The organism is Pseudomonas sp. Irchel 3E13, assembly GCF_900187455.1.
Classification (GTDB): Bacteria; Pseudomonadota; Gammaproteobacteria; order Pseudomonadales; family Pseudomonadaceae; genus Aquipseudomonas.
This window is the reverse complement of record NZ_FYDX01000005.1, coordinates 1-56390: the sequence shown is the minus strand read 5'-3', so window position 1 is coordinate 56390 and position 56390 is coordinate 1. Positions and strand designations below refer to the sequence as shown.

The following is a 56390-nucleotide window of genomic DNA, read 5'->3' as shown; positions in this document are numbered from 1 at the left end:
ATGGCATCCAGCGTGTTGCTCAGGCGATAGAGCACCACCCCCGGCGCACCCGCGACGACGAACCAGAACAGCGCGGCGAACACCGCGTCGCTACCGTTCTCCAGCACCGATTCGGTGGCGGCGCGGGCCACGGCGGTGTCGTCCAGCTCACTGGTCTGCCGGCTGACCAGATAGCCCACGCGTTTGCGCGCTTCGTCGAGGTCGCCGCCGCGCAGGGCATCGGCCACCGGCTGCACATGCTCGCCGAGGCTGCGCAAGCCGAGGGCGCAGTACAGCGCGAGGATTTCCACCAGCCAGCCGATATACGGCAGCCAGGACAAGGCGGTGGCCAGCAGCGTCAACGGCACCACCGCGAGAACCCAGGCGGTGACGCCATGGCTGCGCCAGCCGCGCCCGCCGGCGTTGAAACGCTGCTCCAGGCGCCCGGCCATGTTTCCGAACGCGACCAGCGGATGCCAGCGCCGCGGTTCGCCCAGCAGCGCGTCCAGCGCCACCCCGGCCACGGTCAGCAAGGCCACACTCATTCGGTTTCTCCCCAGTGGTTTTCAAACAGCATGTCCGCCAGCGGTCGTGGCGTGGTCCAGCCTTCCAGCGCCAGCATTGGCGCCGGATAAAATTCGTGCACCGGGCCCAGGCAAAGAATCGCCAGCGGCTTGGCCCCCGCCGGCATGCCCAGCAGATCGGCCAGTGCCTGCGGATCGAACAGCGACACCCAGCCCATGCCCAAGCCCTCGGCGCGGGCCGCCAGCCACAGGTTCTGAATGGCGCACGACAGCGAGGCGAGGTCCATTTCCGGCAAGGTGCGACGGCCGAAAATATGCGCCTCGCGCTTGTCCATCAGCGCGGCGACCAGCACTTCGGCGCAGTCGTTGATGCCTTCGACCTTGAGTTTCATGAATTCATCGGAGCGCTGTCCCAGCGCTTCGGCGGTGCGTATCCGCTCGTCCTCCACCAGCGCCTGGATGCGCTGGCGCAGGTCGCGGCGGGTGATGCGGATAAACCGCCAGGGCTGCATCAGGCCGACGCTCGGCGCCTGGTGCGCGGCTTCAAGCAGGCGGACAAGCAGCTCGGGCGCGACCTCGCCGCCGCTGAAATGACGCATGTCGCGGCGCTCGCCAATGGCACGGTAGATCGCCGCGCGCTCGGCCTCGCTGTAGGCGTGTGCGCTCATGGTGCCAGCAGCGCCGCCGTCGCGTCGGGGTTGGACGGGAAGTAGAAATGCACGTACGAGGCGGTCAACCGGCCAAGGCGGTACACCGCTTCGGCGCCGCGCCCGCCGTTGGGGCTCTGGCCGCGAGCGATGGGTTCCAGTGCGGTGCTGGTCAGGGAATGGTGGTAGGTGTGCCCGCGCAGGGTGCCTTCCGGCAGTTCCACCGCTTGCAGGGCCAGCGCGGCCAGACGCTTCTGCATCACCGCTTCACCGGACAGCAGCCCGGCCAGCTCGGCACGCTCGCCCGCGACATCGGTCAGCGCATCGAGCAGGAAGAGCATGCCGCCGCACTCGGCCAGCAACGGCTTGCCCGCCTGATGGTGGGCGCGGATGGCCGCCAGCATCGGTGCGTTCGCGGCGAGGGTGTGGTGGTGCAGTTCCGGGTAGCCGCCGGGCAGGTACAGGCTGTCGGCCGGCGGGATTTCGCGGTCGTGGACCGGCGAGAAGAAACTCAGCTCAGCGCCCATCGCCCGCAGCAGTTCGAGGTTGGCGCCGTAGGTGAAGGCGAACGCTTCGTCGCGGGCCACGGCAATACGCACGCCCTCAAGACGCCGCTCGATGCTGCGCGGCGCCGGCCCGCTGAACGCCACCGGCGGCGGCAAGGCCGACTGGCAACTGTCGCCCAGCGCCTTGGCGGCGGCATCGAGGCGCAGGTCGAGGTCGGTCAGTTCGCTGGCCTGGACCAGCCCGAGGTGGCGACTCGGCAGTTCGATCCCGGTCTCCCGCGACAGCCCGCCATACCAGCGCAGCCCTTCGGTCAGGCTGCCTTCCAGCAGTTGCGCGTGGCGCAGCGAGCCGACCCGGTTGGCCAGCACCCCGGCGAACGGCAGGTCCGCCTGATAACGCGCCAGGCCGAGGGCCAGGGCACCGAAGGTCTGCGCCATGGCCGTGCCGTCGATCACTGCCAGCACCGGCACGCCAAAATGCCGCGCCAGGTCGGCGCTGGACGGCGTGCCGTCGAACAGCCCCATGACCCCTTCGATCAGGATCAGGTCGGCCTCGGCCGCCGCTTCCCAGAGCAGACGCCGGCTTTCCTCGGCGCCGACCATCCACAGGTCGAGCTGGTACACCGGCGCCCCACTGGCGCGTTCGAGAATCATCGGGTCGAGGAAATCCGGGCCGCACTTGAACACCCGGACCTTGCGCCCCTGGTTGCGGTGCAGACGGGCCAGGGCCGCGGTCACGGTGGTCTTGCCCTGGCCGGAAGCCGGCGCGGCGATCAGTACCGCCGGGCAATGCCGGGTGTCGCTCATAGTTCGACGCCCTTCTGGGCACGGATGCCGGCCTGGAAAGCGTGTTTGATCATGCCCATCTCCGTGACGGTGTCGGCCAGTTCGATCATTTCGTCCTTGGCCCCGCGGCCAGTGACGATCACGTGTTGCATTGGCGGGCGGGCCTGCAAGTCGGACAGCACCTGTTCGAGGTCGAGGTAGCCGTGCTTGAGGGCGATGTTCAGCTCATCGAGCACCACGAAGCCGATGCTCGGGTCCTGCAGCAGTTGCCGGGACACCGCCCAGGCGGCTTCGGCGGCGGCGATGTCGCGCTGGCGGTCCTGGGTTTCCCAGGTGAAGCCCTCGCCCATCACGTGGTAGCGCACCTGCTCGGGGAAGCGGCGGAAAAACAGCTCTTCGCCGGTGGCGTTGCGCCCCTTGATGAACTGCACCACGCCGCACTGCATGCCGTGGCCGAGGGCCCGGGCGAGCATGCCGAAGGCCGAGCTGCTTTTGCCCTTACCATTGCCGCTGAGTACCAGCAACAGGCCACATTCATTTGGGGAGTTGGCGATGCGCTCGTCGATCACCGCCTTTTTGCGCAGCATGCGCGCCAGGTGGCGTTCGTCACGTTCGGTGGATTCGGTCATCGGGATCTCCGCGGGCCACTGTCGGCGCGGCTTGTCCGCTGGCGCGACAAGGCTGGGGGCATCGACAGATGAAGGGGGTAGTGGCACACGGAACGCGCAGGAGCCGGGCGACGAGGCCCGGAAAACCGCGCATCACCCTCCGTGATGCCGTTGACTGTTTGCAGGCCGGTCTCCGGGCTCATGAGCGGATCTTCAGATCCTGGCCGGGCGCCTTCCCGGGTGACGACACCCAGTGGCCATGCGCAGCCTTGACTCATTTACCGTTGCGGGGGCAGCGCCGGAATCGCACGTCTGGCGTGCTCACCGGCTTCCCTGTTTCACCCTGTCGGCCGGCGGGCCACAGAGCACCTGAAACAAGCCGCAAAGGTTAGAGGGTTGGACCCGGAGCGTCAATGAAAGGCGCCCGTTACGAGGCGACCGATGGCGTTTCTGTCGTCTTGTGCAACACTCAGTCGAGTGATATCAAAGTGCCACGTTTTTCCGCTGTACTCGTACAACAATTACGAAAGGAGAGCAGCATGCAAGGCCTGATCATCAACAATCCTCGCCTGGAATTCCTGCGCCCGGCGCTGGAGCGTTGGAGCGAATGCATCGAACGCTTCAACCAGACCCTCGGCGACAACGAAGGGCCTTACTGGCAAGGGCTCCAGGGCAACCTCGGGATCCTCTCGGCGGCCATCTGGCAAGCCGAGCTGGTCACCCTTCAGGACTTCCAGAGCAAGAAGCAACGCGACGAGGGCGAGCGGGATGCTCGCTGCGACTTGCTGATCGCCAGCCGCGAAGAGTCGGCGTACCTGCATGCCGGCCAGCGCTGGCCGAAGGTCGGCCGGCTGGACCTGAACGCGGCCTTGCAGGACGTCGGCGCCAGCGCGCGCGCGATCGCTTACCCGAGCCAATTGAAGATCGCCGCGCTGTTCGCCAGCCCGTGCAAGCTCGGCCAGCATGTCAGCCCCGAGGAACTGCAGGACCTGGTGGACGACCTGCAAAAGCACAACGCCTGCGCCATTGCTTGGTGTTTCCCGTATGGCTATCGGAAATTGCATGACGAGTTTGGTCAGTACTATCCGGGCGTGGCCTTGTTGCTGAAGCAAGCCTGAAGATTGTCGGGGCCGCCCGCGGCCCCGACAATTGAACCTCCCTTCTCCGATCCACCTCTGACTCCTTATAAGCACCCGTTCCCCGAGGAGTCGCACATGTCTTCACTACGCATTGCAGTTCTACTGGCGATCACTACCGGCCTGACCGCCTGCGGTGAAACCGCCCGGCTCCAGGTCACCGACGGCAGCGGCCCGGCGCCGCAACTGCCGGAACCGAACAAGACCCTGATCCCCACCGTGAACATCGCCCCCGCGGTCGGCTGGCCGAAAGGCGCCAAGCCCGCCACGGCGCCCGGCACCCAGGTGGTGGCCTTCGCTAGCGGCCTGGACCATCCGCGCTGGCTGTACGTGCTGCCCAACGGCGACGTCCTGGTGGCGGAAACCAACGCGCCGCCGAAGCCCGAAGACGGCAAGGGCATCAAGGGCTGGGTGATGAACAAGGTCATGGCCCGCGCTGGCGCCGCCGTACCCAGCGCCAACCGCATCAGCCTGCTGCGCGATACCGACGGCGATGGCGTCGCGGAAACCCGCACGGTCTTTCTGATGAACCTCAACTCCCCGTTCGGCATGACCTTGGTGGGCAACGATCTCTACGTGGCCGACACTGATCGCCTGCTGCGCTTCAAGTACGAGGCCGGCGCCACGGTAATCAACACGCCCGGCGAAGTCGTCGCCGAACTGCCCGGTGGCCCGCTGAACCACCACTGGACCAAGAACGTGATTGCCAGCCGCGACGGCAAGAAGCTCTACGTCACCGTCGGCTCCAACAGCAACGTCGCCGAGAACGGCCTGGACAAGGAAGAAGGCCGCGCGGCGATCTGGGAAATCGACCCGGCCAGCGGCAACCACCGAATCTTCGCCTCGGGCCTGCGCAACCCCAATGGCCTGGCTTGGGAACCGCGCAGCGGGCAACTGTGGACGGCGGTGAACGAGCGTGACGAAATCGGCAGCGATCTGGTGCCGGACTACATCACCTCGGTGCGTGACGGCGGTTTCTATGGCTGGCCGTTCAGCTATTACGGCCAGCATGTGGATGTGCGCGTGCAGCCGCAGGACCCGAACCTGGTGGCCAAGGCCATCGCCCCGGACTACGCGGTCGGCCCACACACCGCGTCTCTCGGCCTGACCTTCGCCGAACCCGGCGTCCTCCCGCCGCCGTTCGACCAGGGCGCGTTCATCGGCCAGCACGGCTCCTGGAACCGCAAGCCGCACAGTGGCTACAAAGTGGTGTTCGTGCCGTTCAGTACTGCGGGCAAACCAGCGGGCAAACCGATCGACCTGCTTACCGGATTCCTCAACGACGACGGCAAGGCCATGGGCCGGCCAGTGGGCGTGATCAACGACCAGCGCGGCGGCCTGCTGGTGGCCGATGACGTGGGCAATGTGATCTGGCGGGTCAGCAAGGCGCCTTGAGAACGTTCAGCGCTTGCGACACAGCGTCAGGCCGTCACCCAGCGGCAGCAGCGACAAATCCACCCGCACATCGTCACGCAGCGCCAGGTTCAAGGCCTGGATGGCGCGGGTGTCCTCGCTGTCCGGCTGCGCCTGCAACACCCGGCCGCTCCATAAGGTGTTGTCGAACAGCACGACGCCACCCTGGCGCAGCAGCCGCAGGGCCTCTTCGAGGTAGCGTGGGTAATTGGCCTTGTCGGCATCGATGAAGATCAGGTCGAACGCGCCGTCCGCCAGCGTCGCCAAGGTGTCCAGCGCCGGACCTGGGCGCAGGTCGATGCGGCGTTCCACGCCCGCCTCCCGCCAGTAGCGGCGAGCGATGTCGTGGTAGTCGCCCGGCAGGTCGCAGCACAGCAGTTCACCGTCCGCCGGCAAGGCGTCGGCCATGCACAGCGCGCTGTAGCCGGTGAAGGTACCCACCTCGATCAATCGGCGCGCACCGCTCAAGCGCACCAGCAGCGCCAGCAACTGCCCCTGCTCGGGGGCTACCTGCCAATTGGAATTCGGTCGCGCGGCGGTTTCAGCGCGAAGGCGCGCCAGCAACGGCGTTTCGCGCAAGGAGACGCGCTTGAGGTAATCGTAGAGCGCATCGTCGAGGTAAAGCGTCTGACCGGTCATCGCTTACCTCGGCGTAATCAGGGGTTGTGCGCCAGATGGTTGCCTTGCAGCACACGTTTGGCGTTGAGGTAGGACTTTTGCCAGTAGTTGTTCGACAGATAGTCCAGCCGCACCGTCCCGCCTGTGGACGGCGCATGGACGAAGCGCCCCTCGCCGACATAGATGCCCGCATGGTTGACCTGACTGCCGCCATTGGTGGCGAAGAACACCAGGTCGCCGGACTGCAAGGCATCGCGGGACACGTTCGGCGCGCCCATGACGATCATCTCGCGGGTCGAGCGCGGCAAGGCGATGCCCGCGGCGTCACGGTAGACGTAGCCAATCAGGCCGCTGCAATCGAAGCCGGCATCCGGCGTGTTGCCACCCCAGCGATAGGGCGTGCCCACCAGGCCAAGCGCGCGAAACAGCACGTCTTCGGCGACGGGAGAGAAATACACCTGAGGAGAAGTGAACGCCGGCTGGACCAACTGGGGCGGGGTCGGGGCGTGGCTGGAACAGGCACTGATCAGTGCCGCCAGGGACAATACCGCTAAGCGCGCCATTATCGACATCGTCAGAACATCCTGTCTGAAGCTGCCCGGCTGGATGCCGGCAAAGTGGTGAGAATCAAGATTAGACGCTTTCTGTAAACACGCACGGCGACGAGCTTTTCAGCATCGTCGCCGTGTCCATGACGCTACGAAGAAATCAGTTGCGCGAGAGCGTGGTCGGTGCCATTGCCAGCGCGCGCTTGGCTTCGATGAACGTCTTGCTCCAGTAGCGATCGCCGAGGCTGTCGATACGCACGCCACCGCTGCGACGGCTGCTGGAGTGAATGAACTGGTTGTCGCCGAGGTAGATACCGGCGTGGCTGACGCGACCGCGGCCGTTGGTGCTGAAGAACAGCAGGTCACCCGGCTTGAGGTTGTTGCGCGAGACCAGCGGGGCATCGACGTTGATCATTTCGCGGGTGGAGCGCGGCAGGTTCATGCCGGCTTCTTCGCGGAACAGGTAACCGATGAAACCACTGCAATCGAAGCCCGACTGCTCGGAGGTGCCACCGAAGCGGTAGCGGGTACCGATCAGCGACATGCCACGCTCGAGGATGCTGTCAGCCAGCACCGGCAGTTGATAAGGCTTGGAAGAGGAGAATTGTTCCAGTTCTTCCTCGGTGGCCAGCTCTTCTTCGAACACCGAAACGTCGGCGGAAGGCTGGGTGGCGACCTTGGCAGAGATGGAACTGTGATCTTGCTGTTGCGAAACCGGGCTGTGGGCAGCGCAGCCGAAAAGCAGTGTCACGAGTGCGAGGGGCACGAGGGGTGCGAAGCGATTTAGCATGGGCACGACCGTGTCTGGAATTCAAAGAAGCCGAGACTATGCCTTCTATCGATTCGATTTGCAAATTCAATCGAAAAAAATGTGACTTTTATGTGCCGAGGCTCTGGGACGCTGTTTACCAGCCCAGCGTCTCCTTCAAAAACGGGATGGTCAGCTTGCGTTGTGCCTGCAGCGACGCCTGATCGAGGCGTTCCAGCAGGTCGAACAGCGCGCTCATACTGCGGGTACCGCGGGTGAGGATGAAGTGCCCGACCTCGTCGGTCATGTGCAGGCCGCGACGCGAAGCCCGCAATTGCAGGGCGCGCAGCTTGTCTTCGTCGGACAGCGCACGCATCTGGAAAATCAGCGCCATGGTCAGGCGCGACTTGAGGTCGGCGAGTTTGATCGGCAGTTCGCGCGGCGAGCTGGAGGCCGCGATCAACAGGCGCCGGCCACTGTCACGCAGGCGGTTGAACAGGTGGAACATCGCCTCTTCCCACTCCGGCTTGCCGGCGATGGTCTGCAGGTCGTCGATGCAGACCAGTTCGTACTGTTCGAGGTGATCCAGGAGTTCGACGCCACGGTCGAGCAATTGCGCCAGAGGCAAGTAGACCGCCGGCTCGCCCATCTGCTCGAAACGCAAACAGGCCGCCTGCAACAGGTGGGTACGTCCGACACCCTGCTTGCCCCACAGGTAGATCAGGCTCTCGGTCCAGCCGGCGTCGGCTTCGCAGAGTCGCTCGACGTAGCCCAGTGCGGCGGCGTTGGCACCCGGATAGTAGTTGATGAAGGTGGCGTCATCACGCAGACGCACACCCAGGGGCAACTGGATCGGTTTCATGCTGGCTGGGCGGTTGCGAGGAACCGCAAAGGGCCCTTGGTAAAAGTCTGCAAAGTCTATACCCGTGACGTCGGTCGCACAATGAGCGAAGACCACAAGGAAAATCAAAGGCTTGCGCCGGGCACTCAGGCACGTTGCAAGCCTTTAGCCATTACTTAAAGCTCGGGGTCTATTTTCTCGCCATACATGTCCGACCTTTTATAGAAGTCGTGCGCATGACGCAGCAGCACCATGATCACCGCCGCCGCCGGCAACGCCAGCAACACACCGGTGAAACCGAACAACTCGCCGCCGGCCAGGATCGCGAAGATCACCGCCACCGGGTGCAGGCCGATGCGGTCGCCCACCAGCAGCGGCGTGAGCACCATGCCTTCGAGCATCTGGCCGATCATGAATACTGCGGCGATCCCCAGCAGCGGATAGATGTCGCCGCCGAACTGGAACAGCCCGGCGATCATCGCCGCGCCGATGCCGATGATGAAGCCCATGTACGGCACGATGGCCGCCAGTCCCGCCAACAGGCCGATCAGCAGGCCCAGTTCGAGGCCCACCAGCATCAGTCCCGCCGCGTAGATGACACCCAGCGCCAGCATCACCAGCAACTGACCACGAACGAAGGCGCCAAGCACCTCATGGCACTCCCCCGCCAGCCCCACCACCTGCTCCTCGCGCTGACGCGGCAGTAGGCTGCGCAGCTTGGCCATCATCAGGTCCCAGTCGCGCAGCAGGTAGAAGCCCACCACCGGGATCAGCACCAGGTTGGCCAGCCAGCCGAGCAGCGCCAGGCTCGACGCGGTCGCCTGGGCCAGCACCGCGCTGACAATATCGGTGGTCTGGCCCATGTGCGCGCCAATGGCCGCCTTGACCTTGTCGAACTTCCAGAAGCCATCGGCCAGCCCCAGCTTGGCCTGCACCCACGGCAGCGCCGCATGCTCCAGCCAGTCGAGCATCTGCGGCGTCAGCTCATAGAGGCGCACAAGCTGCTTGGCCAGCATCGGGATCAGCACCAGCAACATCGCCAGCAGGATCAAACTGAACAGGGTGAAGACCACCACCACGCCCGCCGTGCGCGACAGCCCCGCGCGTTCCAGGCGATCGACCAGCGGGTCGGCCAGGTAGGCCAGGAGAATCCCGATAAGAAACGGCGACAGAATTCCGTGCAGCAAATACAGCAGCACACCTAGCAGAAACACCATGCCGAACCACATCCAGCGGCGTGTATCCATCATCACCACAACTCCTTACCAGCGAAAACGCAGACCGTTGAACGGTGCAGGGGCCGGGGCAGGCGCGGCGCCGGAGGCATCCGCAGGCGCCGCCGGGTTGGTGACCGGTGCGACCGGAGCGGCTTCGGCCGGAACCTCCTGCAAGCGCGCCAGCCCCAGTTGGGCGCGCAACTGATCGGCGGTGGCGGTGGCCTCCCACGTCATGACATCGCCCTGGACTTCAGTGATACGACCGCCGAACGGCTCCAGTACGCGACCCAGCTCGGCATAACGCTCCAGATTGACACCCTGCACCTGGATCGCCTGCTCGCTGCTGGCACCAGGACGGGCGACGAAACGCGGCGCCAGCCGCTGGCTCACCGCCAGCATCACCGCGTCGGCCAAGGCAGCCTGATCGGCGCCCTCGACCTTGCCCTGCTCGCGCTGCTCGCCCAGCCACAAACGCCATGTGCCGCTCCATTTGCCCTCAGCCTCGGTGGCATGCACGGCCAACAGGGCGTCGGCGCCATAACGCCCGGATGCCGCCTTGAGCGGCGCCGGGTCGGTGCCTTCGAGATTCTTCGCGGTGGCCACGAGCTGTTCGTCGAGATCGCCCAGTGGCAGGCGCAGTGGCAAACCACGGTGCTGGGCAGCGCGGCGCAGGGGCTCGGCAGCGCCCTGGCCGTCACCGATCAGGTTCGAACCCTCGGTGCCGTCATTCAGCCACCAGCCGAGGATCGCCGGGCGATTGTTGCCCCACAGCGCCAGGCCAGCCTTGCGCAGCGCGCGTTCAGTGCTGCCCGGATCGAACTCCACCAGCAACGTCTCCGGCGGCCCGGCCTCGGTGCCGAACTGGCTGATGATCTGTTGCGGGTCCTTGCGCAATTCGGCAAGGCCCGGGTTCTGCGGCGCCTTCGGGTCACCGGTCAGGCGCAGCACCAAGGTATCCAGCGCGGCCTGGGTCGCCTGGGCCCGCGCTTCGGCGCCCTGCCCACTGACCGGCTCACGGACCTGATACAGCCCACTGAGGGTCTCGGCCTGGGCGGCGAGGCCGAACAACGCAACACAGCAACCGAACAGATAAGAACGCAAACGCATGAAGGATTCCTGTCCAGATAAAGGAAGAAGTGAAAGGTGACGCGTGAAGCCAAGACCCACGCCACGGCGCAAAATTCACTCATGGGTCGGTGTTTCCCTTCCTATACCTTATACAGGCCGTGACAAGGCAACCAGCCGCGCACGGAGAATCGATGTTTTTCACCGGATTCAGGCCCAGCCCGTCGGCCTGAGGATGGCCGCTGCCGGGCAACCCTGATAAAATCGCGCGCCTTCGCAGACCGCCGACGGTCAGGCAGGCGGATCTTTTTCCCGCTCCCTGGCAGGTCACGGTCGATTCCCCCGAATCCCTCCCCCCTAAAGGCCTGGATCATGAGCAAGCAACCCTCCCTGAGCTACAAGGACGCCGGTGTAGACATCGACGCCGGCGAAGCATTGGTCGAACGCATCAAAGGCGTCGCCAAGCGCACCGCGCGCCCCGAAGTCATGGGCGGCCTGGGCGGTTTTGGCGCCCTCTGTGAAATCCCGGCCGGCTACAAACAGCCGGTTCTGGTCTCGGGCACCGACGGTGTCGGCACCAAGCTGCGCCTGGCACTGAACCTGAACAAGCACGACAGCATCGGCCAGGACCTGGTCGCCATGTGCGTCAACGACCTGGTGGTCTGCGGCGCCGAGCCGCTGTTCTTCCTCGACTACTACGCCACCGGCAAGCTGAACGTCGACGTTGCCGCCACCGTGGTCACCGGCATCGGCGCCGGCTGCGAACTGGCTGGCTGCTCGCTGGTCGGCGGTGAAACCGCTGAAATGCCCGGCATGTACGAAGGCGAAGACTACGACCTGGCCGGCTTCTGCGTCGGGGTGGTCGAGAAAGCCGAAATCATCGACGGCTCCAAGGTCGCCACGGGCGACGCGCTGATCGCCCTGCCGTCTTCCGGCCCGCACTCCAACGGCTACTCGCTGATCCGCAAGATCATCGAAGTCTCCGGCGCCGACATTGAGCAGGTCCAACTCGACGGCACCCCGCTGACCGAACTGCTGATGGCCCCGACCCGCATTTACGTCAAGCCGCTGCTGAAGCTGATCAAAGACACCGGCGCGGTGAAGGCCATGGCCCACATCACCGGCGGCGGCCTGCTCGACAACATCCCGCGTGTACTGCCAAAAGGCGCGCAGGCCGTGGTCGATGTCGCGAGCTGGGAACGCCCGGCGGTCTTCGACTGGCTGCAAGCGCAAGGCAACGTCGACGAGCACGAAATGCACCGCGTGTTGAACTGCGGCGTCGGCATGGTCATCTGCGTTGCCCAGGACAAGGTCGAAACCGCCCTGAACGTCCTGCGCGAAGCCGGTGAGCAGCCATGGGTGATCGGCCAGATCGGCGTCGCCGCCGAAGACGCCGCCCAGGTCGAGCTGAAGAACCTCAAGGCGCACTGATGCCAAGCAAGACCTGCGATGTCGTGGTGTTGCTGTCGGGTTCCGGCAGCAACCTGCAAGCCCTGATCGACAGCGCCCGTGCCGGGGATTCCCCGGTACGGATCCGCGCCGTGATTTCCAACCGCGCCGATGCCTACGGCCTGCAACGCGCCCGCGATGCCGGTATCGACACCGCCGTGCTCGACCACAAGGGCTACGACGGCCGCGAAGCCTTCGACCAGGCCCTGATCGAATGCATCGACGCTTTCTCGCCGCAACTGGTGGTCCTGGCCGGGTTCATGCGCATCCTCAGCGGCGGTTTCGTCCGTCACTACGAGGGGCGCCTGCTCAACATCCACCCGTCCCTGCTGCCCAAGTACAAGGGCCTGCACACCCACCAGCGGGCGCTGGAAGCCGGTGACCGCGAGCACGGCTGCAGCGTGCACTTCGTCACCGAGGAACTCGATGGCGGGCCGCTGGTCGTACAGGCAGTCATTCCGGTGGCGCCGGATGACACGCCAGACACGCTGGCGCACAGGGTTCACAGCCAGGAACATCAGATTTACCCGCTGGCGGTGCGCTGGTTCGCCGAAGGCCGTTTGCGCCTGGGCGAACACGGTGCTCTACTGGACGGCCAGCCCCTGGCGGCCAGCGGCCACTTGATACGACCCTAGGAGATTTTATGCGTCGCGCCCTGCTCTTCGCCCTCGCCGTGCTCGCGCTGCCGCTTCAGGCAGCCGACCTGAAACCGTTCTCGGCCAGCTACACCGCCGACTGGAAGCAACTGCCCATGAGCGGCACCGCTGAACGCAGCCTGGAAAAGAATGCCAACGGCACCTGGAGCCTGAACTTCAAGGCTTCGATGATGATCGCCAGCCTGACCGAGCAAAGCACCCTGACTCTGGACAAGGACACCCTGCTGCCGCAGAGCTACCACTTCGAACGTGGCGGCCTGGGCAAGGCGAAGAAAGTCGACCTGGACTTCGACTGGTCAACCAAGATGATCACCGGCAGCGACCGTGGTGACGCCGTCAAGCTGCCGCTCAACCGCGGCGTGCTGGACAAGTCTTCCTACCAGTTGGCCCTGCAACATGACGTGGCCGCCGGCAAGAAGAGCGTGAGCTACCAGGTTGTGGATGGCGACGAGATCGACACCTACGACTTCCGCGTGCTCGGCACCGAGAAAGTCACCACCCGCACCGGCCTGGTCGATGCGGTGAAGGTCGAGCGCGTGCGCGACCCGAGCCAGAGCAAGCGCATCACCGAGCTGTGGTTCGCAAAGGACTGGGACTACCTGCTGGTGCAACTGCGCCAGGTCGAGACCGACGGCAAGGAATACGTGATCGTGCTGCAGGACGGTACGGTCAACGGCAAGGCGGTCAAGGGCAACTGACCGACCTGCTTGCCGGCAACACCCGAAACCCCGCCTTGTGCGTAATGCCAGTCAGTTAAACCTGTTGAGGCCCTTCGCGAGCAAGCTCGCTCCTACACGGTAGGAGCGAGCTTGCTCGCGAAGGGCTGCAAAGCAGCCCCAATAGGGTTAACTGATTGGTATTGGCCTTGTGCGGGTTTTCTTTTGCCGGCGAAAAGGCTCTGCGCTCCGGCAAGCCCCACAGCGTCCGCGTATATCGGTTCCCCAACCAACCATGAAACATCTTTCATGGCTCTTTTAATTTACTTAGCCAGCTAACAAACCCTATAAAAGAGTCCTGCGACAGAGTGCCGCAGTTAACCGGATTTGGAGTTTGCACATGACTGTCAAAGTAACTGAGCGCGACGAATCGAAACTGTCCCATGAAGGCGTGGCCGCAGGCGTGCGCATCTGGGATGTGCACCAGCAGGACCAACTGGTCGGCATGTTCCACAACGAAAGCGATGCCCACCACTACCGCATGGAACTGGAAATCTGGGAAACCCGGCAGACGAAGTCCTGACCGCTCCCCAGAAAGTACAAACCCCGCCGAGGCGGGGTTTGTCGTTGTTACCACATCAGGTCGTCGGGGATGACGTAGGCGGCGTACGGATCGTCGGCATCCGGTTCTTCCACCTGGGTGTTGAGCAACAGGATGCGCTGGGGGTCGCGCTCCTGGATCTTCACCGCCGCTTCCCGCGGGATGATCTCGTAACCCCCGCCGTGAGCGACGATGGCCAGCGAGCCGCTGCTCAGCTTGCTACGCACCAGGGCGTTGACCGCGATGCGCTTGACCTTCTTGTCGTCGACGAAGTTGTAGTAGTCCTCGGTGTTCAACTTCGGCAGGCGGGACACGTCGATCAATTGCTTGACCTGTGCGGCACGGGCCTTCTGTTCGGCCTTCTCCTGCTGCTGGCGGTTGAGTTCCTGGTCACGCGCGGCCTTCTCGGCCATCGCTTCCTTGGCCAGGCGCTGCTGGCTGTCGTCGACCTCGACCTGGCCTTTTTGCTCCAGGCGTTTCTGTTTCTTCTGGTCTTTATTGACCTGCTTGACCTGCTTCTGGTTGACCAGACCGGCTTTGAGCAATTGGTCGCGAAGGGAAAGGCTCATTGATGTTCACTCACTTAATGCAAACAGCTCAGCCGCAGCTGGGCAGGTTCTTTTCCTGACGCTTGGCTTCGCCCCAGAGCGCGTCCAAGTCTTCGAGGGTGCAATCTTCAATCGGACGACCTATGTCGCGCAATGCCTGCTCGATAAAACGGAAGCGTCGTTCGAACTTGGCATTGGCGCCACGCAGGGCGTTTTCCGGATCGAGCTTCAGGTGCCGGGCCAGGTTGACGGTGGCGAACAGCAGGTCGCCGACCTCGTCGGCCATCGCCGCCGCGTCTCCTTCAGCCATGGCTTCGAGCACTTCGTCCAGTTCTTCGCGGACCTTGTCCAGCACCGGCAGCGGTCCCGGCCAGTCGAAACCGACCTGGGCCGCGCGCTTCTGCAGCTTGGCCGCGCGGGACAAGGCCGGCAGCGCCGCCGGTACATCGTCGAGCAGGGAAAGCTGCTCGGGTTCGCTTTTCTCCGCGCGCTCCTCGGCCTTGATTTCTTCCCAGCGCTGCTTGACCTGTTCTTCATCCAGCAACGGGGTGTCCAGCGGCGCATACAGCTCGCCGGTGGGGAAGACATGAGGGTGACGGCGGATCAGCTTGCGGGTGATGCTGTCGATCACTCCGGCAAACTCGAAACGCCCCTCTTCCCGGGCCAGTTGGCTGTAATAGACCACCTGGAACAGCAGGTCGCCGAGTTCGCCTTGCAGGTGCTCGAAGTCGCCGCGCTCGATGGCGTCGGCCACTTCATAGGCTTCTTCGAGGGTGTGCGGGACGATGCTCGCGTAATTCTGTTTGAGGTCCCATGGGCAGCCGTATTGCGGATCGCGCAGGCGGGCCATGAGGTGCAGCAGATCGTCCAGGGTGTACATCATCGGCTCTCGTCTGGCGGATAAAACCTCGCCGCCCGCCCCGGTATCCGGAGCGGGCGGAAGGTATCAAGGCGTGCGGTTGCGGCGGGTCTCGATGATGTTCGGCAACTGCGAGATGCGCCCAAGCAGGCGCCCGAGGGCGTCCAGGCCGGGGATCTCGATGGTCAGCGACATCAGCGCGGTGTTGTCTTCCTTGTTCGAGCGGGTATTCACCGCCAGCACGTTGATCCGCTCGTTGAGCAGGACCTGGGAGACGTCACGCAGCAAGCCCGGACGGTCGTAGGCACGAATGACGATATCCACCGGGTAGGTTTGCACCGGCACCGGGCCCCAACTAACCTGGATGATCCGCTCCGGCTCGCGCCCGGACAGTTGCAGCACCGAGGCGCAGTCCTGACGGTGGATGGTCACGCCGCGGCCCTGGGTGATGTAGCCAACGATGGCGTCGCCGGGCAACGGCTGGCAGCAACCGGCCATCTGCGTCAGCAGGTTGCCGACGCCCTGGATTTGGATGTCGCCGCGCTTGCCGGGCTTGTAGCCGGTGGCCTTGCGGGTGATCAGCTCGACTTCTTCGATGCGCTCCGGCTCGACCAGTTGCTGCGCCGCGTTGACCAGATGGGCCAGACGAAGATCACCGGCACCAAGGGACGCGAACATGTCTTCGGCGGCCTTGAGGTTGGCCTTCTCGGCCAGCCGTTCGAAGTCCACCTGCGGCAAGCCGAGGCGGCTCAGTTCGCGTTCGAGCAGGGTCTTGCCGGCAGCGACGTTCTGGTCGCGGGCCTGCAGCTTGAACCAATGGACGATCTTCGCCCGCGCCCGCGAGGTGGTGACGTAGCCCAGGTTCGAGTTCAGCCAGTCGCGGCTCGGGTTGCCGTGCTTGCTGGTGATGATCTCGACCTGCTCACCGGTCTGCAGGCTGTAGTTGAGCGGCACGATGCGCCCGTTGATCTTGGCGCCACGGCAGTTGTGGCCGATCTCGGTGTGCACGCGGTAGGCGAAGTCCAGCGGCGTGGCGCCCTTGGGCAGGTCGATGGCGTGACCATCGGGGGTGAACACGTAGACCCGGTCAGGCTCGATATCGACCCGCAACTGCTCGGCGAGGCCGCCGATGTCGCCCAGTTCCTCGTGCCACTCCAGCACCTGACGCAGCCAGGAGATTTTCTCTTCGTAGTGGTTGGAGCCGGACTTGACGTCGGTGCCCTTGTAGCGCCAGTGCGCGCAGACGCCGAGTTCGGCTTCCTCGTGCATGGAATGGGTGCGGATCTGCACTTCCAGCACCTTGCCCTCGGGGCCGATCACCGCCGTGTGCAGCGAGCGGTAGCCGTTCTCCTTGGGGTTGGCGATGTAGTCGTCGAATTCCTTGGGAATGTGCCGCCAGAGGGTGTGGACGATCCCGAGCGCGGTGTAGCAGTCGCGCATTTCCGGGACCAGCACGCGCACCGCGCGCACGTCGTAGATCTGGCTGAACTCCAGGCCCTTGCGCTGCATTTTGCGCCAGATCGAATAGATGTGCTTGGCCCGGCCGCTGATGTCGGCCTTGACCCCAGTGGCCAGCAGCTCGTTCTGCAACTGGCTCATCACGTCGCTGATGAAGCGCTCGCGATCCAGCCGGCGCTCGTGCAGCAGCTTGGCGATCTGTTTGTATTGCTCCGGCTCGAGGTAGCGGAAGGACAGGTCTTCCAGCTCCCACTTGATATGGCCGATGCCCAGGCGGTGGGCCAGCGGCGCGTAGATGTCGAAGACTTCGCGGGCGACCCGGTTGCGTTTCTCGTCATCGGCGCCTTTCACCGCGCGAATCGCGCAGGTCCGCTCGGCCAGCTTGATCAGCGCGACGCGAACGTCGTCGACCATGGCCACAAGCATCTTGCGCAGGTTTTCCACCTGCGCCTGGGAGCCCAGCACCAGCGAATGGCGCGGGTTGAGACTGTCGGTGATGGCCGCCATGCGCAGCACGCCATCGACCAGCTTGGCCACCACCGCGCCGAAACGCTGGCCGACTTCGGCCAGGGTGGTCCTGCCTTCGCGCACCGCGCGATAGATTACCGCGGCTACCAGCGAGTCCTGGTCGAGCTTGAGGTCGGCGAGGATCTCGGCGATCTCCAGGCCAGCCTGGAAGCTCGAGGTGCCGTCGGCCCAGGAATGCTTCGCCTGGTTGCCCTTCTTCTCGACGTCCAGCGCGAACTCGCAGGCAACCTTGAGGGCTTGCCGGTCCAGCGCCGCGTCGACGCTGACCACATGATCCAGCCATGCATCGAGATTGATACTGCCGTCGGTGTTGACCGGCTGGTGCACTCTCACCTGTACCATCTTTGTTTACCTTTCCCTACAGCGCATCCGTGATGCGCTTGAAAACACGGGTGCCGTTCCGCCAGATAAGGGAACGCACACCGGGCGATCAGCGCCGCTGATCCACCTCGAACAACGCCATGGCCTCGACATGCGCGGTCTGCGGAAACATGTCGAGGATCCCGGCCCTTTTTAACCGGTAACCCTGCTTGACCAACTCGAGCGTATCGCGGGCCAGGGTCGCCGGATTGCACGACACATAGACCAGCCTTTTTGCCCCCAGTGCGGCGATATTTCTCACCACTTCGTAGGCACCGTCTCGGGGTGGATCCAAGAGTACCGCAGAAAACCCCTCGGCCGCCCAACCGGACGCACTCAAGGGTTGGGATAAATCCGCCTGAAAAAAGCGAACATTATTCAAATTGTTGCTACGGGCATTGGCCGCGGCGCGGTCGACCATCACCTGCACACCTTCCACCGCCACCACTTCGGCGGCCTGTTGCGCCAGCGGCAGGGCGAAATTGCCGAGGCCGCAGAACAGGTCCAGAACCCGCTCGCCAGGTTGCACCGCGAGCCAGTCCAGGGCTTGTTCGATCATCGCCGTATTGACCCCGGCATTGACCTGAACGAAGTCGCCGGGCCGATACGCCAGCTCCAGCTTCCACGGCTCCAGAACAAAGCCCAGGGATGCATTCGACTCTACCGGAGCAGGTTCGCCCTCGCCTTGCAGCCAGAGTTGTACACCCGCCTCGCTACAGAACGCCTGCAGACGCGCCAGGTCAGTCTCGGCCAGGGCGGCGGTGTGGCGCACCAGCATGGCCAGCGCGGTGCCGGCGAACAGTTCGACGTGCCCGACCACCCGTGGTTTGTCCAGACTTTGCAACAGCATCGGCAGGTGGCGCATCACCGACTGCAAGGGCTGTACCAGCACCGGGCAGTCTTCGATGGCAACGATGTCCTGACTGGCTTCGGCGCGGAAACCGACTTCCAGCTTCGCCGCGCGTTGATCCCAGCGCACCGCTACACGTGCACGACGGCGGTAGCCGAATTCCGGCCCGCTCAGCGGCGCGGCCCATTGCTCCGGCACGACGCCAGCGACCCGCTGCAACTGTTCGGCGAGCAGGCGCTGTTTGAGATCGAGCTGGTCGGCATGGGGCAGGTGTTGCAGGTTGCAGCCGCCGCAACGGGCGAAGTGCCGGCACGGCGCCTCGCGGCGCAGCGGGCTCGGGCTGAAGACCCGCTCCAGGCGCGCCTCGACCACCTTGCCATGGGCATTGAGCACACGCGCCTCGACCTCTTCGCCGGCCAGCGCACCACTGACGAACCAGGTGCGTCCTTCGAAGAAGGCGATGCCACGGCCATCCCCGGCCAGGCGCTCAATCGTCAAGCGTTGTTTCTTGCCCGCAGGAACCTGGGGCGTGCGGCTACCGCCGGCCGGCTGGAAGCGCAGGCCGCCGTTACGTTTGGCTTTGGACATCAGCGATCCGCGTCGAAAATGCCGGTCGACAGATAGCGGTCGCCACGGTCACAGATGATCGCCACCATCACCGCGTTTTCCACTTCGCGGGACAGGCGCAGCATCGCCGCCACCGCACCACCGGAAGACACGCCGCAGAAAATGCCCTCTTCGCGGGCCAGGCGACGCGTGGTTTCCTCGGCTTCGCTCTGGGCCATGTCGACCACGCGGTCAACGCGCTCGGCCTGGAAGATCGAAGGCAGGTATTCGTGGGGCCAGCGACGGATGCCCGGGATCGCCGAGCCTTCCATGGGTTGCAGGCCGACGATCTGGATGTTCGGGTTCTGCTCCTTGAGGTACCGCGAGCAACCCATGATGGTGCCGGTGGTGCCCATGGAACTGATGAAATGGGTGATGCCGCCTTCAGTCTGGCGCCAGATCTCCGGGCCGGTACTGACGTAATGGGCCTCGGGATTGTCGCCGTTGCCGAACTGGTCCAGGACCAGGCCGCGGCCTTCATCGCGCAGACGCTCGGCCAGGTCGCGAGCACCCTCCATGCCCTCTTCCTTGCTGACCAGGATCAGCTCGGCGCCGTAGGCGGTCATCGCAGCCTTGCGTTCGGCACTGGAGTTGTCGGGCATGATCAGGATCATCTTGTAGCCCTTGATCGCCGCCGCCATCGCCAACGCAATGCCAGTGTTACCCGAAGTGGCCTCGATCAGGGTATCGCCCGGCTTGATCTGGCCGCGCAATTCGGCACGGGTGATCATCGACAGCGCCGGACGGTCCTTGACCGAACCCGCCGGGTTATTGCCTTCGAGTTTCAACAGGAGGGTGTTGCTGGTGTCGCCCGCCATGCGTTGCAAGCGAACCAGGGGGGTGTTGCCGACGCAATCGGCGATGGTGGGGTACTGCAAGGTCATGGCGTTTTCGCAATCCAGACTGCCGGGGTCGCCTATCATACCGGCAATCCGCCCGGCTCCATATCACGCAATGTGTGGAGCTTATAGCCGATAGCTATAACTCCTGATCGGCGCCCGGGGGCTTTGCCGCCTGCAGGCGAATGTTCAAACGCAGCCCGTGCCCGCTGTTCTGCGCCCACAACCGCCCGCCCTGACGCTGCACGGCGTTGCGCGCGATGCTCAGACCCAGGCCGAAGCCGCCGTCGCCGGGGCGCGAGCCATCAAGCCGGGTGAAGGCGGCGAAGATCCGCTCCAGTTCCGCCTCCGCCACGCCGCCGCCTTCGTCTTCCAGCCAGAGCAGCCAGTGCTCGCCCTGGCGCTGGCCGCCGAGGCGAATCTGGCCTGACGCAGGCGAGTGACGAATGGCATTGCGCAAGATGTTCTCCAGCGCCTGCGCCAAGCTATTGAGGTTGCCGAGCACCCAGCAGTCGCCATCCAGGCTGCAGTGCAACTGCTCACGCGGCCAGCCGCTTTCGAAGCAGGCATCCTCCACCAGCATCTCCCACAGCGCCTGGACCTCGATTGGCTCGCACGGCAGCGGCGCCCGCTCGGCATCCAGCCAGGCCAGTTGCAGCGCATCCTCCACCAGGCGCTGCATGCACTCCACTTCCCGCCCCAGGCGTTCGCGCAGGGCAGGCAGGTCCTGCTCGCTGTCGCTGGCAACTTGCAGGCGGCTCAGGGGCGTGCGCAGTTCATGGGACAGGTCGCGCAGCAACTGCTGCTGCAAGGTCACGGTGCCTTGCAGGCGCTCGGCCATGTCATCGAACGCCCGCCCCAACTCGCCGAACTCGTCGTGGCGGCTGGTGGTGGCGCTGGCCACGCGGGCGGTCAACTGCTCTGAGCGCCAGGCATTGGCCTGGTCGCGCAACTGATGGAGCGGGCGAATCAACATGCGGTACAGGCCGACGCAAAACAGAAACGTCAGCACGCCCGGAATCAGGCCGCTGGTGACCAGCCGCCAGAACAGCAGGTTCCAGTGGTCGGGAATCAGCCGCTGGGGCAGCTCGATCACCAGGCTGCCGAGGGCCGAGTCGCCGGGGAACGGCACGCGCATCCACGGCAAGGTGGTGGAGTGACGGCTGACCGGACGCTCCACGCCACGCAGGTTGGTCAGGTGTTCGGTTTCGGCGTCGGTCAGCGGCAGGCTGCCGAGCGATTGCAGGTCGGGGCCAATCACGCTGATAAAGCCGCTTTCGCGTTCGCGCATGCCGGTCAGCCAGGCATCGATGCCGGCCGTGCCGTTGCGGGTCAGGGCCTGCTCGGCTTCGGCGGCATAGGCTTCCAGCAGGGCCCGGGCTTGCGGCGCGAGATACGCGTTGCGCACCTCCATATGCCGGCCCCAGGACAGGCTCAAGCCGATCAGCAACAGGCAGAAACCCACCAGGAGAATGGCCAGTTTCCAGAACAGTGAATGTCGATTGGGCAACTCAATGGTCCTCGCCGGCGCTCAGGACATAGCCCTGGCCCCAGACGGTGCGGACCTGCCGCTCGTGATAACCGATGGCCTTGAGCTTGCGGCGAATCTGGCTGACATGCATGTCCAGGCTGCGATCGTGGCGCGCATAGCCACGCTGCAGAACATGCTGATAAAGGAAGGCTTTGCTCAGCACCTCATCGCGGCTGCGGTGCAAGGTGTCGAGCAAGCGGTATTCGCTGGGGGTCAGGCCCGCCGCCTGACCGCCGTGGCGCACATCGCAAGCCTCGTCGTCGAACACCAGTTCGCCAGCGGCCGCCTGCACCACCGGCGGATGCCGCCGTTCCAGCGCCACGCGACGCAGGATGGCTTCGATACGCACGCGCAGTTCGGCCATGCTGAACGGCTTGGGCAGATAATCGTCGGCGCCGCGCTGGAAACCGGTGATGCGATCCGCCTCGGCGCCCAGCGCCGACATCATGATCACCGGGGTGCTGCTGCGTTCGCGCAACTGCATCAGCGCATCGAGCCCGGTCATGCCCGGCAGCAGGATGTCCATCAACACCACGTCGAAATGCCGCTGGCGCGCCTGCTCCAGGCCGTCGCGACCATTGCGGCACCAGGTGACGAGGAAGCCACTACGCTCCAGTTGCTCGTGCAGATAGGCACCCAGCACCGGATCGTCTTCGATGGCGAGGATGTTGGGATTGCGGATGACGGCGGGATTCATTGGCGGCTGCTAGCAATTCTCAATCGCGCGATTATTGAGCATTGCTCTCCCCCAGGCAACCAGACCAGGGTAGAAGGGCCGGCTCACCCGACCAGAGACAAATAAGTGCAATACACCGGCAGTCGCGGTAGTTTTCTTCCCTGGTCCTGTCGGCACAGCCCGACAGCGAACCTCCAGCGCAGCGCAGACACAGGAGATCGGGCGTGCTGAATCGTTTTGGAATCAGGACTCGCGTACTGCTGCTCGCCGTCGTTCCCGCCGCGACCATGGCGCTGGTACTGGGCGGCTATTTCACGTGGGTGCAACAAAACGAATTGCAGACCCAACTGCTCCAGCGCGGACGGATGGTCGCCGAGAGCCTGGCGCCGCTGGTGGCGCCGGCCCTGGCGCGCAAGGACCGAGCGCAACTGGAGCGCATCGCCACCCAGACCCTGGAACAGCCCGACGTGCGCGCGGTGTCGTTCCTCTCCCCCGACCGCGGCAGCCTGGCCCACGCCGGCCCGAGCATGCTCAACCTGCCGCCCGCCGGTGGCGGCACCCAACTGCTGCAACGCTCCGGCAGCGATGCGACCCGTTACCTGCTGCCGGTGTTCGGTCGTCACCGCGACCTTGCCGACGAGCCAGTGCCGCAGGAAGTCGACCGCCTGCTCGGCTGGGTGGAAATCGAGGTGTCCCACGGCGGCACGCTTCTGCGCGGCTATCGCAGCCTGTTCGCCAGCCTGCTGTTGATCCTGATCGGCCTGATGGGCACCACCCTGCTGGCGCTGCGCATGAGCCGGGCGATCAACGGCCCGATCGGGCAGATCAAGCACGCGGTCAGCCAGCTCAAGGACGGCAACCTGGAAGAACGCCTGCCGAACATGGGCAGCTACGAGCTGGACGAACTGGCGGGCGGCATCAACCGCATGGCCGAGACCCTGCACAACGCCCACGAAGAACTGCAGCACAGCATCGACCAGGCCACCGAAGACGTCCGGCAGAACCTGGAAACCATCGAGATCCAGAACATCGAGCTGGACATGGCGCGTAAGGAGGCCCTGGAGGCCAGCCGGATCAAGTCCGAATTCCTCGCCAACATGAGCCACGAAATCCGTACCCCGCTCAACGGCATCCTCGGTTTCACCCACCTGTTGCAGAAAAGCGAGCTGACCCCGCGCCAACTCGATTACCTGGGCACCATCGAAAAATCCGCCGACAGCCTGCTCGGCATCATCAACGAGATTCTCGACTTCTCGAAGATCGAGGCCGGCAAGCTGGTGCTGGAGAGCATTCCGTTCAACCTGCGCGACCTGATCCAGGACACCCTGACCATCCTCGCCCCGGCCGCCCACGCCAAGCAGCTCGAACTGGTCAGCCTGGTCTACCGCGACACGCCGCTGTCGCTGGTGGGTGACCCGCTGCGGCTCAAGCAGATCCTTACCAACCTGGTCAGCAACGCCATCAAATTCACCCGCGAGGGCACCATCGTCGCCCGCGCCATGCTCGAAGACGAAACCGACGACAGCGTGCAGCTGCGCATCAGTATTCAGGACACTGGCATCGGCCTCTCGGCGCAGGATGTGCGGGCGCTGTTCCAGGCCTTCAGCCAGGCCGACAACTCGCTGTCGCGGCAACCCGGCGGCACCGGCCTGGGGCTGGTGATTTCCAAGCGTCTGATCGAGCAGATGGGCGGCGAGATCGGCGTCGACAGCACGCCGGGCGAAGGCTCGCAGTTCTGGGTCAGCCTGAACCTGCCCAAGGCCCGCGACACGATCGAAGACCAACCGCTGCCGATTCTTCAAGGCCGGCGCACCGCCATCGTCGACAACCACGAACTGGCCCTTCAGGCCCTTGAACATCAACTGGAAGACTGCGGGCTGAACGTCACCACCTTCAGTTCGCCCGAACACCTGCTCAGCGGCGTCGAGGCGGCGCGGCTCGCCGGCCAGCGCTTTGAGTTGGCGGTGCTCGGGGTCAACCTGCATGACCTGCCGCCGGAGCGGCTGGGCCAGTTGATCCAGCGTCTTGAGCATTTCGCCTGCCAGGCCCTGGTGCTGTGCCCGACCACCGAACAAGCGCTGTATCACCCCTTCCTGCCCAACGCCCACGGCCAGCTCTACGCCAAGCCGGCCTGCACGCGCAAACTGCGCCGGGCGCTGCTGGAACTCATCCAGCCACGGCGCAGCAACAGCGAGATAAAGCCCCCACCGGGCCAGCGCCTGCCCAAAGTGCTTTGCGTCGATGACAACCCGGCCAACCTGCTGCTGGTGCAGACCCTGCTGGAAGACCTCGGCGCCGAAGTGCTCGCCGTGGACTGCGGCGCCTCGGCGATCAAGGCGGTGCAGCAGGACAACTTCGACCTGGTGCTGATGGACGTGCAGATGCCGGGCATGGACGGTCGCGAGTGCACCGAACAGATCCGCCGCTGGGAAGCCGGCCAGGGCGGCCAGGCGCTGCCCATCGTGGCGCTCACCGCCCACGCCATGGCCAACGAAAAACGCGCCCTGCTGCACAGCGGCATGGACGACTACCTGACCAAACCGATCAGCGACCGACAACTGGCCCAGGTGGTGCAGAAATGGACCGGTTTGCCGGTCAGCCTCAACCGCACCGAACGCCAGCCCGAGCCGTACCACGGCGGCAGCGAACTGAGGGTGCTGGACCCGGATGAAGGCTTGCGCCTGGCCGCCGGCAAACCGGACCTGGCGGCCGACATGCTGGCGATGTTGCTGGCGTCGCTGGAGTCCGATCGCCTGGCGATCCGTGCCGCCCGCGATGCCGATGACCGCGCCGCGACCATCGAGCGGGTCCACCGTCTCAATGGCGCGACCCGCTACTGTGGCGTACCGCAGTTGCGCGCCGCCTGCCAGCGCAGCGAAACCCTGCTCAAGCAGGACGATCCGGAGGCGCCGCAGTCGCTGGACGAACTGGAACGGGCCATCGACCGCCTGACCTGGGCCGCGCGCCAGAGCGCCTGACCTGGGGCAAGGCTGTTTTTGCCGGCTTGGCTACACTGGCGCCATTCGATCGATCGGGAGCATGACCATGCGTGCCTTGTTTTTCAGCAGTCAGGCCTATGACCAGGACAGTTTCAACGCCGCCACGGCAGTGCCGGACCTGGAACTGCACTTCCAGCCCGGCCGCCTGACCGAGGACACTTCCGCCCTGGCCGCCGGCCATGAGGTGGTCTGCGCCTTCATCAACGACGACCTGTCCGCGCCGGTGCTGGAGCGCCTGGCAGCAGGCGGCACGCGACTGATCGCACTGCGTTCGGCGGGCTACAACCATGTCGACCTGCCCGCCGCCCGGCGCCTGGGCCTGACCGTGGTGCGGGTGCCGGCCTATTCACCCCACGCCGTGGCCGAACATGCGGTCGCCCTGATCCTGGCGCTGAACCGGCGCCTGCACCGCGCCTACAACCGCACCCGCGAAGGCGATTTCAGCCTGCACGGCCTGACCGGCTTCGACCTGCACGGCAAGACCGTCGGCGTGGTCGGCACCGGCCAGATCGGCCTGGCCTTCGCCCGCATCATGGCCGGCTTCGGCTGCCAGTTGCTGGCCTACGACCCCTACCCCAACCCTGAGCTGCAAGCCCTCGGCGCCCGCTACCTGCCGCTCGACGAGTTGCTGCGCGAGTCGCGCATCATCAGCCTGCATTGCCCGCTGACACCGCAGACCAAACACCTGATCAACCCGCGCAGCCTGGCCGACCTGCAGCCGGGCGCGATGCTGATCAACACCGGCCGCGGCGCGCTGGTGGACACGCCGGCGCTGATCGAAGCGCTGAAAAGCGGCCAACTCGGCTACCTGGGCCTGGATGTCTATGAAGAAGAAGCGCAGATTTTCTTCGAAGACCGCTCCGACCTGCCGCTGCAGGATGACGTGCTGGCACGGCTGCTGACCTTCCCCAACGTGATCATCACCGCGCACCAGGCGTTCCTCACCCGCGAGGCGCTGGCCGCTATTGCCGGCACCACCCTGGACAACATTGCCCGGTGGATGGTCGGCCAGCCGCAGAATCTGGTGGAGGGATGAGGTAGGATACGCGGCAAATTTGGAGGCCCCATGGTCGAACACGATTTCCGCTACACCCTCTTCAACCCGCAACACACCTTGATCGAATGCCGCGCGCTGGTGCCGGGCCGTTACCAGGTCACCGGCAACGGCGGCTCGATCCAGAAAGGCGACGTTCTGCTGGTCACCCTCAAGGGCAGCAAGACCCTGTCGATGCGCCTGACCGTCGACAGCGTCCGCCACCTGATCAACCCGAGCGGCCAGTGGGTCGCGGTGGCCACGGGTCCGGTGTTCGGCGAGCTGGCGATACATCAGTGGCAGGTCAACTGCGACAGCTGCGAAGCGACCCTCGACTTCGAGTTCGCCGTCGACGCCAAACTGGGCAAGAAAGCCCAGCAACCGGCCGCCGTGGCGCGCGTTGCCGAGCTGGGCTGGAGCACCAAGGGCGACAAGCACCAGTGCCCGAAATGCCGGGAGCAGGCGCGGTAATGAACAGGATTCTGTTGAGCGGACTGGTCGCCGCGGCCCTCGCGGGTTGCGCGGCCGAGCCGATGAAACTGGAGCAGGAACGCAGCTACGTGCTGGAGTGGATCGGTGAACGACCGCTGATGGACTACAGCCACCTGACCCTGACCCTCGCCGCCGATGGCCGGGCGTACGGCAATGCCGGCTGCAACCACTGGTTCGCGCCGTACACCCTGCAAGGCAGCACGCTGAGCTTCGGCGCCGTGGGCAGCACCCGCAAACTGTGTGCCCCGGCCTTGATGGAGCAGGAAAAACGCTTCCTGCAGGCGTTGACCACGGTCCAGCGCTGGGACATCTCGCCGATCGAGCAGGTCAGGTTCTGGCCTGCCGAAGGCAAGCCGCTGCGCTTCTGGCCTGAGGAAGGCTGAGCCCAGGCTCGCCCCGATACAGTAGGAGCGAGCTTGCTCGCGAAGAATTCTCGCGAACAAACTCGCTCCTGCCGAATGGCCTTATCAGGCGCCCTTGAGCGCCTTGATCTTCTCCACCAACCCCGCCTCGGTCTGCTCGCCCATCAACTGCTCCCGCACCTTGCCCTTGTCATCGATGATGTAGGTCACCGGCAGCGCTTCGCTGCGTGGCAGGTCATAGCGTTCGGCGGGATCGTCGGCCAGCACGGTAAAACCGATGCCCATGGCTTCACTGGCCTTCTTCAGTTCCTCGCCCTGCAAACCGTCGAAATTCACCCCGACCACCGTCACGCCCTGGGGCTGCCATTCTTTGGCGAAGTGGTTCAGTTCGGGAATCTCGACGCGGCACGGGCTGCACCATTCCGCCCAGTAGTTGAGCACTACCCAGCGTCCGTCGAGTTGTTCGGCTTTCACCGTGTTGCCGTTCTGGTCGAGGCCGTAGTCCGCACCGCAGCCACCGAGCAGCAGGCTCGCGGTGATGGCCAGGGCTGCTGCCAAACGCCTTGTCATGGGTCAATCCTTCTTCAAGATTCAAGCAAAATGCCAATACGCTGCGGTTAGAATACCCGCCACTCACAGCCAGATGCGACCCTGACATGACTGACCTGACGCTTTACCACAACCCCCGCTGCTCCAAATCCCGTGGTGCGCTGGAACTGCTCGAAGAGCGCGGGCTGGCCCCGACCGTGGTGCGCTACCTGGAAACCCCGCCCGATGCCGCCACCCTCAAGGCGCTGCTGGGCAAACTGGGCATCGGCGCCCGGCAATTGCTGCGCACTGGCGAAGACGAATACAAAAGCCTCGACCTGGCCAACCCGGCATTGAACGACGAGCAATTGATCGCCGCCATGGCCGAGCACCCGAAACTGATCGAACGGCCGATCCTGGTCGCCGGCGACAAGGCCGTGATCGGCCGTCCGCCCGAGAAGGTGCTGGAGATCCTGCCGTGAGCCAGCCCTACATCCTGATTCTGTATTACAGCCGCCATGGCTCCACCAGCGAGATGGCCCGGCAAATCGCCCGCGGCGTCGAACTGGCCGGCCTGGAAGCACGCCTGCGCACCGTACCGGCGATTTCCACCGAGTGTGAAGCCGTGTCGCCGTCGATCCCCGAGACCGGCGCCCTGTACGCCACCCTCGACGACCTGCGCCACTGCGCGGGCCTGGCCATGGGCAGCCCAACCCGCTTCGGCAACATGGCCGCGCCGCTCAAGTACTTCATCGATGGCACCAGCAGCCTGTGGCTCAGCGGCGGCCTGGTCGGCAAGCCGGCGGCGGTGTTCACCTCCACCGCCAGCCTGCACGGCGGCCAGGAATCGACCCTGCTGTCGATGCTGCTGCCGTTGATGCACCACGGCATGCTGATCATGGGCCTGCCTTACAGTGAGTCGGCGCTGATCGAAACCCGTGGCGGCGGCACGCCGTATGGCGCCAGCCACCATGCCGGCGCCGATGGCAAACGCGACCTGGATACCGACGAAATCGCTCTGTGCCGCGCCCTTGGCCAGCGCCTGGCGAACACCGCGAAGCGTCTGGAGAACGGCCGTGGCTAAGAAGCCGAAGATCCTTCCTGCGCTGGAATGGCTGGAACCGCGCGTACGCCTGACCCGGGCGCTGAGCCTGGCCGCATTCTTCGCGCTGATCGCCTTGCTGATCGTCAACACCCTGTTCTTCACCGACCTGCACGGTGCGCGGCCCTGGGTGGTTCTCGGCATTCAGTTGCTACCGCTGGCGCTGGTAGCGCCGGGCATGCTGGGCGGCAGCGCGCGGGCCCATGCCTGGATGTGCTTCGTGCTGAACCTGTATTTCATCACTGGCGTGGAAGCGGCATTCGACCCGTCGCGGGCGCTGTTTGGCTGGCTGGAAGTGGTGATCAGCCTGAAGCTGTTCGTCTGTGCGCTGCTGTATATCCGCTGGCGCTTTCAGTACGACCGGCGGTTGGCGGGGGAAGGCGCTGTTTGATTTGAAAGGCTCGCGGGTTGACGCAGAAACCTGTAGGAGCGGCCGTTAGCCGCTCCTACAGGTTCCGCGCCGAATCACTGTGGTTGCCTGGAAATCAGTGATTGACCGTATGCGCCAGCATCACCGACAACTGGCACAGCGGTCGCCCGCTCTCGGCATGCCACTGGTTGAACGCCGCTTGCACCAGGGCCAGGTCACGCTGGCTGGTGGGCTTTTTGTCGATCACTTCCTGAGCGATCAGCGCGGCGGCCATGTCATCGGTGGGGATGAAGGTGTCCTTGCCGACCATGCGCAAAAAGCGTGGCGCCGATAACCCGCCCAACTGGTTGCCATGCTTGGTCAGGTACTTCCACAGCCCGGTGATGTCGGTTACCGGCCAGTCGGCGATCAACGCGCCGAAGCTGCCCTTGTCCTTCTGTACATCGAGAACCATCTGCGCATTGCGCGGGACGCTCTTGAGCTTGCCCAGGTGACGGATCAAGCGCGCATCCTGCATCAGCCGCTCCAGGTGCTCGCCGCCCATCAGCACGACTTTCTCCGGATCGAAACCGAAGAACACCTCTTCGAACGCCGGCCACTTGGCGTCCACCAGGCTGTGCTTGAGCCCGGCACGGAAGACCCGCAGGGCCAGGGTCGAGAGATAGCGGTCATCACCGATGGCGCGCAACTGAGCCGGGGTTTTCGGCTGGGGCAGGTACGCCTCCAGCGCGGCGGCGGAACCGAAGCGGTTCAGGCAGTACTCATACAGCCACTGGTAATCGCGCATGGGTCAGAGGTTCAGCACGTTGAGGAAACGCGGGGTGGCCGTTTCATCGATGGAGAGGCTGGTGAAGTCGAACAGGTTGCGGTCGGCGAGCTGCGATGGCACCACGTTCTGCAGGCTGCGGAAGATGCTGTCGGTACGGCCCGGGGTTTTGCGTTCCCACTCCACCAGCATGTCCTTGACCACCTGGCGCTGCAGGTTTTCCTGGGAGCCGCAGAGGTTGCACGGGATGATCGGGAATTCCTTCATGTCCGAGTAGGCCTGGATGTCCTTCTCGGAGCAGTAGGCCAGCGGGCGGATCACCACGTTGCGGCCATCGTCGGCACGCAGCTTCGGCGGCATGGCTTTCATGGTGCCGTTGAAGAACATGTTGAGGAAGAAGGTCTCGACGATGTCGTCGCGGTGGTGACCGAGGGCCATCTTGGTCGCGCCGATCTCGTCGGCGAAGGTGTACAGCGTGCCGCGGCGCAGGCGCGAGCACAGCGAGCAGGTGGTCTTGCCTTCCGGGATCAGTTCCTTGACCACCGAGTAGGTATCTTTCTCGACGATGTGGTACTCGACGCCGAGGGTCGCCAGGTAAGCCGGCAGTACATCCTCGGGGAAGCCGGGCTGCTTCTGGTCCATGTTCACCGCGACGATCTCGAACTTGATCGGCGCCACTTTCTGCAGGTGCAGCAGAACGTCGAGCATGGTGTAGCTGTCCTTGCCGCCAGACAGGCAGACCATGACCTTGTCGCCATCTTCGATCATGTTGTAGTCGGCGATGGCTTCGCCGGCGAGGCGCCGCAGGCGTTTTTGCAGTTTGTTCTGGTTGACCGAAAGGGTGCCCATAGCGCTTGAATCCGCGAGGTGTGACAAAAGGCGCGTATTTTACGCATAAACCGCTGCGGGACACAGACCCCTCCGATAAAGACTGCGAGGGAATCAAGCCCGCCGCTGACAGCGCGATTTGCTCTAAAAAAGCGGGTTTGTGCGGCGAACGCCTTTCTATACTGCGACATAAGACCGCACCAATAGCGGCCTGTCCTGCCCGGCCCTGCCTTGTGGGCCCCGGGTTTTGTACGAGAAGTCGCCGAATGGCGATCAGGCAATGTTCGTACGAAACCTAGCAAGCGCTCCGTTTGGGGGGCGACTGGAAACGACGTAGGAGTGATTGGCATGATCCATCACGTTGTAGGGCTGTTCACACACCCCGACCAGGAATGGCGGGAAATCCGTGGCGAAGAAGAATCCATCAGCCACATGTACCTCACCCACACCCTGATACTGGCGGCAATTCCCGCGGTATCGGCGTTTATCGGCACCACCCAGGTGGGCTGGGTCATCGGCGAGCGCGCCCCGGTCATGCTGACCATGGAAAGCGCAATATGGATGACCGTCATGTCCTACCTGGCCATGATCGCCGGCGTTGCGGTCATGGGCGCCTTCATCCACTGGATGGCGCGTACCTACGACGCCAACCCGAGCCTGGCGCAATGCATCGCGTTCGCCACCTACACCGCCACCCCGCTGTTCATCGGCGGCCTGGCGGCGCTTTACCCACACCTGTGGCTGGGGATGATCGTCGGCACGGCGGCCATCTGTTACACGGTCTACCTGCTCTACGTCGGGCTGCCGACCTTCATGAACATCCCTTCGGACGAAGGGTTCCTGTTCTCGAGTTCGGTGCTGGCCGTCGGGCTGGTGGTACTGGTTGCCATCATGGCGTTCACCGTCATCACCTGGGGACTGGGCGTGGGGCCCGTCTACACCAATTAGCAAAAATGCCAGCAACTTAGGGGCAATACCGTCAGGCCGCCGCAAGGCGGCCTGACTTCGTCTGCGGACCGGCGGTCTCGGCAGCGCGCTCATGGTTGCGGCATAATCGGCCGCTCAGGAGTACCCGACCACATGCCAGAGCTGCTCAAAACCCGCGTCGAAGACTGCTACAAGCAAGCCGAAGCCTTTTTCAAACGTCCCTTCCACCGCCCCGCCGTCAGCTTCAAGCTGCGCGGGCAGAAAGCCGGTGTCGCCCATCTGCACGAGAACCTGCTGCGCTTCAATCTCCAGTTGTACAGGGAGAACAGCGAGGATTTCCTGCGCCAGACCGTCGCCCACGAGGTCGCCCACCTGGTGGCGCACCAGTTGTTCGGCGACCGTATCCAGCCGCATGGCGAGGAATGGCAACTGATCATGCGCGGGGTCTATGAACTGCCGCCCAATCGCTGCCACAACTACGACGTCAAGCGCCGCACCGTGACTCGTTATATCTACCGTTGCCCTTGCGCCGGGAGTGATTTCCCGTTTTCAGCGCAGCGACACGGGCTGGTCAGGCAGGGACGGCGGTATCTGTGTCGGCGCTGCCGACAGACCTTGGTGTTCAGCGGGGAAACGCGGGTGGAGTGAGCCTTTGTTCTTCATGGAATACTGGGGCGCTTTGGCTTCGGCTTTGCGAACTTATCCGTTCGATGCGGCGACGCCGCCGGCCCCTTTCGCCTTTACGGCGAGTCCATTTTGTCTTGGCAAAATGGACGAAAACCGCTGGCTCCTGCATCCGGCCCTACGCTGCGCTCCGGGTCCCCTCCCTCCGGTGTCTTCCGGGGGCCACGCGGCCTACGACTTGCTTCGCAAGTCTTCACCTCGCGTCTTCGGCTACGCCGAAGGGTGCTACGCACCTGCCCCCTACAGACACCTCCGTTCGGCCTCCTGACGTCGCAATCTGTGGCGTCTGAACTTGCGCGCATCAAGAGCAACAGCAAAAGCAAATCAGTGGCCCCACAAAAACTGCTCGCACCGCGCCCCTGTGGGAGCCGGCTTGCCGGCGATAGCGTCTTCCGCCGAGTGAGCCCTTCCTCGCAAACCACCTGACCTCATCTAGCAAGCCAGCACAGACTTTGATTTCGAAGATGCGTCAGCCCAGGCGCCGCCCGTAACTTCGCGACTTCAGGAGGCCGAGCGGAGGTGCCTGTAGGGGCAGTGCGCAGCACCTTCGGCGATAGCCGAAGACGCGAGTTGAAGACTTGCGAAGCAAGTCGTAGACCGCGTGGCCCCGAAAGGCGCCGGAGGGAGGGGACCCGAAGCGCAGCGTAGGGCCGGATGTGGGAGCGAGCGGTTTTGCCTACTTTTTCCAAGAAAAAAGTAGGCCGCCGTAAAGGCGGAAGGGGCCGGCAGCCTCGCCGCATCGAACGGATAAGTTCGCAAAGCCAAAACCAAAGCCAGGACCAAAGATCATCGTCCCCGGAACTCCGTAAAGAACCAAAAAAAAGCCCATCCGAAGATGGGCTTTTTGCAGTACGCGATTCGCTTAGCGAACAGCCGGGCCTTCAGCCACGCCCAGGTCATCGACCGGACGGGTTTCAGTCAGCGGCGAGCCACCGGAATCCAGCTCTTTGTGCAGCTTGTCTTCGTCCAGCTCCTTGACCCACTTGGCCACGACCACGGTGGCAACGGCGTTGCCGATCAGGTTGGTCAGGGCACGGGCTTCGGACATGAAGCGGTCGATACCGAGGATCAGCGCCAGGCCAGCAACCGGCAGGTGACCGACAGCCGACAGGGTCGCCGCCAGGACGATGAAGCCACTACCGGTGACGCCGGCAGCACCTTTGGACGCAACCAGCAGCACCAGCAGCAGGGTGATCTGGTGGGTAATGTCCATGGTGGTGTCGGTGGCCTGGGCGATGAACACCGCGGCCATGGTCAGGTAGATCGAGGTGCCGTCGAGGTTGAACGAGTAGCCAGTCGGGATCACCAGGCCAACCACGGATTTCTTCGCGCCCAGGCGTTCCATCTTGGTCAGCATGCGTGGCAGCGCGGACTCCGAGGAGGAAGTGCCGAGCACGATCATCAGCTCTTCACGGATGTAGCGGATCAGTTTCAGGACGCTGAAGCCGTGGGCGCGAGCGATACCGCCGAGGATCACCAGGATGAACAGCAGGCAGGTGATGTAGAAGCAGGCCATCAGGTAGCCCAGTTGCACCAGGGAACCCACGCCGTACTGGCCGATGGTGAAGGCCATGGCACCGAAGGCGCCGACCGGTGCCAGCTTCATGATCATGTTGATGATGTTGAACATGACATGGGCGAAGCGGTCGATCATGTCCAGCAGCGGACGACCGTAGGCACCCAGGCGATGCAGGGCGAAACCGAAGATCACCGAGAACATCAGCACTTGCAGAATGTCGCCGTTGGCGAAGGCGCCGACCACGGTGTTAGGGATGATGTTGAGCAGGAAGCCGATGGTGGTCTGCTGCGCGCCGGCGGCGGCGTAGGCTGCCACGCTGCTGGCGTTGAGGGTCGACACGTCGATGTGCATGCCGGCGCCAGGCTGGACCACGTTGACCACGACCAGGCCGATGATCAGGGCGATGGTGGAGACGATTTCGAAGTACAGGAGCGCGTAGCCGCCAGTCTTGCCCACCGATTTCATGCTCTGCATGCCGGCGATGCCGCTGACCACGGTGCAGAAGATGATGGGCGCGATGACCATCTTGATCAGTTTGACGAAGCCGTCACCCAGCGGCTTGAGGGCCACACCGGTTTCGGGATAGTAGTGGCCCAGCAGGATACCGATGGTGATCGCTACCAACACCTGGATATACAGCGATTTGTAAAGTGGCTGACGGGTTGTCGTCATGGCTATTTCCTCAAGGGTACCGGCCCGTCCTTCCCAGGACGCGAGGCACCTGACTCGCGAACCCTCCTGCACTGGAGGGATTTGTTGTGTCGAGCTGCGTGGCAGAACTCTGCGAGGTTCATAGCAAGCGTGATGCCAATTTGCGCTGTTGCGGTGCAACCCCGTGTTTCCGGGGGCTTCGCTGCACGTTCTGGTGGCATTCGCACCTGGCGCACTTGGCGGATTTCCGCCCGTGGCGGGTTTTATCCCGTTCAGCTTGGCGGTAATCCGCCTACAACGAGTGAGGAAATGGCTCGCGGGCGGAAACCCGCCAGCGCGAGACGTTGAGCGTCAGTCCACCAGAAAACCAATGCGGAACGCCGCGCCGCCCAGAGGCGAGTCGGTGAGCGTCAGACGGGCGTCATAGCTGTCGATGATGTCCTTGACCACCGCAAGGCCGATGCCCTGCCCCGGGTTCTGCCGGTCCAGCCGCTCGCCGCGCTGCAGAATCCGCTCGCGTTGGTCGGCCGGCACACCGGGGCCATCGTCTTCGACACACAGTTCCAGTTCGGAGCCGTCCTGAACCAGGCTGACCCTCACCCGTTCCAGGCACAGGCGCCAGGCGTTTTCCAGCAGATTGCCGAGCAGCTCCAGCAAGGCGCCCTGCTCCATCGGCACCCGCGCATCATCGGCCATGGCGAAATCGACCTGCACCGCCTTGTCGCGATAGACCTTGGCCAGGGTGCCGCACAGGCTTTCCACCAATGGCCGCAATTGCACCTGATGGCGCACCAGACCGCTCTTGCGCAGGCTGGCGCGCTGCAACTGGTAGTCGATCTGCTGGCTCATGCGCTCGATCTGGCTTTGCAGCACTCGCGCCTGCTCGCGCTCTTCGGGGCGCTGGGCCATGCCTTCGCTGACGCCCTGCAACACCGCCAGCGGAGTTTTCAGGCTGTGGGCCAGGTCGCCAAGGGAATCCCGGTAGCGCCCGCGCTGTTCGCGCTCGCTGTGCAGCAGGCGGTTCAGCGAGCGGGTCAGGCGCAGCAGTTCGCGGGGGTGTTCGCCGCTCAGGCCTTCACGGGCGCCGGATTCCACTTCATCCAGTTCCACGCTCATCTGCCGCAACGAGCGCAGGCCCCAGGTCAGCCCGGCCCAGAGCAGCAACAACAACACCAGCAGCGCGGCGCCGAAGCCCAGGTAGAGTTTTTCCCGCAGGCCGCTGATGGTCTGCTGGTACTCGCGCACCGGTTGCAGGGCCACGATGCTGAAGGCGGCGTTCTTGCCGCCGAGCAGCTTGACCTCGACGTCGTAAACGAAGAATTCCTCGCCGTCGTCCTGGCGGATACGTGCGAACTCGTTGCCGCGACCGTCGTAGCGTGGCTGATAGTTGATGTTTTCGTTGGCGGTGGCCCGCGAGCGCCAGACCAGATTGCCCTGGCGGTCGTAGATGTAGCCCAGCAGGCGGCTGTCGGGCAGGTTGAAGCGCTCGTCCGGCAGCAGCACCGGCATCATCAATTCGTTGTTTTCGATCCGCGCGGCGGAAATCAGCGTGGTCACGTCCGATGCCAGGCGCTGCTCGATGGACTCCTGCAGGGCCAGGCTGAAGGCCTTCTGCAACGCCGGCAGCAGCGCCAGCATGAACAGCAGCGCCAGCACGGCGGCCGCCAGCATCAGGCGCACGCGCAGCGAACGGATCATCGGCAGCGCTCGGTGAACAGGTAGCCGAGGCCACGCACGGTGTCGATCGGTTTGAAGCCCTGGCTGCCTTCCAGCTTGCGCCGCAGACGGCCGACCAGCACTTCAATGACATTCGGGTCACGCTCCCCGTCATCCGGATAGAGCTGCTCCATCAGGCGTTCCTTGGCGACCACTTGCTGGTGATGGCGCATCAGGTATTCGAGGATGCGGTATTCGTAGGCGGTCAGCGCCAGCGGCTGCTCGTCCAGCAGCGCCTGCTTGCGGTTCAGGTCCAGGCGCAGCGGGCCGGCGGTGATGGTGGCCTGGGTGAAACCGCTGGAGCGGCGCAGCAAGGCGTTCAGGCGCGCCTCCAGTTCCTCGAACTGGAACGGCTTGACCACATAATCGTCGGCGCCGGCGGCCAGGCCCTCGACCTTGTCCTGCCAGTTGCCACGGGCGGTGAGAATCAGGATCGGGAAGGTCTTGCCCTGGGCCCGCAGACGGCCGATCAGGTCCAGCCCACTCATGCCGGGCAGACCGAGGTCGATCACCGCGAGGTCGTGGTTGAACTGCTCGGCCTGGTAGAGCGCCTCCTCGCCATCGCCCACCGCTTCGACCACGTGCCCGCTTTCGCTCAAGCGGCTGTAGAGGTGGTGGCGCAACAGCGCTTCATCCTCGACCACCAACAGTTTCATCACCTTCTCCCTTTGTAGTGCGCGGCGCGCAGAATAACAGCGAACCGGCCCTGTCCAGGGGCCGGTTCATCAAGCCTGGGCACGCAGTCAGAACCGGTAGTTGGCCGACAGGTAGGTCTGCGCGCTGCTGTCCAGGCGCAACGCCCCCAGTTTGTTGCCGCCGCTTTCGGCCAGCTCGGTGGTCGCGTTGCTGCGCAGGTAACGGTAGCCCAGCTCTACGGAGGTGTTATCGCTGACTTGCTGCAACACGCCCGCTTGCAGGCCGACCGCGTAACCGATGTCGCTGTCGCGGCTGGCACCCGGAGAGTCCTGTGTGAGCTTGGTCAGGCCAGCAGTTGCGCCACCAAACAGCTTGGTGCTGCCGCCCACCGGATAGAACAGATCGTAACTGCCGAGCAGATTTTCCTGACGCAGTTTGAGGCCGTTATGGGTGCCCGAGACATTGTCGTAGGTGGCGTAGTAGCGGCCTTGCTCATTGATCTTGCCGAGGCGAATGCCCCAGGTGTCGTCCTTGCCGATGATCCCGTCGCTGTTGAGGTGGCCGACGTTCTCGGTGAGCAGCCCGGATTTCTTGACCTTGTCGCTGGTCTGACCGTAGGTGACGCTGGCGAAGGTGTCGTCGGCGGCCTGGACGGCCATGCTTGTGCCAAGGAAAGTCAGGGCGGCCAGCAGGGTGTTGAGGTTTTTCATGGGGATGTTCTCCACAGTGCTGCGGGTTTTGGAAATTGAGGTCTAGAGTAAGGACCTGGCCCTGAACCGCCGCTGAACCCGGCCTGAACGCTGGCTGAACGTCTTTGATGTTCGAGCCCATCTTTTGAAACCCATGCATTGAATCCAGGAGTACCGATCATGCGATTACTGTTTGCGGCCGTGCTGCTCGGCGCTGCCGGCCTGGCCCAGGCCGCCGTGCAAACCCGCGAGATTCCCTATCAGGATGCCGACGGCAAGCGCCTGGTCGGCTACTACGCCTACGACGATGCCGTGAAAGGCCCGGTGCCGGGCGTGGTCGTGGTGCATGAATGGTGGGGGCTGAACGACTACGCCAAGCGCCGCGCTCGCGACCTCGCGGCGCTGGGCTACAGCGCCCTGGCCATCGACATGTACGGCGACGGCAAGAACACCGAGCACCCGGCCGACGCCATGGCGTTCATGCAGGCCGCCCTGAAAGACCCGGCCACCTCGGCCAAGCGCTTCGATGCCGGGGTCAAGCTGCTGAAAATCCAGCCACAGACCGACAAGGAGCGTATCGCCGCGATTGGCTACTGCTTCGGCGGCAAGGTGGTGCTCGACGCCGCCCGCCGCGGCGAGTCGCTGGCCGGTGTGGCCAGCTTCCACGGCGCACTGGTGACCGACACGCCGGCCACGCCCGGCAGCGTGAAGACCAGGATTCTGGTGGAACACGGCGGCGCTGACAGCATGGTCACCCCGCAGCAGGTGCAGGCGTTCAAGGACGAGATGAATGCGGCGAATGCCTCGTTCGAATTCGTCACCCTCGAGGGCGCCAAGCACGGCTTCACCAACCCGGACGCCGACCGCCTCAGCCATGGCGAGCATGGTGGGCCTGACATCGGCTACAACAAGGCGGCGGACGAGAGTTCCTGGGCGGACCTGCAGGCGTTCTTCAAAAAGATCTTCTGATGCTTCACCGCTTCGCGACGGTTCGGCGCCCCGACAAGCTCGCTCCTACAGAATCGCTGTCCCCGTAGGAGCGAGCTTGCTCGCGATCAGCCCAACGCCCTCCCCTCTGGCCCCCCGCCAGCGCCCACGGCACAATAGCCGCCATGAACCGACTCCCCTCCTGCTGCTCTCCGCTCCAGTACCACTGGCCCTTGCCCCGCCCGGTCCCCGGCGCGCAGTTGGTCAGTTGCGCCTTCGACCCGGCGCGCCTCGCCAGCGACGATTTCCAGCGCGCCGCCATCGAGCAGACGCCGGCCCTGCAACGTTCAGTCGCCAAGCGCCAGGCCGAATACCTCGCCGGCCGGGTTTGCGCCCGCGCCGCGCTGCAACGCCTCGATGGCCGCGACTACGTGCCCGCCACCGGCGATGACCGCGCACCGATCTGGCCAGCCGGCATCAGCGGCTCGATCACCCACGGCAAGGGCTGGGCCGCCGCAGTGGTGGCACGCAGCAGTGATTGCGCGGGGCTGGGGCTGGATCAGGAAAGCCTGCTGGATGACGAACGCGCCGAGCGCCTGGCCAAGGAAATCCTCACCGAGGCCGAGCTGCAGCACCTCGATCCGGCGCGGGTCGGGCTTACCGTCACCCTGACCTTCTCGCTCAAGGAAAGCCTGTTCAAGGCGCTCTATCCGCTGGTGCTCAAGCGCTTCTATTTCGAACACGCCGAAGTGCTGGAGTGGAACGACGACGGCCACGCGCGCCTGCGCCTGCTCACCGACCTGTCGCCGGAGTGGCACCACGGTCGCGAGCTGGAAGGACAGTTTTGTCTGATGGGCGACCAGTTGCTGAGCTTGGTCGCGGTCTGATTCAGGAAAGCAGCGGGCAGTGTTCACAGTGCCCTACCCACTGCACTTTGTAGCTCAGGCAGCAGGTACGCCTTCGGCGGCGGCCTTGTTGGTTGTAGGACACTGCGGCGAATAGCGGGCTGTCCGGCGCCTCCAGCCACACCCTCGCCTGCTCGCCGGCCTGTTGCTCCAGGCAGTCCCCGGCATTGCCCCAGAGCACCGCGCTCGCCACGCCGCCAAGCCGCGCCAGACGCTCGATCAGCGGCGGCAGATGGCTTTCGATCGCTATTGCCAGTCCATCCAGTCCATCATCGGAGCGAAAGCCGACGGGCAAGCCGCGCTCGTCCAGTGCTATCCGCAACCCGCCGGAAAGCCGTGGCGCTCGTCCGGCCAGCGCTTCGCGCCAGAGCACCATGAAGTAGTACTTGGACCACTGCGACACCAGCACCGGTAACTGCGCCGGCATCAACTCCGGGCCATAAAGCGCCAGCAGCAGTGCATGAAAACGCTGCGGTTCCAGCAGTTCATCCAGCGCAACCGCGTCACTCATTGCGCACCCGGCGTCTGCTCGCGTGGCCAGCTCAGGCTGAAACAGGCGCCACCCAGGTGCACGCTCTTGCCGATCAGCGCGCGACCGTTATGCCAGTGGATGATGCGCCGGACGATGGACAACCCCAGCCCATGACCACCGGAAGACCGGGTGCGGCTGTCATCAAGGCGGGTAAAGGGGGTGAAAATCCGGTCCCAGGCGGTTTCCGGGACGCCGGGACCGTCGTCCTCGACATCGATGCGGCACCGTTGCAGCCCCAACTGATAACTGAGGCTGACCTCGGATTCGGCATGGCGCATGGCATTACTCACCAGATTCTGCAGGGCGCGGTGCAGGTAGCGTGGCTCGGCCTCGACCCACGCACCCTGGGCATCCTCGCCTCCCTGGCACGTCCCGCGCACCACCCGCACCTCGCGGCGCAGCGGCGCCAGTTCGGCGATTACCTGATCGAGCAAGGCATCCAGGTCAACCCGCTGGAAATGCAGGGCCGGCGCGCCCTGTTCGAGGCGGGCATACATCAGCATCTCGTCGACCAGCTTGTCGAGGTCCTGAATGTCGTTGTCCATGCCCGCCAGGTACTTCTCGCGGGCCTGGTCGTTGCTGGCGCTGGCGATCATTTCGAGGCCGAAGCGCAGCCGCGCAACAGGCGTGCGCAACTCATGGGACACCGCCCGCACCAGCTCGCGCTGGATGGTCAATGAACGCTGCAAGTGCTCGGCCATACCATTGAAGGCTTCGGCCAGCCGCCCCACCGAATCGGCGCCCTGCACCACCACCCGGGTTTCCAGGCTGCCCTGGGTGATCTGCGTCGCGGCCGTTTCGACCTTGGACAGGCGCCGCTCCAGTTGCCGCACCAGCAGGTAGACCACCAGCCCGATCAGGCTCAAGCCAAGGGCCGCGATGAGCACCAGCAGTTGCGTCGGATACGGATTCATCTGGTACAGCGGGCCGATTTCCAGCACCCAGGGCGTTCCGGCGATACCAGCGAACACGCGGATCGAGTTGCCTTCCTTGCCCAAGGCCATCACCGTGTCGCCTTCTTCGACCCGGCGGCGCTGGTCTTCGTCCATGTCCGCATCGGTCTGCGCCAGCAAGCGCAGGTCGAAGCCAAAACCCTTGCTCTGCTTGAGTTCCGCCAGGCGCCGGGCCTGTTCCGCCACCGGATAGCGAATCAACTCGTCCACCAGCAGGTAGATGGTGGCGCGGGCCAGTTGCTCGCTGATCTGCTGCACATCGCCGGTCAGCAGCAGGTCCTGCCCCTTGAGCTGGCTAATGACCCGCGCCGCATGGGGACCAGTGTGCTCCACCAGCACCTGGCCGCGTTGCAGGCGGGTGCGCTGGCTGCCGTCGATTCCGACCTCGTTGCTGTTCTGCAACGCCAGGGGAATACCCAACAGGCGCTCCCACAGGGCCACGGCGCGCGTGCGCTCGACGCTGTTCATGCGTGTCAGGTTGTCGGCCATCAGGGTGAAGGTGCCGTGGGCCAGGCGCTCGCGGTACTGGTCGGAGCGCACTTCGTTGAGCAGGTGCAGGCTGAGGACGCCAAGCACCGCCACCAGCACCAGGACGCCAAGCATACCGCCGTAGATCCGCAAGAAGATCGAGTTCATTCGGACAGGCCCATGGCCTCGGCGGCCTCGCGGACGAACAGGTAGCCCTTGCCGCGGATGGTCTTGATCATCCGCGGGTGGATCGGGTCGTCGCCGATGCGCGGGCGGATGCGCGAGATGCGTACGTCGATGGAACGATCCTGGCCGTCGTAACCGACGCCGCGCAGGGAGGTGAAGATTTCTTCCCGCGAGAGAATCCGCCCGGCGTTGCTCACCAGCAGCCAGAGCAGGTCGAATTCGGCGCTGGTCAGTTCGATGCCGGCCTCGCCGAGCCAGGCCTCGCGCAGGGTGCTGTCGACCCGCAGCGGGCCGAATTGCAGCGCTCGCCGCTCAGTGGTGGTAACGGGGCTTTCGCTGCGCCGCAACAGGGCGTTGATCCGCGCCAGCAGCAGGCGCGGACGCACCGGCTTGCACACATAGTCGTCGGCGCCCAGGTCCAGGCCCTGGACCTGATCGAGGTCGTCGCTGCGCGCGGTGAGCATCAGGATCGGCCCGGCATAGCGCTGGCGCACCTTGCGGCAGATGCTCAGGCCGTCTTCGCCGGGCAGCATCAGGTCGAGGATCACCAGGTCCGGCTGCTCGTTGATGATCCGCGCCGCGGCCTTGGCGCCGTCGCCCTCGACCTCGACGCTGAAGCCATTGGCCTGGAGGTATTCGCGGGTCAGTTCGGCGAGACGCTGGTCATCCTCGACGATCAACACCTGACTGCTCTGCTGCTCCACGGGGCCACCTCTGCTTGTTGTTATGGGATCGACGCCGCCGCCATCACCAAAGGGCAACATCGGCCCCGGATACTACGATGCGCACCGGCCACTGCCAACCGCGCGCACGGGCGAGGCAAATAGCCTGCCAACGACCTCGGTCAGCGCTGTTTTTTGTGATAGGGTTCGCGCCCCCAAAAATCCCTTCGTCGCCTTTTCTTACATTAAAAAAGGATGACAGGCGGTCTCATCGCGGCAGGACGGGGCCTACAGCGTTTTGTTCAGTTTCACTCACAATCTACCCACAAGTTATCCACAGGCCGTCGCCTTGCAATACCCCCGAGACCGCATTATCTTGTATCTCAGTCGCAGCAAAACACTACATCTTGGGTTTTCATGAAATTCCCAAGCACAAGACAAGCATCGAACTCAAGCCCTTCAGCGGCTGTTTTTTTTGCTTGAACTTAACGTGATTTCAGCAGCCAAACCGCTCCTGCGGAGGCGACCGTTGCAAGCCCTTTGAGGGCCTTGTTCCGGGTATGGGTAGTGCAGGCCAGGGCCGCACCCCCAACAGCAACAGATTTTGGGTTGTCGACCCAAGACTTTTGACTTCGGCCAGGGAGCGGCATGCGAATGCCCCTTTTTCCTGATCCGTCCCGAAGTCGGGTATGTGCCCAGAGCGGCGCGCGAGAGCCTTTGAGCCACGCGCGTGCCAGGTGCCTGTCGGGCTTTTGGATGGAACGGTTGGCGCCCACCGGGCGCCTAAACAAACTTAAAGAACGTGGAGACACCCATGCAAACCGACACAACTCGCGAGAACCCGCAGGCCAAGGCGCCGCAGGCCGCAGATTCGAATCAGGATCTGGCAGCGACCGCCCCTGGCCAACTGCGCGTGATCAAGCGTAACGGCACTGTCGTTCCTTACACCGACGACAAGATCACCGTAGCCATCACCAAAGCGTTCCTTGCAGTTGAAGGCGGCACCGCCGCCGCGTCGTCGCGTATCCACGACACCGTCGCGCGCCTGACCGAACAGGTCACCGCGACCTTCAAGCGCCGCATGCCTTCCGGCGGCACCATCCATATCGAAGAGATCCAGGACCAGGTCGAACTGGCCCTGATGCGCGCCGGCGAACAGAAAGTCGCCCGCGACTACGTGATCTACCGCGACCAGCGTGCCCGTGAGCGCGCCACCCGCAGCAACACCGACGCCGTCGTGCAGCCGCACCCGAGCATCCGCATCACCCTGGCAGACGGCAGCATGGCGCCGCTGGACATGAACCGCCTGAACACCATCATCACCGAGGCCTGCGAAGGCCTGGCCGAAGTCGATGGCGAGCTGATCCAGCGCGAAACCCTGAAGAACCTGTACGACGGCGTGGCCATCAAGGACGTCAACACCGCCCTGGTGATGACCGCCCGTACCCTGGTCGAGCGCGAGCCGAACTACTCCTTCGTCACCGCCCGCCTGCTGATGGACACCCTGCGTGCCGAAGGCCTGGGCTTCCTCGAAGTCGCCGACGCCGCCACCCACCACGAAATGGCCGACCTGTACGCCAAGGCACTGCCGGCCTACATCGCCAAGGGTGTCGAGTTCGAACTGCTCGACCCGGCCCTCGCGACCTTCGACCTCGACCGCATGGGTCAGGCGATCAATCACGAGCGTGACCAGCAATTCACCTACCTCGGCCTGCAGACCCTGTACGACCGCTACTTCATCCACAAGGATGGCGTGCGCTTCGAACTGCCGCAGGTGTTCTTCATGCGCGTGGCCATGGGCCTGGCCCTGGGCGAGAAAGACCGTGAAGCCCGTGCGATCGAGTTCTACAACCTGCTGTCGTCCTTCGACTACATGGCGTCGACCCCGACCCTGTTCAACGCCGGTACCCTGCGCCCGCAACTGTCGAGCTGCTACCTGACCACCGTGCCGGACGACCTGTCGGGCATCTACCACGCGATCCACGACAACGCCATGCTGTCGAAATTCGCCGGTGGCCTGGGCAACGACTGGACCCCGGTGCGCGCGCTGGGCTCCTACATCAAGGGCACCAACGGCAAATCCCAGGGCGTCGTGCCATTCCTGAAAGTGGTCAACGACACCGCCGTCGCGGTCAACCAGGGCGGCAAGCGCAAAGGCGCTGTCTGTGCCTACCTGGAAACCTGGCACCTGGACATCGAAGAATTCATCGAGCTGCGCAAGAACACCGGTGATGACCGTCGTCGTACCCACGACATGAACACCGCCAACTGGATCCCTGACCTGTTCATGAAGCGCGTCTTCGATGACGGCAAGTGGACCCTGTTCTCGCCATCGGAAGTGCCGGACCTGCACGACCTGACCGGCAAGGCCTTCGAAGAGCGCTACGAGTACTACGAAGCCCTGACCGAGTACAACAAGATCAAGGTGTTCAAGACCATCCAGGCCAAAGACCTGTGGCGCAAGATGCTCTCGATGCTGTTCGAGACCGGCCACCCATGGTTGACCTTCAAGGATCCGTGCAACCTGCGCAGCCCGCAGCAGCACGTGGGCGTGGTCCACAGCTCGAACCTGTGCACCGAGATCACCCTGAACACCAACAAGGACGAGATCGCCGTCTGCAACCTGGGCTCGATCAACCTGCCGAACCACATCGTCGACGGCAAGCTCGACCACACCAAACTGCAACGCACCGTGAACACTGCCGTGCGCATGCTGGATAACGTGATCGACATCAACTACTACTCCGTGCCGCAGGCTCGCAACTCGAACCTCAAGCACCGTCCGGTCGGCCTCGGCATCATGGGCTTCCAGGACGCGCTGTACCTGCAGCACATCGCCTACGGTTCCGACGCTGCCGTCGAGTTCGCCGACCGTTCGATGGAAGCGGTCAGCTACTTCGCCATCCAGGCCTCCTGTGACCTGGCCGACGAGCGCGGTGCCTACGAGACCTTCCAGGGTTCGCTGTGGTCCAAAGGCGTGCTGCCGCTGGACTCGCAACAGATCCTGATCGAGGCCCGTGGCGCCAAGTACATCGACGTCAACCTCGAAGAGCACCTGGACTGGGCACCGGTTCGCGAGCGCGTACAAAAAGGTATTCGTAACTCGAACATCATGGCCATCGCGCCAACCGCGACCATCGCCAACATCACCGGCGTGTCGCAGTCCATCGAGCCGACCTACCAGAACCTGTACGTGAAATCGAACCTGTCGGGCGAATTCACCGTGATCAACCCGTACCTGGTTCGCGACCTCAAGGCCCGCGGCCTGTGGGACTCGGTCATGATCAACGACCTGAAGTACTACGACGGATCCGTGCAGCAGATCGAGCGTATCCCGCAAGAGCTGAAAGACCTGTACGCCACCGCGTTCGAAGTTGAAACCAAGTGGATCGTCGATGCCGCCAGCCGTCGCCAGAAGTGGATCGACCAGGCTCAGTCGCTGAACCTGTACATCGCCGGCGCCTCGGGCAAGAAGCTGGACGTGACCTACCGCATGGCCTGGTTCCGTGGTCTGAAAACCACCTACTACCTCCGTGCCCTGGCCGCGACCAGCACCGAGAAGTCGACCATCACCACCGGCAAGCTCAACGCCGTGTCCAGCGGTGGCGACAACAGCGCCCCGGTCCAGGCCCAGGCCGCTCCGGCCGCAGCCCCTGCTCCAGCGCCAGTGCCTAAAGCCTGCGCGATCGACGAGCCGGACTGCGAAGCCTGCCAATAAGGTGATCGTGAGGCTTCCTTCGGGAAGCCTCACTGCTGCCAGGATGAACGGCGTACTCGTGATCGAGGCCGACGCCGTCCCTGAGCCAGAAACAAAAAGACCGAAGCCCCAAGGCTCCGGCTCTCAGATTTTGCGTGCACTGCAGTACCCGAACGCAAGCACCGCAACCAAGATCCACTGGCCATACTGAACATGGCCCTCAAGCAGGAGACCCACCATGCTGAGCTGGGACGAATTCGACAAAGAAGACGGCGAAGCCACCGCCAAAAGCGGTAATGCCCAAGCCGCTGCCACCGGTATCGACAAACTCGACAGCGCCGGCGGTGCCGCCGCCCTCGAAGCTCGCGCTGTAACCAGCACCGACTCTGACGCGGTAATCCGCGCCAAAGCCGCCCTGGACGACCTCGACATCGCCGAAGGCCTGGCCGAGCTGGAAGGCTCCGCTGCCCGCGTCGCCGTTGACGAAAAGCGCATGATCAACTGCCGCGCCGACCTCAACCAACTGGTCCCGTTCAAATACGACTGGGCCTGGCAGAAGTACCTGGACGGCTGCGCCAACCACTGGATGCCGCAAGAGGTCAACATGACCGCGGACATCGCCCTGTGGAAGAGCCCGGAAGGCCTGACCGACGACGAGCGCCGTATCGTCATGCGCAACCTCGGCTTCTTCTCCACCGCCGACTCCCTGGTTGCCAACAACCTCGCGCTGGCCGTGTACCGCCTGATCACCAACCCCGAGTGCCGCCAGTACATCCTGCGCCAGGCCTTCGAGGAAGCGATCCACACCCACGCCTACCAGTACTGCATCGAATCGCTGGGCATGGATGAAGGCGAGATCTTCAACATGTACCACGAGATCCCGTCGGTCGCGAAAAAGGCCGCCTGGGGCCTGCGCTACACCCGCGCGATCTCCGATCCGGAATTCGATACCGGCACCGTCGAGACCGACAAGGAACTGCTGCGCAACCTGATCGCCTACTACTGCGTTCTGGAAGGCATCTTCTTCTACTGCGGCTTCACCCAGATCCTTTCCATGGGTCGCCGCAACAAGATGACCGGCGTGGCCGAGCAGTTCCAGTACATCCTGCGTGACGAGTCCATGCACCTGAACTTCGGTATCGACGTGATCAACCAGATCAAGATCGAAAACCCGCACCTGTGGGATGCCGAAATGAAGGAAGAAGCCTCGCAGATGATCCTGCAGGGCACCCAGCTCGAAATCGAATACGCTCGCGACACCATGCCGCGCGGCGTACTGGGCATGAACGCCGCGATGATGGAGGACTACCTCAAATTCATCGCCAACCGTCGCCTGTCGCAGATCGGCCTGAAAGAAGAGTACCCAGGTACCACTAACCCGTTCCCATGGATGAGCGAGATCATGGACTTGAAGAAGGAGAAGAACTTCTTTGAGACTCGCGTGATTGAGTACCAAACAGGTGGGGCGTTGAGCTGGGACTGATCGGCTCTCGCGAAGCTCTATCAAAAAGGCTGCCCTCGGGCAGCCTTTTTACTTTGTGTTTCAGAGTGGCAGAGCAGGTCCGGCGTCCCGGTGAACCCGCTCTCATAACATGGCTGATTGATTTGGCTGGACTCCGTAGGAGCGAGCTTGCTCGCGAAGGCGTCGGTGAGCTCACTAACGCCTTCGCGAGCAAGCTCGCTCCTACAAGTACAATGCGTACCCGCGAAGGCGGCCCTGAAAAGGTCACCTGCTTCTTGACTGACTGGCTGGCGTTTACGCATTGCGCTGACGCATTCTGTAACAACCATCCTGCGCAAACAGATGGCATTACCCTCATATTCCTCCGTTTCTCGAGAGTGATCACTCAATGCCCTGGGTCAAACGTTCCATTGCCGTTCTCTGCCTGATATTGGTAACAGTCGCTGCGCTGTGCTTTCACCACTATCTCCCACGCCACAAGGTGGTGCACATCACCGGTGTCGAAGTGAAAAGGATGGACGCAGATGGTGTCATCAATGCAGAAAATCCTGCAGATGGCCCTACCCGGGACGTGTACTTCATCAACACGGTATCGTCGGACGCTGATCGTGAAGTCGTCGTCTACCGCAATGAAGACACTGGCTGGGGGTTCCCTTGGTACTTCAAGTTCGACAGCGCTGATCTGCAGGCCAAAGCCCAGGACTATTCCCGTGATCAGAGCCAGCTAGCGGTGATTCGCTACTACGGGTGGCGCTTCCAGATCTTTTCAATGTTCCCGAACATCACTGACCTCAAGGCAACCAGCAGCCGCTCGGAGCCTTTCCCGGTTTTCAACACTATCTTCTTCAGCGTGCTGCTGATCGTAGCGGTCACCATCGGCCTTGTGATCCGGCGACGGCTCCGGCTTAAGCGCGCGCCCATGGTCCCGAGTGACTCATCGCGGTAAGCGGCGTATGTGAGGCTGGCGTAGATACCAACATGTGGCTGGTGGGTTATAAAAAGCAGTAAGCGATAGCCCCCAGCTCCATTGGCACAGATAGCCAGGGCTCAGCCTTGGCTATCGTCCGAAGCCGGCCTCGGCAGAGTCAGATCTTCACACACGCAAACAACGCATTCCCCGAGGCCTGATCCCACGACACCAGCTTCTCGTAATCATGCTCCAGCACATGCACCTCGAAGTACGGTTCCAACAGCGCCCGCAGCTCGTCGAAGCTCACCGCCACCATCGGGTGTTCGTCATGCCAGACCTGGGTTTCCCCCGCCAGCGTCCGCTCGATGCTCAATCTCAGCGACTGCCGCTCGCCCTCCCCTTCGTAATGCCAGGCTGAACGAAACGCGAACCGGGCCTCATCGAGTGTGTCGGTGTGGGAGACGAACGAGCCGTTGTCGATCCGCTGCTTGTCCACGGCGTTGAAGCAGAACACGCCACCCGCCGCCAGCGCCGCATGCACGCTGGCGATGCAGGCTTTGAGCCGTTCGATACCGCCGCTGTAGTGGACGGAGTAGAGAAAACAGGTGATCAGGTCCACCGGCTCGGCCACGCTGAAACCACACATGTCCCCCAGTGCAAACTGCGCCTCAGGGCATCGCAATGCAGCCCGGTCGAGCATGGGCTGATTGATGTCGAGCCCGGTGCTCTGGTAACCGGCATCGATGAAGTGACGAACATGAGGGCCGGTGCCGCAGGCAAGGTCCAGGTGCCGTATGCCGCCATTGCCGAAGAGCTGCTGCAGGCGGTGGACGCTATGGCTTTGCGCGCGGTAGTCGATGCTGGCGCACATCAGGTCGTAGTAGCCCGACAGGTCGGTATAGAGAGCGTTGCCGGACATGGAAACCTGGGATGTGAAGGGGGTCGAGGGGGCGGCATTGTAGCCGAAGCGAATGCAAAAAAAGCCCGGTGAAGCAGAACTTCACCGGGCCTTCATCACGTCAACAGATCACCTGCCTCGCGACAGGCGCCGCTCTGCCTCAGGCGAGGTCGAAACGGTCCAGGTTCATCACCTTGGTCCACGCGGCGACGAAGTCCTTGACGAACTTCTCCTTGGCGTCGCTGCTGGCATACACCTCGGCGTAGGCCCGCAGGATGGCGTTGGAACCGAACACCAGGTCATTGCGGGTGGCGGTGTATTTCACTTCGCCGGTCTTGCGGTCGCGACCTTCGAACAGTTCGGTGGAGTCGCCTACGGCTTTCCACTGAGTGCCCATGTCCAGCAGGTTGACGAAGAAGTCGTTGCTCAACTCGCCGACGCGATGGGTGAAGACGCCGTGCTGGCTGCCATCGTAGTTGGCGCCCAGAACCCGCAGGCCACCGACCAGAGCAGTCAGTTCCGGCGCGGTCAGGGTCAGCAACTGGGCGCGGTCGATCAGCAGCGATTCGGTGCTGGCCGGGCTGTCGGTGTTGCGGTAGTTGCGGAAGCCATCGGCCAGCGGCTCGAGGTATTCGAAGGACTCGATATCCACCTGGTCCTGACGCGCATCGACCCGGCCCGGAGCGAACGGTACATGCACGTTCACGCCGGCAGCCTTGGTCGCCTGTTCGATACCGACCACACCCGCGAGGACGATCACGTCAGCCAGCGATGCCTTGTTGGCCGCCTGCTGCACCGCCTTCAGGCGCTCCAGGGTGCCGACCGCGATTTCGTTGACCGCCCAGTCCTTCTGTGGCGCCAATGCCAGGCGCGCACCGTTGGCACCGCCGCGCTTGTCGCCGCCACGGAAGGTCGAAGCCGAGGCCCAGGCCACCGAAACCAGTTCGCTGACCGACAGTCCCGATTCGGCGATCCGCGACTTGAGGTCGGCGATATCGTCGGCGCTTGGGTTGTACAACGCGGCCGGCAGCGGGTCTTGCCAGATCAGGTCTTCGTTCGGCACTTCCGGGCCGAGGTAGCGGGCTTTCGGGCCCATGTCTCGGTGGGTCAGCTTGAACCAGGCGCGGGCGAAGGCATTGCTGAACGCTTGGGGATCGTTGAGGAAACGTCGCGAGATCGCTTCGAAGCCGGGGTCGAAACGCAAGGTCAGGTCGGTCACCAACATGGTTGGCTTGCGTTTTTTCGACGGGTCGAACGGGTCGGGCATGATCTCCGGCGCGTCCACCGCTTCGAACTGAATGGCGCCTGCCGGGCTGCGGGTCTGCACCCACTCGAACTTGAACAGGTTTTCGAAGAAGTTGTTGCTCCACTGGGTCGGGGTCTGTGACCAGATCACTTCCAGGCCGGAGGTGATGGCGTGGGCGCCGACACCGCTTTCATAGGTGCTGGCCCAGCCCAGGCCCTGGGCTTCGATGCCACCGGCTTCCGGGTCGACACCAACGTGGGTGGCGGCACTGGCACCGTGGGTCTTGCCGAGGGTGTGACCGCCAGCGATCAGCGCGACGATTTCCTCGTCGTCCATCGCCATGTTGCCGAAGGTGGCGCGGATCGCGGCCGCGGCCGAAGCGGGATCGCCGCTGGCGTTGGGGCCTTCGGGGTTGACGTAGATGAGGCCCATTTCAGTGGCCGAGAGTGGGTTCTTGGCCAGGGTTTCCGGGTCACGGTGAGTCAGCCAGGCTTTCTCGTCGCCCCAGTTGACGTCCAGGTCCGGTTCCCACACGTCCTCGCGGCCCGCGCCGAAACCGAAGGTGCGGAAGCCCGAGGACTCCAGCGCCACGTTGCCGGCGAGGATCATCAGGTCGGCCCAGGAAATTTTCTGTCCGTACTTTTGCTTGATCGGCCACAGCAGGCGACGCGCCTTGTCCAGGCTGACGTTGTCGGGCCACGAGTTCAGCGGCGCGAAGCGTTGCTGGCCACGGCCCGCACCACCACGGCCGTCCACCGTGCGGTAGGTGCCGGCGCTGTGCCAGGCCATGCGAATGAACAGGCCGCCGTAGCTGCCCCAGTCGGCCGGCCACCAGTCCTGAGAATCGGTCAGCAGCGCCTTCAAGTCGGCCTTGAGCGCGGAGTAATCGATCTTTTTGAATTCTTCGCGATAGTTGAAGTTCTCCCCGAGCGGGTTCGAACGGTCCGAATGCTGGCTAAGCAGCTCTACACGCAGTTGATTGGGCCACCAGTCACGATTGCTGGTGCCGCCACCGGATGTATTGTGGAACGGGCACTTACCTTGGTTCGACATGCTGCTTTCTCCTTTTTCCTCAGCAGACCGGCCCTCTGTGTTGCGACCGACGATAGAGCAAGACTAAAACGGCACCACCGATGAAACAAATTTATGAATTTTATTGAATCGATAGTCATTTACTTCTTGGCGACATAAAGGAAATATCCGTCGATCATTAAGTTCCATTCCGTATGACGAATCGTCGACGGGCGGTGGTGGTTCGGGGAGAAAGTAAAGCAGAGGCACCGGGACTGCTCCATAGCCCCGGCGTGATGAAAGGCTCACGGATCGAGCGTCAATCAGAAATCGACTGTGGCCGACAATTTCAACGTCCGCGGTTCACCCTGGGTCAGGTAATTGTTCGCCGTCGACGCCGACGCCCAATACGCCTTGTTCGCCACGTTCTCGACATTGGCCCGGAGGGTGATGTACTTGTCGTCCGCCTTGAAACCATACCGTGCGCCCAGGTCGACGCGGGTCCAGGCCGGGATGTTCAGGGTGTTGGCCGCGTTGACGTATTCGCCACCGGTGCGCAACACGCGACCACTCACCGCCGCGCCTTCGATGCCCGGCACATCCCAGTCCGCGCCGACGTTGAACTGGAAGCGCGGCACGCCCGCAGCGCGGTTGCCGTCGGTGGCGCCGTTGGAGGTTTTCTTCTGTTCGGTGTCCATCCAGGTCGCACCGGCCAGCACCCGCAGGCCATCCACCGGTTCGCCGAACAGGTTCAGCTCGACACCCTGGTTGATTTGCTCACCATCGACGCTGAATACGTTGTTCGTCGTGGCATTGTTCGGTTGCTCGATGCGGTACACGCCGAAGGTGGCACCGTAGCTATCCCAGTCGAGCTTCACGCCGGCTTCGGTTTGTTTGCTGCGCTTGGGCGGGAAGACCTCGTCGCGGTTGCTGACTGTGGACGGCGCCGTCGGGCCTTGGGCCAGTCCTTCGATGCGGTTGGCGTAGAACGACACATGCTCCCAGGGCTTGATCACGACGCCATAGACCGGCGTGGTGATGGACTCTTCATAATTAGCGTTGCGCGCACCGCTACTGGTCGCCCAGGCGTCAACTTCGATGGTTTGGCGACGTACACCGAGGGTCAGCAGAACACGGTCATCTATAAAACCAAGGGTGTCGGACAGGGCGATACTTTTGATGCGATTTTTCCCGACGATGCGTGGGTCGTGGATATCGCTGCCGAAGTAGGTGTTGGTCGGGCGCGGAATCTGGATCGGGTTGTAGAGGTTACCGGGCTGGCGATTTGCAGCCAGGATCGCCTCGAAGGACGAACGCTGCTCGCCCCACATGCCGGACAGGCCGAAGTTCATCTGATGGCTGACCGCACCGGTGTTGAAGCGACCATTGAGGCCGGCCACCGCGCTCTTGTTGTCTTCGTCGTGGGGCGAGTAGAGAAAGCCCGTACGACCGCTGCCATCGTTGCCGACATACAGCGAGGAATATTCGCCGTTCTCCCGGGTGTGCTTGGCGCCGATACCGGCGTAGGCGGTCCAGTTGTCGTTGAGGTCGTACTCGCCGTTGAGCATGCCGTAGGTGTCTTCCAGCTCCGACCAGGTCCAGTCCTGGGCGTAGTTGTCTTTGGCCGACGGTGCGTCCGGGACCTTGGTGCCGTTGGGGTAGACCACCGAGCGGCCGTTGTTGATGCGCTGTTTCTGATAGCCGAAATCGGTCGACAGGCGCAGGCGCTCGCCGCGGTAATCCAGGCCAACAGCGATCAGCGAGGTGCGTTTGCTTTCATCGTCAATCGCGGTGTCGCCGCCGCGTTGGGCGAGGTTGATCCGCGCACCGAAGCGGTTGTCTTCGCCGAAGCGCTGGCCAAGGTCGAGGTGGCCGCCGACCTGGGTGTCGCTGGTGTAATCGAGGGTGACGCTGCGGGTCGGGGTGTCCTCGGCGCGCTTGGGCACCAGGTTGACGCTGCCGCCAATGCCGCTGCCCTGCGGTGCGACGCCGTTGAGAAACGCGTTGGGGCCCTTGAACAACTCGACCCGCTCCACCGCTTCGGTATTGATGATCTGCCGTGGCAGTACGCCATAAAGGCCGTTGAAGGCGATGTCATCGCTCTGCAGCGGCAGCCCGCGAATGGTGAACACCTGGGAGAAGTTGCCGAAGCCCGCCGATTGGCGCACCGAGGCGTCGTTGAGGAGCACGTCACCGATGGTCCGGGCCTGCTGATCGGCCATGGCCTTGGCGGTGTAGCTGGTGACGCTGAAAGGCACGTCGTTGATCGAACGGTTGCCCAGCACGCCAAGCCGCGCACTGCGCGCCACCTGGCCGCCGGCGTAGGTGTCGCCAGTCATGCTCGAGGCGGCATTGACGTTGGTCGCGCCCAGTTCCAGCACATCGCCGCTGGACAGCGGGGCCAGTGTGTAGCCGTTGCCGCCGGCGCTTTGCAGGGTATAGCCGCTGCCCTGAAGCAGCAGCGCAAAGCCGGCCTGCGCGGTGTAGCTGCCTTGCAAGCCAGGGCTGCGGCGGTCATTGAGCATCTTCGCGTCGAACGACAGCGGCACGCCGGACATCGCCGCGAACTGGGCCAGCACATCAGCCAGCGGACCCGGCGCGATGGCGTAGCTACGGGCACCATTGTTCGGCACGGGATCAGCGGCCATGACGCTGTGGGCCGGCATCAACACGGCCAGGGCGACGGCGAGGCTCAGTGCCTTCATGGCAACACGCGGTGAGCTGATTCGGGAGATGGACTGCAACGGCCTGGACGTCATTCGGAGCTCCTGTCGGCGCCTGAAAAGTGAGGGTTCACTTCCACACCGAAGGAGCGGGAAAAAGGTATCAGCCTGCGTGCGAATTTTCTCGCAGCTCAGGCAGGTTCGATGGCAACCCAGTAGCGGGTCAGGCTGCTGATGCGGATCGGCAGGGTGTCTTGCAGCAAGCGCAGGCTGGCGTCGGTGTCCTTGAGCGGAAACGCGCCGGAGACGCTGAGCGCGGCAACCGCCTCATGGCAGCGCAGTACGCCGGGGCGATAACGGCCGAGCTCGGCGAGCAGATCGCCCAGGCGCATGTTGCGGGCGACCAGCATGCCGTGTTCCCAGGTCAGGGCGGCGGTGTCCAACGGTTCGGCGGCGGCGGTGCGGTCAAGGCCAAACGCACTCTGCTCGCCGGCCTTGAGAATCAGGCCTTGGCGCGCGTGAAGCGGCAACATCTCCACCGCCCCTTCGCTCACGGCGACATGGCTGAGCTGCTCCCCGACGCGGACGCTGAAGCGCGTGCCCAAGGCGCGGGCAGTGCCGTGGCGGGTCTCGACCATAAAGGTGCGGGATGGGTCTTTGGCAGTGCTGATCAGTACCTCGCCTTCCAACAGTCTTATCCGTCGTTCCTGGGCATTGAAGGCAATGTTCAAGGCGCTGCCAGTGTTGATCAGTAGTTGCGTACCGTCGGGCAGGGTCAGGTTTTTCTGTTCGCCGATGGCGGTGCGTTGGTCGGCGCGCCATTGCTGCCAGGGCAGTTCACGGGAGGCGATCCATACGGCGGGGCCCGCCAAGAGGAACACGCCGAGGCGATGCAGCGCCTGACGACGGCCGATCCGCTTGCTGTTGTTCAGCCGCTGAAAAGTGTCGCTGGCCACATTGCCAGGTACGGTGCGCAGATCGCCCAGCAGGGCTTCAGCCCGCTGCCAGGCCTGAGCGTGTTGCGGACTGCGATCGCGCCAGAGCTGGATGGCGTGATGATCGGCTTCGGTGGCGACGCCGGACTGCAGTTGCACCAGCCAGTCGGCGGCTTCGCCGAGGATCAGCGGGTCGATGGACGGAGTCATCAAGCCACGCTCAGGCAAGCGAGGAAGGCGTCGCGCATGTCCCGTTTGACGGTGATCAGTGAGACGCCGAGTTGCTCGGCGATCTGGGGATAGGTCATCCCGTCGATCTGCGAGAACAGGAAGGTCTGGCGGGCGCGGCCGGGCATCTCGCGGAGCATGGCGTCGATGCGATGCAGGGCTTCGAGGATCAGCCAACGGGTTTCCGGCGACGGGACTTCGGACTCGGGCAGGTGGGCAATGGTTTCGAGGTAGGCGCGCTCGACGTCCTGACGTCGCCACCGATCAATTACCAGGCCCTTGGCAATATGAGTCAGCAATGCGCGGGGCTCGCTGCCGAAGCATTTGCTTTGCCGTGTCAGCAGGCGGATGAACGTGTCGTGGGCCAGGTCCGCGGCATCACTGGTGTTGCCCAGCTTGCGATTGAGCCAACCGTGCAGCCATCCGTGATGTTCGCAGTACAGGGTTTCGATATGCAGATTAAGCGCGCGATCGGTCGAGGACATAGAGACCACTGAATACATCCGCCAGGAATGGCAGGGTGTAATTAAGAATTGATCGCATTCTATAGAGAAGCCAGCAGTAATGGCAATTGCAACAAGATGAGTGTTGACCGGCGGAGATGGCGGCATCTCACCGTCGACCTATGCGAAAATACGCGGCTTTTTGTTCATACGTGTGGAGATGTACAGTTTTGGTAATGCATTACTCAACAAACGGCGAGGCCGTTGCATGTGGCCGTGTTGGCAACACTCTGAGCACTACTGCTGTCGCAGATGACGTGGATTGCAAATCGTGCCAGCGCTCACTGACCAAGGTCGACGTCGCCCCGGCGAAGAAGGCGCCATCATTGGCGGAACTGCGTAAACAGCGCCAAATGGCCCAGGCGAAAGCCGCATCTTACTGCTTCAAGGCCAACTGGCGTGTACGCCTGGCCGCTCGTCCCGACCGCTGCCGCCTGCCGCGCGGCGTGGCCCCTCAGGCCTTCGTGTAAGCCAGCCCGCGGGGTTCAGCCCCGCGACTTCCTTGAAGTTTCCAAATGCCGAAAAGACAAAACCCCTACCTGCATACGCAGATAGGGGTTTCGGAATTTAATCTTGACGATGACCTACTCTCACATGGAGAAGCTCCACACTACCATCGGCGATGCATCGTTTCACTGCTGAGTTCGGG

53 protein-coding genes and 1 riboswitch (1 of these 54 running past the window's edge) are annotated in these 56390 nt (G+C 63.7%); of the genes, 21 read left to right on the top strand and 32 right to left on the bottom strand.

All coding sequences use genetic code 11. The features are described 5' to 3' along the window. The 4 genes in view from cbiB to cobO are tightly spaced (each overlapping or abutting the next) and all read right to left on the bottom strand, a layout consistent with a single transcriptional unit that may run on beyond the window. A protein-coding gene (gene cbiB / locus CKW37_RS09340) for an adenosylcobinamide-phosphate synthase CbiB (RefSeq protein ID WP_095155416.1) crosses the window boundary here: on the bottom strand, positions 1-524 show its 5' portion. The gene continues 385 nt to the left of window position 1, outside the view; only the first 524 of its 909 coding nucleotides appear in the window; the start codon lies at positions 522-524; its stop codon lies beyond the left edge, outside the window. Then, on the bottom strand, positions 521-1171 hold the full coding sequence (bluB, locus tag CKW37_RS09335; RefSeq protein ID WP_095155415.1) for a 5,6-dimethylbenzimidazole synthase: 651 nt from the start codon (positions 1169-1171) through the stop codon (positions 521-523). The genes cbiB and bluB overlap by 4 nt, the downstream gene beginning before the upstream one ends. Continuing rightward, positions 1168-2463 carry a cobyrinate a,c-diamide synthase gene (locus CKW37_RS09330; RefSeq protein ID WP_095155414.1) on the bottom strand — a complete coding sequence of 432 codons (1296 nt, stop codon included), beginning with the start codon at positions 2461-2463 and terminating at the stop codon, positions 1168-1170. Before CKW37_RS09330 ends, bluB begins: the two co-directional genes overlap by 4 nt. Further along, entirely contained in the window at positions 2460-3071 is a 612-nt protein-coding gene (cobO, locus tag CKW37_RS09325; RefSeq protein ID WP_095155413.1) for a cob(I)yrinic acid a,c-diamide adenosyltransferase, read from the bottom strand. Before cobO ends, CKW37_RS09330 begins: the two co-directional genes overlap by 4 nt. A 145-nt stretch (positions 3072-3216) precedes the next feature. After that, a riboswitch (cobalamin riboswitch) is annotated at positions 3217-3438 on the bottom strand. Positions 3439-3589: 151 nt separating this feature from the next. Here cobO and CKW37_RS09320 point away from each other — a divergent pair. Continuing rightward, a complete protein-coding gene (locus CKW37_RS09320; protein WP_095155412.1) occupies positions 3590-4168 on the top strand; it encodes a hypothetical protein in 579 nt (192 codons plus the stop codon). 96 nt (positions 4169-4264) lie between these two features. Beyond that, positions 4265-5581, top strand: a complete 1317-nt coding sequence (locus CKW37_RS09315; RefSeq protein WP_095155411.1) for a sorbosone dehydrogenase family protein — start codon at positions 4265-4267, stop codon at positions 5579-5581. 6 nt (positions 5582-5587) lie between these two features. On the opposite strand, the gene CKW37_RS09310 is transcribed toward CKW37_RS09315, so the two are convergent. From CKW37_RS09310 to CKW37_RS09285, 6 genes are all read right to left on the bottom strand, one after another. Beyond that, positions 5588-6238, bottom strand: a complete 651-nt coding sequence (locus tag CKW37_RS09310) for an O-methyltransferase (RefSeq protein ID WP_095155410.1) — start codon at positions 6236-6238, stop codon at positions 5588-5590. Positions 6239-6255: 17 nt separating this feature from the next. After that, entirely contained in the window at positions 6256-6789 is a 534-nt protein-coding gene (locus CKW37_RS09305; protein WP_095155409.1) for a C40 family peptidase, read from the bottom strand. A gap of 136 nt (positions 6790-6925) precedes the next feature. Next, positions 6926-7555 carry a C40 family peptidase gene (locus tag CKW37_RS09300; RefSeq protein WP_095155408.1) on the bottom strand — a complete coding sequence of 210 codons (630 nt, stop codon included), beginning with the start codon at positions 7553-7555 and terminating at the stop codon, positions 6926-6928. Positions 7556-7670: 115 nt separating this feature from the next. Next, a complete protein-coding gene (gene hda, locus CKW37_RS09295) occupies positions 7671-8375 on the bottom strand; it encodes a DnaA regulatory inactivator Hda (protein ID WP_095155407.1) in 705 nt (234 codons plus the stop codon). Between the two features lie 155 nt (positions 8376-8530). Continuing rightward, positions 8531-9604: an AI-2E family transporter gene (locus CKW37_RS09290; protein ID WP_095155406.1), complete on the bottom strand. Its 1074-nt coding sequence runs from the start codon at positions 9602-9604 to the stop codon at positions 8531-8533. Positions 9605-9616: 12 nt separating this feature from the next. After that, entirely contained in the window at positions 9617-10678 is a 1062-nt protein-coding gene (locus tag CKW37_RS09285) for a DUF2066 domain-containing protein (protein ID WP_095155405.1), read from the bottom strand. Between the two features lie 330 nt (positions 10679-11008). Between CKW37_RS09285 and purM the strand changes: the two genes are divergently transcribed. From purM to CKW37_RS09265, 4 genes are all read left to right on the top strand, one after another. Next, positions 11009-12067, top strand: coding sequence for a phosphoribosylformylglycinamidine cyclo-ligase (gene purM, locus CKW37_RS09280; protein WP_095155404.1), 1059 nt, complete (start codon positions 11009-11011; stop codon positions 12065-12067). Then, positions 12067-12720 (top strand): phosphoribosylglycinamide formyltransferase, encoded by a 654-nt coding sequence (gene purN / locus CKW37_RS09275; protein WP_095155403.1) that lies wholly within the window; start codon positions 12067-12069, stop codon positions 12718-12720. Before purM ends, purN begins: the two co-directional genes overlap by 1 nt. An 8-nt stretch (positions 12721-12728) precedes the next feature. Further along, complete coding sequence (locus CKW37_RS09270) at positions 12729-13439, top strand: DUF3108 domain-containing protein (protein WP_095155402.1); 711 nt, start codon at positions 12729-12731, stop codon at positions 13437-13439. 358 nt (positions 13440-13797) lie between these two features. Continuing rightward, positions 13798-13980: a hypothetical protein gene (locus CKW37_RS09265; RefSeq protein ID WP_095155401.1), complete on the top strand. Its 183-nt coding sequence runs from the start codon at positions 13798-13800 to the stop codon at positions 13978-13980. Positions 13981-14027: 47 nt separating this feature from the next. Here the strand turns inward: CKW37_RS09265 and CKW37_RS09260 are convergent, their stop codons facing one another. From CKW37_RS09260 to CKW37_RS09230, 7 genes are all read right to left on the bottom strand, one after another. Beyond that, entirely contained in the window at positions 14028-14567 is a 540-nt protein-coding gene (locus tag CKW37_RS09260) for a DUF2058 domain-containing protein (protein ID WP_095155400.1), read from the bottom strand. 28 nt (positions 14568-14595) lie between these two features. Continuing rightward, positions 14596-15426, bottom strand: coding sequence for a nucleoside triphosphate pyrophosphohydrolase (gene mazG, locus CKW37_RS09255; RefSeq protein WP_095155717.1), 831 nt, complete (start codon positions 15424-15426; stop codon positions 14596-14598). A gap of 66 nt (positions 15427-15492) precedes the next feature. Further along, positions 15493-17733, bottom strand: a complete 2241-nt coding sequence (gene relA, locus CKW37_RS09250) for a GTP diphosphokinase (RefSeq protein WP_095155399.1) — start codon at positions 17731-17733, stop codon at positions 15493-15495. Positions 17734-17821: 88 nt separating this feature from the next. After that, positions 17822-19189 (bottom strand): 23S rRNA (uracil(1939)-C(5))-methyltransferase RlmD, encoded by a 1368-nt coding sequence (gene rlmD, locus CKW37_RS09245; protein ID WP_095155398.1) that lies wholly within the window; start codon positions 19187-19189, stop codon positions 17822-17824. Beyond that, positions 19189-20091 (bottom strand): cysteine synthase CysM, encoded by a 903-nt coding sequence (gene cysM, locus CKW37_RS09240; protein WP_175652482.1) that lies wholly within the window; start codon positions 20089-20091, stop codon positions 19189-19191. The genes rlmD and cysM overlap by 1 nt, the downstream gene beginning before the upstream one ends. A 94-nt stretch (positions 20092-20185) precedes the next feature. Further along, positions 20186-21556, bottom strand: coding sequence for a sensor histidine kinase (locus CKW37_RS09235; RefSeq protein WP_095155396.1), 1371 nt, complete (start codon positions 21554-21556; stop codon positions 20186-20188). A 1-nt stretch (position 21557) separates the two neighbouring features. Further along, positions 21558-22274 carry a response regulator transcription factor gene (locus CKW37_RS09230; protein ID WP_095155395.1) on the bottom strand — a complete coding sequence of 239 codons (717 nt, stop codon included), beginning with the start codon at positions 22272-22274 and terminating at the stop codon, positions 21558-21560. Between the two features lie 203 nt (positions 22275-22477). Between CKW37_RS09230 and CKW37_RS09225 the strand changes: the two genes are divergently transcribed. The 4 genes from CKW37_RS09225 (at position 22478) to CKW37_RS09210 (ending at position 27160) form a co-directional block, all read left to right on the top strand. Next, a complete protein-coding gene (locus CKW37_RS09225; RefSeq protein ID WP_095155394.1) occupies positions 22478-25231 on the top strand; it encodes a response regulator in 2754 nt (917 codons plus the stop codon). 67 nt (positions 25232-25298) lie between these two features. Then, positions 25299-26288, top strand: a complete 990-nt coding sequence (locus tag CKW37_RS09220; RefSeq protein ID WP_095155393.1) for a 2-hydroxyacid dehydrogenase — start codon at positions 25299-25301, stop codon at positions 26286-26288. A 30-nt stretch (positions 26289-26318) separates the two neighbouring features. Beyond that, positions 26319-26756 (top strand): hypothetical protein, encoded by a 438-nt coding sequence (locus CKW37_RS09215; protein WP_095155392.1) that lies wholly within the window; start codon positions 26319-26321, stop codon positions 26754-26756. Continuing rightward, a complete protein-coding gene (locus tag CKW37_RS09210) occupies positions 26756-27160 on the top strand; it encodes an META domain-containing protein (RefSeq protein ID WP_095155391.1) in 405 nt (134 codons plus the stop codon). Before CKW37_RS09215 ends, CKW37_RS09210 begins: the two co-directional genes overlap by 1 nt. Before the next feature lie 84 nt (positions 27161-27244). Here CKW37_RS09210 and CKW37_RS09205 read toward each other — a convergent pair whose 3' ends face one another. Further along, on the bottom strand, positions 27245-27709 hold the full coding sequence (locus tag CKW37_RS09205) for a TlpA disulfide reductase family protein (protein WP_095155390.1): 465 nt from the start codon (positions 27707-27709) through the stop codon (positions 27245-27247). A gap of 86 nt (positions 27710-27795) precedes the next feature. On the opposite strand from CKW37_RS09205, the gene arsC reads away from it, so the two are divergent. The 3 genes from arsC to CKW37_RS09190 are packed head-to-tail and all read left to right on the top strand — an operon-like array spanning position 27796 to position 29160. Next, positions 27796-28149: an arsenate reductase (glutaredoxin) gene (gene arsC, locus CKW37_RS09200; protein ID WP_095155389.1), complete on the top strand. Its 354-nt coding sequence runs from the start codon at positions 27796-27798 to the stop codon at positions 28147-28149. Continuing rightward, complete coding sequence (gene wrbA, locus CKW37_RS09195; RefSeq protein WP_095155388.1) at positions 28146-28751, top strand: NAD(P)H:quinone oxidoreductase; 606 nt, start codon at positions 28146-28148, stop codon at positions 28749-28751. Before arsC ends, wrbA begins: the two co-directional genes overlap by 4 nt. Further along, positions 28744-29160, top strand: a complete 417-nt coding sequence (locus tag CKW37_RS09190; protein WP_095155387.1) for a DUF2069 domain-containing protein — start codon at positions 28744-28746, stop codon at positions 29158-29160. The genes wrbA and CKW37_RS09190 overlap by 8 nt, the downstream gene beginning before the upstream one ends. A 94-nt stretch (positions 29161-29254) precedes the next feature. Here CKW37_RS09190 and CKW37_RS09185 read toward each other — a convergent pair whose 3' ends face one another. After that, positions 29255-29926, bottom strand: coding sequence for a DNA-3-methyladenine glycosylase I (locus CKW37_RS09185; RefSeq protein ID WP_095155386.1), 672 nt, complete (start codon positions 29924-29926; stop codon positions 29255-29257). 3 nt (positions 29927-29929) lie between these two features. Next, positions 29930-30754 carry a tRNA 2-thiocytidine(32) synthetase TtcA gene (gene ttcA, locus CKW37_RS09180; RefSeq protein WP_095155385.1) on the bottom strand — a complete coding sequence of 275 codons (825 nt, stop codon included), beginning with the start codon at positions 30752-30754 and terminating at the stop codon, positions 29930-29932. 327 nt (positions 30755-31081) lie between these two features. Here ttcA and CKW37_RS09175 point away from each other — a divergent pair, with 327 nt between their 5' ends. Further along, positions 31082-31681 (top strand): Yip1 family protein, encoded by a 600-nt coding sequence (locus CKW37_RS09175; protein WP_095155384.1) that lies wholly within the window; start codon positions 31082-31084, stop codon positions 31679-31681. 132 nt (positions 31682-31813) lie between these two features. Beyond that, positions 31814-32308 (top strand): SprT family zinc-dependent metalloprotease, encoded by a 495-nt coding sequence (locus tag CKW37_RS09170; RefSeq protein WP_095155383.1) that lies wholly within the window; start codon positions 31814-31816, stop codon positions 32306-32308. An 898-nt stretch (positions 32309-33206) separates the two neighbouring features. Here the strand turns inward: CKW37_RS09170 and CKW37_RS09165 are convergent. The 4 genes from CKW37_RS09165 to CKW37_RS09150 form a co-directional block, all read right to left on the bottom strand. After that, a complete protein-coding gene (locus CKW37_RS09165) occupies positions 33207-34535 on the bottom strand; it encodes a dicarboxylate/amino acid:cation symporter (protein WP_095155382.1) in 1329 nt (442 codons plus the stop codon). 330 nt (positions 34536-34865) lie between these two features. Beyond that, entirely contained in the window at positions 34866-36212 is a 1347-nt protein-coding gene (locus CKW37_RS09160; protein WP_095155381.1) for an ATP-binding protein, read from the bottom strand. Continuing rightward, the gene (locus CKW37_RS09155; RefSeq protein WP_095155380.1) at positions 36209-36886 is read right to left on the bottom strand and encodes a response regulator transcription factor; all 678 of its coding nucleotides are present in this window, start codon (positions 36884-36886) and stop codon (positions 36209-36211) included. Before CKW37_RS09155 ends, CKW37_RS09160 begins: the two co-directional genes overlap by 4 nt. An 87-nt stretch (positions 36887-36973) precedes the next feature. Beyond that, positions 36974-37576, bottom strand: coding sequence for an outer membrane beta-barrel protein (locus tag CKW37_RS09150; protein ID WP_095155379.1), 603 nt, complete (start codon positions 37574-37576; stop codon positions 36974-36976). Between the two features lie 159 nt (positions 37577-37735). Here CKW37_RS09150 and CKW37_RS09145 point away from each other — a divergent pair, with 159 nt between their 5' ends. Both CKW37_RS09145 and CKW37_RS09140 read left to right on the top strand, forming a co-directional pair. Next, the gene (locus CKW37_RS09145) at positions 37736-38524 is read left to right on the top strand and encodes a dienelactone hydrolase family protein (protein WP_095155378.1); all 789 of its coding nucleotides are present in this window, start codon (positions 37736-37738) and stop codon (positions 38522-38524) included. Between the two features lie 143 nt (positions 38525-38667). Beyond that, on the top strand, positions 38668-39369 hold the full coding sequence (locus CKW37_RS09140) for a 4'-phosphopantetheinyl transferase (protein ID WP_095155377.1): 702 nt from the start codon (positions 38668-38670) through the stop codon (positions 39367-39369). Between the two features lies 1 nt (position 39370). Here CKW37_RS09140 and CKW37_RS09135 read toward each other — a convergent pair whose 3' ends face one another. The 3 genes from CKW37_RS09135 to CKW37_RS09125 are packed head-to-tail and all read right to left on the bottom strand — an operon-like array spanning position 39371 to position 42230. Beyond that, a complete protein-coding gene (locus tag CKW37_RS09135; RefSeq protein ID WP_256587718.1) occupies positions 39371-39898 on the bottom strand; it encodes a (2Fe-2S)-binding protein in 528 nt (175 codons plus the stop codon). Then, positions 39895-41508, bottom strand: a complete 1614-nt coding sequence (locus tag CKW37_RS09130) for an ATP-binding protein (protein WP_095155375.1) — start codon at positions 41506-41508, stop codon at positions 39895-39897. Before CKW37_RS09130 ends, CKW37_RS09135 begins: the two co-directional genes overlap by 4 nt. Continuing rightward, positions 41505-42230, bottom strand: a complete 726-nt coding sequence (locus CKW37_RS09125; RefSeq protein WP_095155374.1) for a response regulator transcription factor — start codon at positions 42228-42230, stop codon at positions 41505-41507. Before CKW37_RS09125 ends, CKW37_RS09130 begins: the two co-directional genes overlap by 4 nt. Before the next feature lie 772 nt (positions 42231-43002). On the opposite strand from CKW37_RS09125, the gene CKW37_RS09120 reads away from it, so the two are divergent. The 3 genes from CKW37_RS09120 (at position 43003) to CKW37_RS09110 (ending at position 48293) form a co-directional block, all read left to right on the top strand. Next, entirely contained in the window at positions 43003-45906 is a 2904-nt protein-coding gene (locus CKW37_RS09120) for a ribonucleoside-diphosphate reductase subunit alpha (protein WP_095155373.1), read from the top strand. Positions 45907-46123: 217 nt separating this feature from the next. Continuing rightward, positions 46124-47368 (top strand): ribonucleotide-diphosphate reductase subunit beta, encoded by a 1245-nt coding sequence (locus CKW37_RS09115; protein ID WP_095155372.1) that lies wholly within the window; start codon positions 46124-46126, stop codon positions 47366-47368. Between the two features lie 367 nt (positions 47369-47735). Next, positions 47736-48293 (top strand): DUF1523 family protein, encoded by a 558-nt coding sequence (locus tag CKW37_RS09110; protein ID WP_095155371.1) that lies wholly within the window; start codon positions 47736-47738, stop codon positions 48291-48293. A 139-nt stretch (positions 48294-48432) separates the two neighbouring features. On the opposite strand, the gene CKW37_RS09105 is transcribed toward CKW37_RS09110, so the two are convergent. The 5 genes from CKW37_RS09105 to CKW37_RS09085 all read right to left on the bottom strand — a co-directional run bounded on the left by CKW37_RS09105 (position 48433) and on the right by CKW37_RS09085 (position 55723). Further along, positions 48433-49176: a class I SAM-dependent methyltransferase gene (locus CKW37_RS09105; RefSeq protein ID WP_095155370.1), complete on the bottom strand. Its 744-nt coding sequence runs from the start codon at positions 49174-49176 to the stop codon at positions 48433-48435. Positions 49177-49315: 139 nt separating this feature from the next. After that, positions 49316-51454 carry a catalase/peroxidase HPI gene (katG, locus tag CKW37_RS09100; protein ID WP_095155369.1) on the bottom strand — a complete coding sequence of 713 codons (2139 nt, stop codon included), beginning with the start codon at positions 51452-51454 and terminating at the stop codon, positions 49316-49318. Positions 51455-51735: 281 nt separating this feature from the next. Then, the gene (locus tag CKW37_RS09095) at positions 51736-54171 is read right to left on the bottom strand and encodes a TonB-dependent receptor (protein ID WP_095155368.1); all 2436 of its coding nucleotides are present in this window, start codon (positions 54169-54171) and stop codon (positions 51736-51738) included. 95 nt (positions 54172-54266) lie between these two features. Continuing rightward, positions 54267-55220, bottom strand: coding sequence for a FecR domain-containing protein (locus CKW37_RS09090; RefSeq protein WP_095155367.1), 954 nt, complete (start codon positions 55218-55220; stop codon positions 54267-54269). Continuing rightward, entirely contained in the window at positions 55220-55723 is a 504-nt protein-coding gene (locus CKW37_RS09085; RefSeq protein ID WP_095155366.1) for a sigma-70 family RNA polymerase sigma factor, read from the bottom strand. The genes CKW37_RS09090 and CKW37_RS09085 overlap by 1 nt, the downstream gene beginning before the upstream one ends. Positions 55724-55998: 275 nt before the next feature. Between CKW37_RS09085 and CKW37_RS09080 the strand changes: the two genes are divergently transcribed. Continuing rightward, entirely contained in the window at positions 55999-56211 is a 213-nt protein-coding gene (locus CKW37_RS09080; protein ID WP_371864281.1) for a hypothetical protein, read from the top strand. The last annotated feature ends 179 nt before the right edge of the window (positions 56212-56390 follow it).

Excerpts from the sequence above, each read along its gene's own strand:
- bluB (WP_095155415.1), bottom strand. The coding sequence starts at position 1,171 with ATGAGCGCACACGCCTACAGCGAGGCCGAGCGCGCGGCGATCTACCGT.
- CKW37_RS09330 (WP_095155414.1), bottom strand. The coding sequence starts at position 2,463 with ATGAGCGACACCCGGCATTGCCCGGCGGTACTGATCGCCGCGCCGGCT.
- cobO (WP_095155413.1), bottom strand. The coding sequence starts at position 3,071 with ATGACCGAATCCACCGAACGTGACGAACGCCACCTGGCGCGCATGCTG.
- CKW37_RS09320 (WP_095155412.1), top strand. The coding sequence starts at position 3,590 with ATGCAAGGCCTGATCATCAACAATCCTCGCCTGGAATTCCTGCGCCCG.
- CKW37_RS09315 (WP_095155411.1), top strand. The coding sequence starts at position 4,265 with ATGTCTTCACTACGCATTGCAGTTCTACTGGCGATCACTACCGGCCTG.
- CKW37_RS09310 (WP_095155410.1), bottom strand. The coding sequence starts at position 6,238 with ATGACCGGTCAGACGCTTTACCTCGACGATGCGCTCTACGATTACCTC.
- CKW37_RS09305 (WP_095155409.1), bottom strand. The coding sequence starts at position 6,789 with ATGTCGATAATGGCGCGCTTAGCGGTATTGTCCCTGGCGGCACTGATC.
- CKW37_RS09300 (WP_095155408.1), bottom strand. The coding sequence starts at position 7,555 with ATGCTAAATCGCTTCGCACCCCTCGTGCCCCTCGCACTCGTGACACTG.
- hda (WP_095155407.1), bottom strand. The coding sequence starts at position 8,375 with ATGAAACCGATCCAGTTGCCCCTGGGTGTGCGTCTGCGTGATGACGCC.
- CKW37_RS09290 (WP_095155406.1), bottom strand. The coding sequence starts at position 9,604 with ATGATGGATACACGCCGCTGGATGTGGTTCGGCATGGTGTTTCTGCTA.
- CKW37_RS09285 (WP_095155405.1), bottom strand. The coding sequence starts at position 10,678 with ATGCGTTTGCGTTCTTATCTGTTCGGTTGCTGTGTTGCGTTGTTCGGC.
- purM (WP_095155404.1), top strand. The coding sequence starts at position 11,009 with ATGAGCAAGCAACCCTCCCTGAGCTACAAGGACGCCGGTGTAGACATC.
- purN (WP_095155403.1), top strand. The coding sequence starts at position 12,067 with ATGCCAAGCAAGACCTGCGATGTCGTGGTGTTGCTGTCGGGTTCCGGC.
- CKW37_RS09270 (WP_095155402.1), top strand. The coding sequence starts at position 12,729 with ATGCGTCGCGCCCTGCTCTTCGCCCTCGCCGTGCTCGCGCTGCCGCTT.
- CKW37_RS09265 (WP_095155401.1), top strand. The coding sequence starts at position 13,798 with ATGACTGTCAAAGTAACTGAGCGCGACGAATCGAAACTGTCCCATGAA.
- CKW37_RS09260 (WP_095155400.1), bottom strand. The coding sequence starts at position 14,567 with ATGAGCCTTTCCCTTCGCGACCAATTGCTCAAAGCCGGTCTGGTCAAC.
- mazG (WP_095155717.1), bottom strand. The coding sequence starts at position 15,426 with ATGTACACCCTGGACGATCTGCTGCACCTCATGGCCCGCCTGCGCGAT.
- relA (WP_095155399.1), bottom strand. The coding sequence starts at position 17,733 with ATGGTACAGGTGAGAGTGCACCAGCCGGTCAACACCGACGGCAGTATC.
- rlmD (WP_095155398.1), bottom strand. The coding sequence starts at position 19,189 with ATGTCCAAAGCCAAACGTAACGGCGGCCTGCGCTTCCAGCCGGCCGGC.
- cysM (WP_175652482.1), bottom strand. The coding sequence starts at position 20,091 with ATGACCTTGCAGTACCCCACCATCGCCGATTGCGTCGGCAACACCCCC.
- CKW37_RS09230 (WP_095155395.1), bottom strand. The coding sequence starts at position 22,274 with ATGAATCCCGCCGTCATCCGCAATCCCAACATCCTCGCCATCGAAGAC.
- CKW37_RS09220 (WP_095155393.1), top strand. The coding sequence starts at position 25,299 with ATGCGTGCCTTGTTTTTCAGCAGTCAGGCCTATGACCAGGACAGTTTC.
- CKW37_RS09215 (WP_095155392.1), top strand. The coding sequence starts at position 26,319 with ATGGTCGAACACGATTTCCGCTACACCCTCTTCAACCCGCAACACACC.
- CKW37_RS09210 (WP_095155391.1), top strand. The coding sequence starts at position 26,756 with ATGAACAGGATTCTGTTGAGCGGACTGGTCGCCGCGGCCCTCGCGGGT.
- CKW37_RS09205 (WP_095155390.1), bottom strand. The coding sequence starts at position 27,709 with ATGACAAGGCGTTTGGCAGCAGCCCTGGCCATCACCGCGAGCCTGCTG.
- arsC (WP_095155389.1), top strand. The coding sequence starts at position 27,796 with ATGACTGACCTGACGCTTTACCACAACCCCCGCTGCTCCAAATCCCGT.
- CKW37_RS09185 (WP_095155386.1), bottom strand. The coding sequence starts at position 29,926 with ATGCGCGATTACCAGTGGCTGTATGAGTACTGCCTGAACCGCTTCGGT.
- ttcA (WP_095155385.1), bottom strand. The coding sequence starts at position 30,754 with ATGGGCACCCTTTCGGTCAACCAGAACAAACTGCAAAAACGCCTGCGG.
- CKW37_RS09175 (WP_095155384.1), top strand. The coding sequence starts at position 31,082 with ATGATCCATCACGTTGTAGGGCTGTTCACACACCCCGACCAGGAATGG.
- CKW37_RS09170 (WP_095155383.1), top strand. The coding sequence starts at position 31,814 with ATGCCAGAGCTGCTCAAAACCCGCGTCGAAGACTGCTACAAGCAAGCC.
- CKW37_RS09165 (WP_095155382.1), bottom strand. The coding sequence starts at position 34,535 with ATGACGACAACCCGTCAGCCACTTTACAAATCGCTGTATATCCAGGTG.
- CKW37_RS09160 (WP_095155381.1), bottom strand. The coding sequence starts at position 36,212 with ATGATCCGTTCGCTGCGCGTGCGCCTGATGCTGGCGGCCGCCGTGCTG.
- CKW37_RS09155 (WP_095155380.1), bottom strand. The coding sequence starts at position 36,886 with ATGAAACTGTTGGTGGTCGAGGATGAAGCGCTGTTGCGCCACCACCTC.
- CKW37_RS09150 (WP_095155379.1), bottom strand. The coding sequence starts at position 37,576 with ATGAAAAACCTCAACACCCTGCTGGCCGCCCTGACTTTCCTTGGCACA.
- CKW37_RS09145 (WP_095155378.1), top strand. The coding sequence starts at position 37,736 with ATGCGATTACTGTTTGCGGCCGTGCTGCTCGGCGCTGCCGGCCTGGCC.
- CKW37_RS09140 (WP_095155377.1), top strand. The coding sequence starts at position 38,668 with ATGAACCGACTCCCCTCCTGCTGCTCTCCGCTCCAGTACCACTGGCCC.
- CKW37_RS09135 (WP_256587718.1), bottom strand. The coding sequence starts at position 39,898 with ATGAGTGACGCGGTTGCGCTGGATGAACTGCTGGAACCGCAGCGTTTT.
- CKW37_RS09130 (WP_095155375.1), bottom strand. The coding sequence starts at position 41,508 with ATGAACTCGATCTTCTTGCGGATCTACGGCGGTATGCTTGGCGTCCTG.
- CKW37_RS09120 (WP_095155373.1), top strand. The coding sequence starts at position 43,003 with ATGCAAACCGACACAACTCGCGAGAACCCGCAGGCCAAGGCGCCGCAG.
- CKW37_RS09115 (WP_095155372.1), top strand. The coding sequence starts at position 46,124 with ATGCTGAGCTGGGACGAATTCGACAAAGAAGACGGCGAAGCCACCGCC.
- CKW37_RS09110 (WP_095155371.1), top strand. The coding sequence starts at position 47,736 with ATGCCCTGGGTCAAACGTTCCATTGCCGTTCTCTGCCTGATATTGGTA.
- CKW37_RS09105 (WP_095155370.1), bottom strand. The coding sequence starts at position 49,176 with ATGTCCGGCAACGCTCTCTATACCGACCTGTCGGGCTACTACGACCTG.
- katG (WP_095155369.1), bottom strand. The coding sequence starts at position 51,454 with ATGTCGAACCAAGGTAAGTGCCCGTTCCACAATACATCCGGTGGCGGC.
- CKW37_RS09095 (WP_095155368.1), bottom strand. The coding sequence starts at position 54,171 with ATGACGTCCAGGCCGTTGCAGTCCATCTCCCGAATCAGCTCACCGCGT.
- CKW37_RS09090 (WP_095155367.1), bottom strand. The coding sequence starts at position 55,220 with ATGACTCCGTCCATCGACCCGCTGATCCTCGGCGAAGCCGCCGACTGG.
- CKW37_RS09085 (WP_095155366.1), bottom strand. The coding sequence starts at position 55,723 with ATGTCCTCGACCGATCGCGCGCTTAATCTGCATATCGAAACCCTGTAC.